This window comes from Photobacterium nomapromontoriensis, assembly GCF_050336815.1.
Taxonomy (GTDB): Bacteria; Pseudomonadota; Gammaproteobacteria; order Enterobacterales; family Vibrionaceae; genus Photobacterium; species Photobacterium nomapromontoriensis.
This window is the reverse complement of sequence record NZ_JAKJSL010000055.1, coordinates 1-48844: the sequence shown is the minus strand read 5'-3', so window position 1 is coordinate 48844 and position 48844 is coordinate 1. Positions and strand designations below refer to the sequence as shown.

Here is a 48844-nt window from a genome sequence, read left to right as displayed (position 1 = left end):
AAAGAGAGTTCCAGACGTTAGTGATGCTTGATGTCGGCAGCGATTGCACTGATACAAGTCACGTGATTTTAACTGGCAATACTTATCGTGATGGCAATTAGGGCACTTGAACGCAGTAGGCCATCGCATATCAAACAAGTGCTTTTGGCACTGTTCTTCAGTACCATACAGCTTGATAAAGCGATGAATAGAAATACTTTTCTGAAATTGAACCATATTCTTAGGCATGATCTAATCCTCAAGTTTTCTTTAACTCAAAGTATAGCTCAGCTGGCTGATTAATGATGGTAATCAGGTAGAAATATCATAAATAATGACCGCGACAAAAATCACACTTATTAAAAGCCATCGATATATCAGATAAAATACCTGTTCGGCATAATATATTATTTTAACTTATGCTTCATTTTGAAATTAAAACTAATATAACAGGATTGTACACTTCTTACATAATGGAATAACTAACTTCTGTGAACTTATACTACAATTTATGATGCAATAAAGTATGAGCTAGAAAAGATATTCTAGCTCTAACATTTGAAAACAGCGGCTTATTACTCTCTCTCTTTGGTAAAACCACCATATAAATCCAGGCGACGGTGGCGAAGATTCGTGACTGATCCTTCGGTATTTAATTGTTTTAGTTTTGTTAAATCCACATCCGCAAAGATGATCATTTCCGTATTTGGGCTTGCCTCTGTTAACGTGGCATCATGAGGGAAATAAATATCGGATGGTGAAAACACGGCGGATTGAGCATATTGAATATCCACATTATCCACCCGTGGCAAATTACCCACACTGCCGCCAATCGCCACATAACATTCATTTTCGATAGCACGGGCTTGAGAGCAGATCCTCACTCGCTGATAGCCATTTTTAGTATCAGTCCAAAACGGCACAAAGATAATTTGTGCATCTTGCTCGGCTAGCATTCGTCCAAGCTCTGGGAACTCACTGTCGTAACAAATTAAAATGCCCACCCTACCTGCATCAGTCTCAAACACTTCAACCTGGTTGCCACCATCAATGACCCAATCCTTCTCCTCGTGTGGCGTGATGTGGATTTTGTATTGGGCATTAATCTCGCCATCTCGTTGTAACAAATAAGAGACGTTAAACAGCTTTCCATCTTCGATCACCGGCATGCTGCCTGCGATAATGTTGATGTTGTACGTAACCGCCATTTGTGAAAAACGGTTTTTAATCTCCTCACTGAAACTGGCCAAAAAGCGGATGGCTTCAACGGAATTCTGCTCCTTGTTTATCCCCATTAATGGCGCATTGAAAAACTCGGGGAACAGCGCGAAATCGGCCTTATAATTGGCCAGCGAGGAGATAAAGAATTCAGCTTGCCCAAGAAAATCTTCCAAATCGTTCATCGCGCGCATTTGCCATTGCACCACCCCAATACGGACTAACGTTTTTTCTACATCGTGGATCGACTGAATGTCCTCTTCGTAAAAGAAATTATCCCACTCCAACAAGGTTGCGTAGCCATTGGAGGCATCATCTTCTGGTAGATAGCCGCGCATAATTCGTTTTACATCAAAGTCATTGGCTAGCTGGAAAGACAATATGGGATCATGCAATTCACGACGTTGTACTTTGTCGATATATTCAGGCACCGTCAGCTGATCGGCATATTTGTGATAATGAGGAATACGTCCACCCGCTAAAATTGCCTTAAAGTTCTTAGTACGACAAAGATCTTTACGTGCATCATACAATCTGCGACCTAAGCGGAGGCCTCGGTAATCCGGATGGACAAACACATCCAATCCGTACATCGCATCGCCCGTCACTTGATTCTGAATAACGTTATTTTCATTGATAATGTCAGTGTAAAGATGAGGCAAAGAAAAACGGTTATAGTCCACTTTGATGGTCAGCGCAGCACCAACGATCTTACCGTTGTCTTCAATACAGATTTGCCCATCAGGGAATTGGTGGATCAAATCCATTATGGTTAAACGGGGCCACGATCCCCCCACATCATGAAAAACCAAATCCATCAGTTCAGCTAATTCAGGGTAATCTGTCGGTTCTATGGTGCGTAAAGAAAGTTTCGGCGTGTTACTGTCCATATATACGTTGTCCGTTTTCAACTTCACAAATATGACAAAGCATGGCATAAATTATGAAATGTGGGTATATAAGGACTTCACAGTTCCCTGACATAACACAGTAACAACCTTAAATTTCCACTTTTATTACAGTAATAAAGCACAGCCGGTGCGCGCAAAATAACGGTGACACCCATTTTATAAATTCTGCCATTGCCCAGAGCATAACAAGGGGATCATATTCATCGATGATAAAACACGACTATGCACAGGACAGAAATATACAAAGCATGGGAGTACAATACATGGGTATCATCATTATTATCTGAAATCAGGCATAATCAGGATAATCCAAATGCTCTTCTTCTGGACATCCGTCATAGACCTCACTCTTCATCAACACCATCAGTGGTTACATCATGTTCAGTGGAATAGTATAGAACGTCATCCCCCTGGATAACAAAACCAATCCCATGCTCTTCATCCCATGCACATTCAAAACTGACACTGATCGCATTTTTGGCTACGCTGTGAAGCGTAAAACGGGTAATTGCCATCAATTCACTGATATTACCGGCTAAAAGCTGCTCTTTTGTCAGTACACCCATACGGGTTTTAATAGTCGGCTCATCATCGAATACATCTAAGAATTCAGACTCTTCAAGTATCTCTTGATATTCTTCTTTCAGGTAATCACATAATATTGAATAGACGCGCACTTCATTATCTGAAAACCATTGCATCATATCATCGACTTCTACGAAATCTTCTCCTGAGCAAAAATCAATAGCCTTATGATAGCCTTTAAAATCATGCCACTTGGTAAGCTCTGAGCTTGTGATATGGAGATGCTCATCATCTCGAACCCAGTTAAGGTTATTATTCATTGTTACCTCGTTTAGGTCTGTTAACCTATTTTTGTATTAACATGCAATATGGAAAGGCTTAGTAATCATCTTCATCGCAACCTTCATAGGCAAAGGCCGCGTAATCCACCGTTGTATTCGGGTTTTTGAATGTCACGATAACCCCTTCATTGTTCCAAAAGGCGTATTCTTTAATTCTTATTACAGAAGCAGGTATCGTTAACTCAATTATCCTATTATCGGAAAATGATGCATAACCAATATGGGTCAGACCATCCGGGAAAACAACGCGGGTCAGCTTGCATCGCCCAAACGCATCGCTACCGATCTGTCTAACTACTACCCCATCAAAATGTTCCGGGATAATAATGTTGGTATAACGAGAGTAATAATTAACGATGGTGCCCGTATCCGGTTCAAACGTGACATCTTTCAACGTTAGTGTGTGGGGGATATTATACGCACTACGATCAATCAGCAATGTATCAGGGAAAGCGCCATTAGCTATCACAGCTTCTGGGTTTTGAATCTCGACATGAGTTAGCGAGTTACCATAAAACGCTTCTTTGCCGATAGTCGCAACAGTTCGAGGGATGATTAAGCTGGTGAGCGCATTTTCAGAGAAGGCACGCTCAGCAATATACGTCACCGACTCTGGAATAGCTAACTGGGTTAACTCATTACAGGAAAATGCATATTCCTCGACCCGTGCTAATGCATTTGAAAGGGTCAGCGTGATTAGTGCGTTATCAAAAAATGCGTAACGCCCGATAGCCGTCACTGAGTTTGGTATTGTCAATTCGGTTAGCGCATTACCATCAAATGCGTGGTCACCGATAGAGATCAACGAGTTAGATAACGTCACACTATCTAGTTCGTTATCATTAAATGCGTATTCTCCAATGCGGGTTACAGTGTCTGGTATCGTAATGTTTGTTAACGCATTATCATCAAAGGCATGATCACCTAAGATAATTAACGAGTTAGAAAGCATGACACTTTCCAACTGATTATCAGCAAATGATCTATTAGCAATAGACGTGACGGAATCAGGAATGACGACACTCGTTAGTGCATTCTTTTCAAATACACGACCCTCAATAACTGTCACTGAATTCGAGATCACCACGCTCGTTAATGCGTTTTTAGCAAAAGCCCTCTCGCCAATAGCAGTCACTGAATCAGGGATCACGACATGGGATAAGCGATTGCGCCAAAATGCCCTACCACCGATGTAGGTTAATGCGTGTGGAAAATCGATATGGGTTAACTCATTCGATGAGAATGCACCATCACCGATTTCCGTCACCGAATCGACAATCACGACATCCGTTAATGCGTTATTAGCAAAGGCGCTATCGCTAATCAGCCTCAATGTATTCGGCAGTACGACCTTGGTTAACGCGTTATCAGAAAATGCCCAATGACCGATCATGGTAACAGGCGAACCATCAAAGTGATCCGGAATGATAATATTGGTGTAATTCGAGTAATAATCAAGAATACAGCCCGCCTGTGCGTCAAATTCAACATCCGCCAGCGTCAGTGTATAAGCCTTACCACAAACAGGCTGAGCAAATTTTGTCGATGCAAGCACAGCCTCATCAAACGCACCATGTCCCATTGTTATAACTGAATTAGGAATCGTCACATCAACGAGTTCATTATCAGAAAAAGCCAGTTTTTCAATACGCGTAACCGAGCTTGGGATAATAACATTAGTTAATTTATTGCCAGAAAACGCGTTTTCCCCAATCGAGATTACCAAATCAGAAAATGTCACATTGGTTAATTCATTATGCATGAACACGCCATTCTCTATGGCAATGAGATCCTTTGGAAGGGTGATACTAGTTAATTCATTGCGTATAAATGCATATTCACCGATTCGAGTCACCGAGTCAGGAATACTCACGTGAGTAATTTCGCTATCACGAAATGCCCAGTCATCAATTGCTGTCACCGGGAAACCATCAAAGTTATCTGGAATAACGATATCGGTGTAACCCGCATCATATCCAATAATACAGCCTGTTTGACTATCAAATTCAACATCGAACAGCGTAAGGATATGCGGCTGTGCGCGCCCGTCATTATTCATTATTCTTTCTCTTTAAATACTTTAAGATAGCCACTCAAACGGTGTGACTTATTTCATTTAGTCTTACCAAACACATTGACCACTTTCATCCGTCATCGTCTGCTTTGATATATCAATGACTTTACCACTGTGACGGTTGGTATAAGTAAGGTCATACAACAGCGCACCTTGACTAAGAAAACTGTATTGCCCGTTGATTTTACCGTCCACAATTTCAAGCCAGACATGCTTCAACTCCCAAGGGCTATCGGCGACTTCGCGTACAATGGTCTCCCCTTGGTAAACTAATGGAATAAAAGACTCAGACTGCTTATACCGTACTTAACCACTTACCCAACCAATATCGCTATCGGAATACATCCGGAACTCAAGTTTAATGCGGTTATTGGGTGAAGAGAAACAACGTACGTCGGCAGACAGGGTGCCGGCATAACCGAATGAAGAGATACATAGCGATATTAACGTCACCAGTATTTTAAGGCCTATATTTTTCATATTCAGATACTACTGCTCACCCTATCGAATTTATTTCTGCACTTGCTATTTTTAATGTTAATTATTATCTCAGCCTACATCTTCAAGCCACGTTTTTAGCAACAAGGCTCTTTGCTTAACAATTGGCATGATAATACCATTCGCGACATTCGCTCGAATTGCGACATACATCGTACCCGACTGAGGATAGCGCTGGCTTATTAACTGATAATTGAATGCCATTGTCTTATCACGTGCATCTAACCACGCTCTTTGACTGGCTTTAAGCAGTGCTTTTCCTTCAGAATCCAATTGGCGATATAACAAACGATAATAATAATTAAGTTCCCTATCCCACAACGCTTCTCCAACATAACACCTTACTGATAAGGAGCCACCAAAGCTGTTATCTAAACAATATTTCACATATTCATTAATGGGCTGCTCAAAGTCTTCAACAGTTGCGAATGTATTCAACGGCTGAAAACTCGCGATTGGTTTCTCAATAAAGGTCTTGGCTTGAGTCAGCAATGGAAACATTAGAAATATATAAATGATAACCTTATTCATCATACAGTCCCTTTTGGTGATAAAGCGCCACACTTCTCGCACATCACTTTCCCTCTTTTAATCGTACCAGCACAGTTTTCACACATTCTCTCTGGTAGAGTTGGATCATAATAACTGGCAGATGTCATGAATTTTTGGTTATTCGCGGCGCGGATATCATCCGACACGTTGGCTTTTTTCTTTTTTGACAACATAACCACAGCGACGACAACAATAACCATAAATACCATCAGCACGAGTAACATAGCAGCCACGTGCAGAATCCCTGACATAGCCAAAAATTCAATGATTCCCTGATGACTCGACATTTCCTTTTCCTTATCGTGAGTTAGTCTTGTTTAAGATCTACACCCATCAATTGTTCATATAATGTATCGTTTTTACAACGTATCGTAGCAATCGACTGCCCATTTGATTCTACATAAATGCCAGACTCTAACACACCATCTGGTCGTCTTTCTCGTGATGTGTATACGCTGTAAACCGTCGACTTATTCGGTACTGATACCGAGTAATACTCACTTCTTCCAGCCCCCATCCACTGATACGTTGATGCTAAAGCACGAGGAATAGTTAACGCTAATTCGGGGTGATACAATTGTTTCCCGTATCGGTAATGAATGATCTCACCTAAGTCCTGAATCTCTACTTTTTTACCATTTTCCGTTTCACAGTAAAAAATCGTTTCTGAATAAGCATATTGACTGATCAGCATCGCGCATAACGATACAACTAGTCTTTGTTTCTTTAGTGCCATAGTAAAACCAATCCATCATTTTTCACTGACGTCATTACTGACAACTTGCATCTCAAAATAACCGTTATAGTTGTAGTTATAAAAAACCCAACGATCGTTACTAAGCCAGCGCGCTTTATGCATTGAAGACAATACCCATTCCGCACGATAAGGCTCTAGGGCATCCTTCCATTCCCTTCCTTCGGCCAGACGTAACGTTACTTCTGGCGTTTTCCATTTACCAGCCATATTTTGTTGTAGGAATGCCGCAAATTCCTGGCCATTGTAATAGCCGCTGAGTCGGCGTTGACCATTTGGTGCTGTAATACGATACTCTGGATTTTCGTCGACTAATTGCCCTGTTTGGGTCGAAATCAACCAGTCTTGACCATGCCCACAGGTATAGCCAATCCGCTGTTCCTGTGGATAGAATGCGACAAATTCACACTCATCAAAATAATCATACTGATAGATTTCTTCACCCTTTGTATCATAAAGATAAAGGGTGATTTTCTCCCACTCACTATCATTGATAGGTTCTCTGATTATTTTTAGTTGAACGCCCAACAAATCATAAGCTGTCTCTTTATCCTTAATCTCGACAAGTGGTGGTTGTGGATTCGCCGGACTGCTTTTAACCAATGTTTGATATTGCTCTGCACTGATTGGGGCAAACTCGACTGTCAGCGGTTGTGATTGCGCATCACTAAAGGGGGCCAGGCTGCCTCCCAGTAAAAATAGGACAGGGATATAGGGTGCTAGCATTTTCCTTACCTCTAATTTTAGGCTTCAATAAAACTGCTCATCTCGCCTTGAACGTCACTAAGACATATATCTTGAGGCAAAGTGGATATTGAGTAAAAGCGACCTATAGTCATTTCACTTAAATGCCTTTTGCGCAATATACAATGCCAGTTTCACGTGATGCATAGCAGGTAAGGTTGTCTTTCAAGATACTAAAAGGGATGGATATACCGTCATTATTATCGACTTTAATTACATGGGAGTCTTGAACCATACGCTCTGATACTGCACCTCCATTTGAAAGGTTCCAGTCGACAATATATTCATGAATATTGGCGCACATTGTTATTTCGCACGCCTCAGTACTTTCAGTGCCATTATTGAAGACTAAACACACCGTCGATATTTTATCACATCCCGCCACGACACTTTGACTCAACGTCATACCAACAATCGTTAATACAGCAAAGCAAAAACGATACTTCATTTTCATATTCCATGATTTCGTATACATCAAAATCACCTTGGGGGATTCTCACTGAAACGAGCATCTTGAGACAGCTTGGGTATCAATACAATAGGTGCAAAGAACAGGCTGATGACAAAACAATAGATTATCGGTAGCAGTGCGATACTAAAACCCGCAGCCATTCCCTGAAGATCAATATTAATATGGCCAAACATAGTAATAAGACTATAAGTAAACATAAGCCCACCACTTAACCAACATACTTTCAGGCTTACTGACAATCGTTCTCTGACTGAAATGCCAGACATGGTAAACCATATCCCTATAGCTGGCATTATAACGACGGTCAACGAGAGAAAATCAACAAACATTCGCCATTCGCTCACAAAAAGTAATTGTAAAACAACAAAACAATATATGAGCCCATATAAAATCAGGCCGATCTTATTCAAAATTCATACTCTCCTGCTTATTTGCTTAACGAGTTCCATGCCAATTCACAGCCTTGCTATACATCATGCCACTGACTAGCGCTTGCCTATTTTTTCAACTCATCATGCAGGCTACCGACATCCTCATATCATGAAAGATCTGTACCCACGCGACGTTTAAAGGCAGCAGTCTTATTACTGCCGCCTCTTTAATTGCTACTCAATTTGCGGTTAGCGTTTCTTATAAACGACGCAGAAATTGCCACGTTTGGTACGGCATTTTGAGCAACGCTCACAATCAACGGGCGCTCTATGACCATCTTTCCAGCGTTTAACCAGATGTGGTTCCGCAAGCAGCGGTCTTGACAGCGCAAAGTATTGAATATTGGTGTTAGCGGCAATCGCTTCAATGGCGTCAATGTCGCTCAATCCGCCCACGGTAATGACCGGTACATTCACCTCTTGACTGATCACATTACCATATTCGTGAAAATAGCCTTCTTGCTGCAGGGTATACCCATCAAACGATTCGCCAACCAGAGTACTCGCATTGCCATGGATGTTCCCGGAGATGATGATTGCATCAACGCCAATGGCTTCTAATTTTTTACAGATAATGCGGGTTTCATCAAAGGTTAAACCGCCTTCAAAAAACTCAGAAGCCGTCAATTTAACGAAGATCGGGAAGTCATCACCGACTAGCGCTCTGATCGCTGCATAAATGTCGATTAAAAAACGCATACGATTATCAAGACTGCCACCGTATTCATCTTCTCGGCGGTTATAATACGGACTCAAGAACTGGTTGATTAAATAAGTGTGAGCCGCGTGGATTTCTACACCGTCAAAGCCCGACTCTTTCGCTCGACGACTAGCTTGTGCAAAGGCCTGCACAATATAGTCGATTTCCGCTTTGGTCATCGCTTTACCTAATGTTTGTGTGCCTCGCTCTGGCACCTCACTCGGCGCGAATATCACCCTTTCACCGACATTGTGGGTTGTTTTGGTGCCACCGTAAGCCAGCTGCATCACGATTTTAGCATCATGGGTATGGACAAGCTCAGTGAGCTTTTTGTACTCATTGATAAAAGAATCATTGTACATGCCCATCATGCCGGCATTTGGCTTCTCTTCTTCTACAATATTCGCATAACCCGTTACGATAAGGCCAACTTCCCCTTTCGCAAGCTCTTCGTAGATAGCATATAGCTTATCTGTCATATGGCCGTCTTCTGTCGCCATATTTTCCCACGTCGCGCTTCGCATAAAGCGGTTTTTTACTGCCAAACTGCCAATGCGGGTTTCTGAAAACAAAGTACTCAAGTCCTATCCTCGTAAAAATCATGTTTCGTATCATTCATCGCGTGATAGAAGACGAAAAAAGAACTGCCATACCGTTCACAGGACTGTTCTTTTTTCATCCATATTCGCCATGGCTGATGAGCAACGGCAGATATTACCGACAAGAAAGAGGAAGTTCCTTAATCTGGATTAAGGTAATGACAACTCTATTAACTGAATTCAGGAACAAGCTACCTCATAGTGGTTTTTCTCGCGGTCTCCCCCTATTCTTATTGATGAATAAAGATCGCAGCTACCACCAATGATTCTTTTAATGGATAAAAAATGAACACAATCGAAAGACAAGGATTAGAAAATGAATGGTTGCTTCTACAAAATCAATTTGACGGGTATGAAAAATATTCCCTTCTTATTAAATTATTGAGTGTTGTCATTTTGTGCGCATCTTATTTGCTCAATATGATCACTTTTTTTACCATCTTCATTTTACTCATTTTATGGATGCAAGATGCGATTTGGAAAACCTTCCAGTCCAGAATGGAGCCGAGATTAATCAATCTAGAACGATCAATTCAAGACAGCGCGGTAGGTCATAACACCACATCGCCCTATCAGTTTAATCGCCAATATCATCAATCGCGACCAAGCCAGCTTGGATTAATCAAAGAATATCTTTCACAGTCAATCAGGCCAACCATCGCTTATCCCCACAGTGTGTTACTTACCTTCGCGGTTATAATATTGTGTAACTCAATGTGAGGTAGCCATTACAAATAATTCAGGCATAAAAAATCGGCTTCAACATAACGTTGAGGCCGATTCTGAACAACTTACAAATTGCGCAATCTTTCTAAATACCGAACATTAAACTCATTATCGGGCTTGTTGTCCTATCTAAAAAGAAGGGTATTGTTCTTCTCTTACTGCTGCGCTGCCACTTCAGGTGATTGCGCATGTAGCTGAAGATACTTCAATAGCACGCGTTCTTCGTCCTTATCCAGCGTTGAATAAGGACGCATTGCATTCAGGCTATCAATCCACTTGTTGGCCGTTAAATGATCAGGTTTTGGTGCAGCATGACATTGGCTGCAACTATCTTGATACATTGTTTCTGCATAGGCCCACAATGGTTTTAACGTTGCAAGCAGATTACCTTCCTGTAGCCATGCTGTAACTTCTACATGCTGCCACTTAGAACCATCGGCTGCTGTTTCAGTGGCTAGCACTTTTTGCGTCTCTTGCAATGCTGGCTCTAACCCTGCGACAACAATTTTCTGTCCCATTGCCTGCATTAGCATATTTGCATTAGAACCTTCCTGAGACCATCCTGAAAGTTGCACTTTTAATGCATCACCTTGACGCTCAAGTACTGTTACTTGAGAGGCGGGGAACAACTGACCTTGCGCTTGATCCATTGCATCAGACGCTAAAAATAGCTTCTTAGATGAGATAGCATAAAGCTGATTCGCTCGAGGTGTTGTTGCAGCACTAGCACTAAGCTGTGTAAATTCAGTCTTATAGCCATTATCCATATGCGGTAACTGGTGCACGATGCCTTTATGACATTCGATACAGTTCATATCTTTTGCCGCTGCAGGTGTCATAGCCGCTGCTGCTGCTGGTGACTGTTCTGCGTGATCCATTGCGGTATATGAGTGACAGCTCTTACAAGGCGCAGAGTTAGTGTCTTTCATCATCTTCCACACATCTTCAGCCATACGAAGACGGTTTGCTTCGAATTTAGCAGGAGTGTCTATATCTTTAGAGACGAATTCGCTATAAATGTCACCAATACCGCCTAATTTCGCTTTCATGAAATCAACAGGATTATTCTCTGGAATATGACAATCACGGCACTCTGCTCGAACACCATAAGCGTTTTTAAAGTGAAGAGATGTTTTATATTCATTATAATTTTGCTTCATCGAGTGACATGAGGTACAAAATTCATTACTTGATGTAAATTCAATCGTTTGGTGAAAGGAAAAAACACCTGCTAGCGTAACTAAAACGCACACAACGGCGATAGCCAATACTGAGTATCGACTACTTGGTTTTGTAAGAAAATGCCAAATCTTCTTCATGAGATATCCATAAAATGAGAAACAATATTGAAAGAACCATTCCAGGTATGCGTGTTAAGGCCGCAAAAAATTAAGCTGGCCGCAATAAGCACTCAACCATTAAAGCTGTACTGAAATAACCCTATCAATAGTGACGGTAAAATTTTTGCTAAAACTAACAGCTTTATATGAACAAGACAAATTCAGCTATTAACATAAATTAATAAGTTATTAATATTTAAAAAAATAGGGTATAAATCGCTTATTTAACACGCTAAACATCTCCAGTAAAACCTTAAAAAAGAGCATAAAAATGCCCTATAACTGCAATTAATTCTTGTTATACTCTGCAATAGATAATGATTATCAACCTCAATATCATGATTTAACATATTGATTATTAATGCCTAATTGGTATTTACAATACCAAACAATACCGTGAATTAACACAAATTAAAAAACAGTTAACACTAGCGACACAAGTATGTATTATCTACCTTTCATAAGGTACGATATTACAACACGCTACGTGTTATTCTTTTTTAAGTTCCTAAAATAATTTTGGAATCTAACATTGCAATTACTCGGTATAGGCTCTGATATATTAGGTGTATCCTTGTTAAATAGAATCACTAGCGTTTTCCTTAAGATAGTGATCTTACAATTAATTCAAATAGCCATTCATGGCGCACTGCTCTTCGAATATTTTTAAAAACCGTGGATATATAGCATGGCACTATCACGTCGTAATTTTTTAAAACTCTCCGTCGCTACAGCTATTTCAGCAAATGGTCTTGCACTATTCCCTGCCGGAAAAGTCTTTGCATCAGATACTCTCGTTATTCCCTCAGCAACGCACTATGGTCCATTCAATGCCGTTGTTAAAAATGGTAAATTAATTGGTGTTCAACCAATTAATGATATTGACCCATTCCCTACCGAGATGCTGACAAAAGGTATTTTAAGCCGGACTTATGACGATACGCGCATTAAATACCCAATGGTACGTAAATCGCTCATTGAAGACCCTCTAGGTAACCATAACCCTCACCTTCGAGGTAAAGAACCTTTTGTGCGTGTGAGCTGGGATACAGCAATTGCTTTAACCGCATATTGCATTGCGCGTACCATTGAAAAGCATGGTAATGAAGCCGTATTCAGTTCATCTTATGGCGGTTGGTCTCATGCTGGTTTGAATCGACCTCAAACACTGCAAGGTCGCTTCTTTAACTTAATCGGCGGTCAAAGTTGCTGTGCTGGTGACTACTCTGCAGGCGCTTCAGGTGTCATTCTTCCACACGTCATTGGCGACATGGAAGTTTACTCACCACAAACGGCTTGGAAAGTCATCGAAGAAAATACTGAACTCGTGCTCTTTGTCGGCTGTGACCCATGGAAAACTAACCGTGTTGAATTCCGTGTTGCTGATCACTCAATGCAAAAGCATTGGGAAGCATTTAAAGAGAAAGGCGTTAAGTTTGTCTCTATCAATCCTCAAAAAACACAAACAGACAAAGAACTGGGCAGCGAATTAATTAATATCCGCCCTAACACTGATACCGCTCTTTTCTCTGCGATGTCTTACTACCTGGTTAAAAGTGGTAAGCATGACCAAGCCTACATTGATAAGTACACAGTAGGTTTTGATAAGTACCTTGCATACTTAAACGGTACTGATGACGGTGTGGAAAAAACCCCAGAATGGGCAGCTGAAATTACTGGCGTTTCTGCACAACAAATTAAAGATCTTGCCGATCTTTGTATGTCTAAGCGCACACAAATTGCGGCTGGCTGGGCACTACAACGTGCCGACCACGGTGAAATGATCCACTGGGCGATTATCAACTTTGCTTCAATCATGGGTAAAATTGGTAAGCCAGGACAAGGAGCCGGCTTTAGCTTCCACTATGGTAATGGTGGTACAGCACAATCAGGTAAACGTATGCCGATTGGTCTCTCTCAGGGCCGTAACCCAATCACGAAAACGTGTCCTGTTGTGATGATTTCAGACATGCTGAATAATCCAGGCAAAGCATACACTCGTGATGGTTCAAACCTCACCCTGCCTAATGCAAAACTCATTTATAACGCCGGTAACAACCTCTTGTCCCACCAGCAAAATACCAATGAGTTAATTCAAGCATTAAATAACAATATTGACACTGTAATCTGTCAAGATGCATGGTGGTGTGCTTCCGCAAAACATGCTGATATCGTACTTCCAGCCACCTCAACGCTAGAACGCAACGATATTACATCAGGCGGTACCTACAGCAACAACAAGATCTACGCAATGCGTCAGGTTGTTGAACCGGTTGGCGAAAGCTTAGATGACTATGAAATCTTCTCACGCTTAGCCTTCATGTTTAATGTCCATGATAAATACACTGAAGGTAAAACCTATCTACAGCACATCAAAGCCTCTTATGAAGCATCTGATGCAACTGATGACTTTGATACATTCTGGAAAAACGGTGTTACTCATCTGTCAACACCAGAAGCGGCTCAAGATTGGACGCGCCACGGCGATTTCTACAAAGATCCTGAAGCGCACCCACTACACACAAAATCCGGTAAGATCGAGCTATTCTGTGAAACAGTTGCATCCTACAAGGCTGATGGCTGCCCAGGTATGCCACAGTGGATCCCACCATTTGAATGGCTAGGTAATGCCAAGCAAGGTCAAGTCCACGTACTTAGCCCACACCCGTGGATGCGTCTGCACTCACAAATGGCAAATGCGGATGTAAACAGCCACGAGTCTGTTGATGGTCGTCAAATTGTACTTATCAATAAAGATGATGCGGCAGAGCGTGGTGTGAAAGACGGTGATTTAGTCGAAGTGTATAACGACCGTGGTGCACTGCTTGCAGGTGCAAAAATCACTGATGAAGCAATGCGTGGCGTTATCTACATTCATGAAGGTGCATGGTTACAGCTTGATAGTAAAGGCCGTTGCAACTCAGGCTCAATCAACATGCTGACATCAAGTCAGCCTTGTAGTGGCTTGAGTGATGCAACCAGTGCAAACACATGTCTGGCTTACTTCAAGAAGTGTTCTGATCCAGAATCACCAAACCAAGCCTACCAGCCACCGAAGATTGTGAAAACTGACGCACAAGTGAACTTATGGTCACTTGAGTTAGGTAAACGCATTAAAGCAGTTGCCGCCGCAGAAGGTCCAGAACAGTCACCGGGTGAAAAACTGTACTACAGTAGCTGTACGCTATGTCACGCAGCCCCACACCCAAGTGATTTTACGTACAAACAGTGGAAAGGGATCACAACCAGTATGTTCCCGCGTTCTGGTCTAAATGACTCTGACCGTAAGCTTGTTCTTGAATTCCTGAAAGAACATGCAAAACAAGGCTAGACTTAACGTTTAGCAACAACGCAAAAATAAAAAAGGAACACATAATGTGTTCCTTTTTTATTGTCATATCGTCTCCCATCCGAGATGGGGTTTATGTAAAGTGGTGTTACAGGCTATTCTGACAACGATAAATTGTCTCTTTGACTCAAAATTACCTCCGTCAATGCATTTATTTTCCAGAAGTTGTGAGATTTCTCCTAATACTATAACCACATAAATACGGTATAATTAAAACTGTTAATTCAAAAATTGAACTATTGCGTGAAATGAAAAAAAGTATTGTACTCGTAGTAAGCGTTATCAGTGTACTATCTGGATGTGTGAGCACCTCACTTACCCCACCCACATCTGATTTTGTAGGATCGCTTCCTCAAGGTTATAAAACGGAATTTAATCATTTAAATGAGGAACCTAGTGAGCCATTACCGGGAGGTGTACTTCGTTCTTTTCAATTTGATAACGATTCATCATTATTAACCGTCATCTATCGATTGCCTCATAATCGATTATATTGGAATACAAATAAATTCGACATTGAGAAGGCAGTTATATCGAGTACATGTTCAAATTTTGCTGGCGATTTAAAAGCGGGTCTCGGTATCCGATATTGGTATGCAGGTAATGGTGGTTTTATTACCGATGTCATATCGCAAACCACATGTAAAAACATATAACCTTACAGGTCGCACCCTAGACTGCGACCTGTATTATTCTTAGTTACTTTTCCAACCAATAATAGTGATCAATAAGGCGCTGATGATCACTACCCAGCCCAATGACGGTGTAGCTGCAGCCAAAGCAAGCCCCGCACCTATCAATAAGTAATAGAGCATCCCAAATAACGCACCAGCTGAACCCACCTGATCCTTATAGTCCACCAGCGCGTGACTGAGGATATTAGGGATCCCAATACCAAACCCGATTACGACAAGCAGCATAGGGAGCAAGAACCATAGGCTGCCCTCCAAAGAGTTGACACCTATTGCCCCTACCAAAGAGAAGCACGCTGCGATACGAATCAAAGCGGATGGTGTCATATCACGATTGATTAACTGTTTGTTGAGCATGCTGCCAACCAGCGTACCCAGTGCCAGAACAACACCGCTGTAACCAAATGCCTGTGAATCTAACCCAAGCTGCGCGAAAATAAACGGCCCTTTCAAATAATAAGAAAACAACAAAATATTAAAGCCAGCAACCAGCAACGCATTACGCCAGATATGTACATCACTGAACAAAGTCTTAGCCAGTACCAATACCGACGTTGTTGGCCGTCTTTCTATAGGCATGGTTTCTGGTAATTGAAACAGACACACCAACCACAACACCACAGCCAACAGGCTGAGCACAAAAAACACAGCCTGATAGCCTCCATATTGAGCCAATATCCCGCCAGACATCATGCCCACAACCGGGCTGATGGCGATCCCCATACCCATATAGGTAAATACCTTGCTCAACGAACGGCGATCAAAGCTATCGCGCAGCATGGTCTGTGTCACAACCGATCCCACTGCCGCACCAAAGGCGCTGAGAGCACGCAGTACCATCAGAAACTCAAATGTCTGCGTCGTCATGGCACCCAATGCTGCACTGCCATAGACAGCAAGACCTAGCATCATCGTTTTTCGTCGTCCCAGATAATCAGATACGATTCCCCATACCACCACTCCCAGTGCGAAGGCAGAAAAGTACACCGACAAGGTCTGGCTTGCTATCGATACAGACACATCAAACCCTTTTGCAATGTGCGGTAGCGCCGGGCTATAAAGGGTTTCCACAATTTGCGGGAACATCATCAATACCACCATCAGGCTAATTGAAGGTGACGTTTTCATCGTATTTCTCTCATAATCAATCAAAGATAGACGTACTCTACTCCGCTCTGCTACAGTCCCATTAACACAATTAAGCCAATAAACATCAAAATAGAGACAAGTGGCACTCATTAACGAAACGACTCGATTTGATACAGATCAGCTGAACGCCGACGTGGTGGGCATTGCCGCGCACATCGGCAAGCATGATTCCGGCATGCACCGGCATCAAAAAGCCCAACTGCTCTACGCGCCTAAGGGATGCATGACAATCACTCTTGATGGTCTTCGCTGTGTACTGCCCCCAACCCGTGCGGCCTAGATACCTGCCAATACCCTGCACTGCGCGCAAATGAATAATGTGGTTGAGTATCGCTCCCTTTATTTCACGCACCATTTAACAGAGTGCATTGAAAATAGAGTAAAAATCATCGAAGTCACACCTTTGCTGCAAGCCTTAATTGAACGAATGGCATTCTGGCCATGGGACAAGCCCAACACGGAAATGAGAAATACACATGCGCTCTTTTTCGATGAGCTGGTCGATGCGCGCGAAGAAAAACTGGCGTTACCACTGCCAACAGATCGCCGCCTGACCCATTGGTTACATACGCTATATAAAGGTAATGATGTCCCTCCTCCACTGAAAATCCTCTGCGAACAAGTGGGTGCCAGCAGTAAAACCATTACTCGCATTTTCAATAAAGAAACAGGTATGCCTTATCAAGACTGGCGTCAACAATGGCGTTTACTGCAAGCGATTGAGCATCTTTCCGGTGGGCTTCAAGTTAATGATGTCGCCTGTCAGTTAGCATTTTCCAGTGACAGCGCCTTCATCGCTTTTTTCAAGCAACATACGGGAAAAACGCCGCTTCAATATTTGTATTCAGGTATTTGAATGTAGATTATCTGAACGGTATAAATAAAATAACTGCAACACCATGAAACTGGTTAATAATATTTATTAACTCGCTCGAAATTACACCCACTGCCCGTATCGTTCTCTTTCTAGAGTGAAATAATTTATTATTTTAAACACTAAAGGTAGTGAAAATGGTTGAGTTTAGCATTCAAAGTCGTAACGGTGGTGGTTTTTTAAAATATCTCTTTCTTCTGATCGGCATTCTATTACTATATGTGAGCTTTACTTTAACGCAAAGTACAAATAAGTTTCTCGATACAGCAATTCAAACTCAAGGCTCAGTCATTGCGTTACAACGTGACTCTGAAGGTGTTTATTTCCCTATTTTTGAGTTTACAACTAATGACGGACAACCCGTACAAATCAAATCAAGTTCAGGTAGTCAAGCACCTAAATACCACGAAAACGAGGCTGTCACTATCCTCTACAGTCCAGATGACCCCAATGAAGCACGCCTAAATGATACGTTCAGTATCTATGGTGGTGGAATCATTACGGGCGGCATTGGATTTGTGTTCATTTTGATTTCATCTTTTGGAATTTACCTCTCACGGAAAAAGTCACAAGAGTAATGCCAGCACCGATACAAATGTAAGCATAATGTTATTCGAATGATAAATCGTTATTTTGCTTAATTTATCTATTCCCGATCTAACAATATAAGAAAAGTGAACATAGATGTTCACTTTTCTTGACTCTGATTCAGCTCCTAATACATTAAGGCACAGTGACTCTCTTCTCTATCTATTTGAGATTGTAGTTTATCTCCATAAAAGTCACGAAAACACACAATGTATCGATTGCTCTCACTCTAATCCCTACTATTTATATCCCATTTAGCCATTAATAAAACCACTGACATACTGATAACACATAACTCTCATGATACTGAATATAAGCAACTTCTTAAAAAGTCACGCACCGTCTTATTTCAGAATATAAGGAGGCTAAAGTGATTGACTCTTGAGCATTTCGTCATTAAATTGACACACACAGAGCATGTTTTTTAGCTGTATTATCATGAAAAAAAATGGCTTCACCTTAATAGAATTGGTCGTTGTGATTGTCCTTCTTGGCATCCTCGCCGTTACCGCAGCACCAAAGTTTTTAAATATTCAAACTGATGCAAGAAACGCGGCACTCGAAGGTATGAAAGGCGCGATCGCATCAGCGTTAGAAATGGGCTACGGTAAAATGGCCATCGCTGGTCTAGAAAATCAATCTTACGTTTCAAACAAAGGTAGCACAAACCATCAAAGTACAGATATACCGATTTCTGGATGCGAAAAAAACAGCTCAAATACCTGTATTTTCCGCTTTGGATATCCAGGGGAAAGTGTTGATACACTCACCACTGTCGTTAATGGCTTAGACAACGAATATGGGTATAACAAAGACAAAGACTGGGGCGGTATCCGCGAAAATAATGGAGCGGCGCTGATTATTACGGATAAATCCAACATCGATTATAAAAACTCACCACCCACTTTGATCAATGATAACTGCTATATTCGTTACGAGAATGCACTGTCTACCAATGCTTACTCGCTGGATGTTACCCCATGTAAATAGTTGATATTAAAAGTTAATTAAATTAAGGCTGCTGAATTGCATGTGATAAAAAAGTCGTGAATTGAGCATAATCGCTCAACTTCACGGCTTTTTTAGATATGGTAAGTATGATCGTTAACTGTGCATTTTTCGCATCTGGTTCAGATACTGAATCCAACTTTTTGATGCTGAAGTAGATCTGATATTATCAGCTAATTTGGCATGAACAATAGCCTGCTCAAAATTATTCAGCTTGTAAAAAGCGCGAACTTTTGCTAATTCGACATCAGCGGTATAACGCTTATCCGAAACCTTATTCAGCGCGATTATTGCTTGTTCATAATGCCCTTCCTGTAACAGAAGCTGTGCCAGTGGCCAGTGATATTTTTTGTCTAACTTGGCCGCTAATTGCCAACTCTCTATCGCTTGATCCCACTCTTTAGCCATTTGCCAATATTGCGCCTGCATCGAGACCAATTCAGCATTGGTTTTAGCTTTGTCTAACTGCGCATAAACTGTCGCGGCACGCTCAGGGATCCCCTGCTGAGCATAAAGTTGAGCCAAGGTTTTCAAGTCCTGCTGCGATAAATCAATTCCCTGCCGCCTAGCCAATGCCAATGTTTCTAATGCCGCTTTTGAATGACCGATACGAAGCTGAATTCCTGCCATCTGCTGCCACCAAACGGATTTATTTGGCTCTAGTACAATCAATTGTTCCAGCGTGGGCAGCGAAGCCTTCAATTGCTGAAGCTGTAATTGTGCCCCTAGCTTCATGGTTAGCAGCGACACCTCTTTTTTCTGGGTATATCTATCATGTTTCACAATAGCACTAAGTACAGGTTGCCACTGCGATAACTGATAATGAGATTGTGCGATGCGCAACCATAACTCAGCCGCATTTTGCCCTTCAGGGATCTGTTTCGCTAACGCATAATAATGCGGCAGTGCTTTATTGAACTGCTCGTCTGATAGCAGAATATCCGCTAACATTCGCTGCGTTGTCCACGCTTGCTCATCCTGTAATAAACCCGAACTCACCGCTTTGGATAAATAAGATATCGCTGAGCTTACATTGCCTTGCTGCCAATAAAATACACCCAGCATGCGTTGAACAAAGGCCTTATCATAAGCACGTGATGGCTCTAACTCTCTGAGTAAGGCAATTGCATCGCCCACTTTGTCTTCTTGCTGCAGTGTATTCGCTCGCTGGACCTTATTGGCCGTAAACTGCGACAGCTCAGCAGCGACTGGACCACTGATAACCAGTAACGAAAAATAAAGTGCAAAAACAACCCTGTATCTGTTTATCATCGTTGAATTTTAAACTCCAATCTGACGGTCTGCCCCACCTGCGCTATCGCCTTGCCATCGATGACTTTCGGCTGATACTTCCATTTTTTTAACGCTCTCATCGCTTCTCGCTCAAATAATCGCCGGGGATTAGCTTCCATCACTTTCACCTCAACCGGACGACCCTGCGGGTCAATGGTAAATGACATCACGACATAACCCTCTGCACCTTGTTTCATTGCCCGTGCAGGATAGCGAGGTTCAACGCGATAAAGTGGCATCGCCTGCTGATTAGCACCAAAATCAGAAAACGTCGGCATGTTTATCGCAATTCCTGACACTGCAGCATTGATGTTCAGAGTTGGCATCGACGGCACAATAGTATTCACCACAGTCTGCGAAGTGGCAGTGGGTACAGATTGTGGTGGTGGCTCCGGCGTGTCTGGCTTTTCTGGAACGGCACGCTGTCGACGCTGCGCTTCGCGCTCCTGCTCAACCATCACAATATCAAACGCAACAAACTGCTTTTCTTCTTGTGCTCGCTGATGGCCGTTATCAACCATCCAAGCCATGAATGTAAATAGCCCCAGCGTCATTGCTAAAGCAATGGGTATTGCAATCAATATACGCAGCATTAACGCTTCTCCGCTGCCAATGCTATCCGCTGTATTCCGGCTCCTTTTGCTGCATCCATCACTTTAACGACAGTACCGTTATAAGCATGCTCATCAGCTTGGATCACCAGTGATGCCTCTGGCTGTTCAAGGACTAGATGCTCAAGTGTTGCTTGTACACGTTCTACATCTACAACACGTTTATCAATATAGACATCGTTAGCCGAGGTGATGGCAATAAAAATACCCGCATCACTTTGGCTAACGACATTACTCGCTTGAGGGCGATTAACTTCAACACCTGATTCACGAACAAATGAGCTGGTGACAATAAAAAAGATCAACATGATAAAAACGATATCCAGCATTGATGTTAAATCAACCTGAGCATCTTCACGGGCCGAAGACGGACGATTCAGTCGCATCACTGACTCCTCAATAATTTTTCTAGTTTTAACTCGCGTAACGAACAGGCTTTAGCGAGGCGAGAATGAACAAACATACCAGCCAATGCCGCAACCATTCCCGCCATTGTCGGTAATGTCGCCAATGAAATACCCGATGCCATAAGCTTTGGCTGACTGCTCCCCTGAGTTGCCATCACATCAAACACCGAGATCATACCGGTCACAGTGCCAAGCAAGCCTAGCATCGGACAAATGGCCACCAATACTTTAATCAGGTTCAAGTGTTGGTTAAGGGCTATATGGGCTTGGTTCAACCAACCATTACGCACCGCATGTGCATACCAAGAAGTTTGATCTTCACGTGCTTGCCACGCGGCTAACCATTGCTGCTTTTGCTTAGGATATGTCACCAGCAAATAAAGCGTTCGCTCCACCACTAACACCCAGCACAGTACAACGGCTGCCGCCAACCACCATAAAACGTGGCCCCCTTGATTCATAAACTGCGCTAATGAATGCCACCAGCTGTCAAATAACGACATCGTTACCAAGGGGACGTCATAAAGACTACTTTCCATTACGCGGGCATTCCTGCTTTTTCAGCCTGTTCCGCAACTAGGCTGATCCCTTGTTTCTCGAGAATATTGCGAATATTTTCAGCTTGGGTACTCAACACATTGTGCGCGAGTAATAATGGCATTGCCGCCACTAACCCCAATACAGTCGTCACCAATGCCATAGAGATCCCGCCGGCCATCACGGTTGGATCACCGTTACCAAACTGAGTGATCACCTGAAAGGTTTCGATCATGCCAGTAACCGTCCCCAGCAAACCTAACATCGGCGCCAACGCAGCAAAGAGCTTCAGCATCGACAAGCCTTTCTCCAGTCCCTGCTGTTCGTCAACAATGGTTTCAAGCAACCGTAACTCTAACGCTTCCACACTGCGTTTCTGTTCCGCGTTATACACACTCAGTACGCGGCCCAGTGGGTTATTACCCGGTTTAGACGGTGTTTTTAACTGTTGGCGAATTTGCTGACGAATGATCACCAATTTTGTACCACGGAATAGGGCTATACCCAGTCCTATAGCCAGTAGTGCTAAAATGACGTTACCAACAACCCCGCCCTGTTCTAAACGATCTGTCAATTCAGGGCTGTTTGCTAGCTGTTCAAGCATAATACCGCGTGATGGATCCACCACCATCGTTTGTAATTCAGAGCTCACCGCAACATTGACTGTACTGAATAGCGGTCCGTTTTCAGGTTGTTTTAGATAAGGTTTCGCCACTTCACGCTGGCCATCCCAAGCAATGTAGCCCAACTCGCCAATCAACCCCATGCTTCCCAAGCGATAGGCATCAACTGTTGACTTATGTCCTTGGCCATTAATGTAAGGGACTTGTACTACACGCAATTCACCACTCGCATTAATTTGCTCTTCCAGCCCTTTCCAAAGACCGGTTAATTGCTCAAGAGATGGCAAAGTCTTCGCATCAACAATCGTGTCAACAACCGGTCGATACTGATCCCTATCAACCCCTGTGACTGAATGCTTCATCTCCGCATCCAAATCTTTTGCAGCTTGGCGCACCACACCAAATAGCTCACCTAGACTGCCAGTTTCTAAGCGAAGTTGCTCTTCAAGCTTTGCTAGATCAGCTTCGTTTTGACTAAACGTTTTACTTAATTGATCTGTCTCGCTCTGGAGCTGGTTCCGCAACTTAAGCAGCGCATCACGTTGTTCTCTGATCTGCTGCTCTGTCAGTGTAAAGCCTTTTTCTCGCTGGACATCATGTACTTTTTGAACTCGTTGCTCCTGGCGGGTTTGCTCTGCCAAAGTTTGAGTTGCTGATACCGTTACCGGCAAAGAAAACAGGCACATTGCTAACGCTAACGCTTTCATTTTCATCTTATTTAGGCTCCACGTTAACAGAGACAGGTAAAGCAAGCAGGCTTGGCGCAGCCTGTTTAGATGCGATGGCGAAGGCTTTATTCATATCGTTACTGTTATTGCTGCTCATTGACTGCCAGGTGGCTTCATTGCTATTCCAAGCCCAAAATTGCGTGCCATCAAGGCTACGGGCAATTAAGGATATACGACCAAGATAAAGCAGATCAGCCTCAATCGTATCGCCATTAATGTTGATCTGGCCTTGGTAGAGCCCCATCTTAGTCCCATAATCCATTTCAATTTGATATGCCTCAAGAATCCGGCGGTATTTTTCAGCATCACTGATATCAGCTTGTACCATCATGGTTTCAAGCTTATTAATACGCGCTAAACGCTGTTCTTTACGAATCGGCATATCAGTCTCTACACTGGATTTTAAGCCATCCAGCATTCGGTACATCAATGGGACTACGCCTTGACGGGTTTCTTTGATACCTTGAATTTGGTCGTTCAAGCTCTTTGATTCACTTTCTTGGCTTGCAACAAGGTTGGCGAGATGATCGTGATAAATACGGAGGTTTTCAGTTTCTTCTTGTAACTGTTCTATCTCAGCTGTCATTAATAGCGCAGCCTCAGCACTGTCGTCTATTTTTTGCTGACTTTTCACAGACGCCTGATTCATCGAGCTTTCTACGGTTCGTGCATCGCTCAGCGAGCTGGCCTGCACACCGGACATAGCACTGAGCATTAAGATTGCTATACTGGTTTTCTTTACATTCATGTTAAATCGATACATTAGATAAGTAATAAACACTTCATTCAAATGAAGGCAATAGAATAAAAAACAAAAAATTCGGTTCCATTAAAGTACCGCGAAATAATACAACACCCAAATGAAAATCAATATCATTTGCGATCAGAAACACAAAAATGGGGAGAGCACTCCCCATTTTCATGCTAATGAATTAGTAACTGAACTGAATGGTTGCCATATAATTACGGCCTTCACCAATGATAGTCTTCGTCTCACTACCACCCGCTAGGTAATCAGTATCAAATACGTTATTCACATTCAAACGCATAATGACATCAAGATTCTGGTCATACTTAATGGTGTGTGAAACACCCGCGTCAACGCGAGTATAAGCATCTTTCTTGTAAGTATTTTGACTGTCACCAAAACGTGAACCTTCGTAAAACAGGCCCAAATTCACATCAGTATTATTTGTTACAGCGTAACGAGACCAGATGCTTGCTGCAAATTCCGGGACGTCTGCCGGGCGATTACCATCAATAGACGCATCTGTTGGGTCAACGATTTCTGCATGAAGATACGTGATAGCACCGTTAAGTGACAGTTTCTCTGTCACAAAACCGGATGCTGACAATTCTGCACCACGGTGTTTTTGTTCACCAAGCTGAGTGGTAATGGTTTCTTTACCGCTAATGCCCGTCACCTCTTCATCTACCACTTTATTCTCTTGAGTAATATCGAAGACGGCACCAGAGACGAACAACTGATTATCAAACAGTTCCCATTTTGTACCTAATTCGTACAGTTTACCTTTAACCGGATCAAGCTCCATCCCGTCATTAACGTCTTGCTCATCATTAATCGGATCTTTCGGTTCAAAACTTTCAGAGTAAGTCAGATAAATTGAACCATTTTCTACCGGATGATAAATCACAGCGGCTTTTGGCAATACGTTATTATACGTATCAACGCTGGTTTCTGTACGATCAAAACGTACGCCTGCTAATGCTTGCCAGCTATCATTAAAGGTCACCATATCCTGCACGTAGATACCGTAAGAGTCACGTTCCGTTGGATCTTTCTTCTTACCATTGGTGTAATGTAATTCAGACGGTTTCGTCATCGGCTTGCCAACAGTAGCCTGATACCCCTTCAAATACTCACTTTGCGTTTTATAGTAATATCCCAGCCAGTTTGCACCAATTAACATCTGGTGAGAGACATCTAGCGCGTCGAATTCGCCGACAAAATCAACATTTGCAGTATCAAACTGCCAGTTATCCCAACGATCATACGCATTATAGGTAAATGTGCCATTCTGAGCATTATAAGTATCTGGCTTAGAGAAACTTTCAATATCACGACGTTCGAAATCTTGATGGTTATAACCTGCCGCTATACGCCAAGTGTCCGTCAGCTCTGCTTTTACATTAACACCAATGTTTTCGACTTCATTTTTAATGTTGGACCACTGCGCATCCCAGATATGCTTTTCACCCAGCACTGGCTTACCATCTTTAATGTAAGCACCGGTATCCACACTGCCGTCATCATTAGTACGATCATAATGGAATGATACAGTTACATCATCATTCACGTCATAATCAACAAACAATCCACCCACAAAACGTTCGGTTGACGGGGTACTGCCGTCATTGTAACGACGCCATGAATCATAGCTATGCTTGGCGACAATGGCACGGGCACGTAATGTTTGCTCATCGTTCAACGCGCCACTGACATCAACAACAGTACGAGATTCATTGTCAGATCCAATATCCTGACTCACATCAACTTTCGTTTCATAGGTCGGCTTCTTAGATACCATGTTAACTAAGCCGCCCGGTGCGGATTTACCATAAAGTAGCCCGGCAGGCCCCTTCAGTACTTCTACCCGCTCAAGCAATTCAATAGGTTGACGGTAGTGAGACCAATGCTGCATACCATCTCGTAAGAAACTGTCACCACTGCTTAGCTCAAAACCGCGTAGTGAAAAGCTCTCACGATTACGACCTTTACCGCCTTCAGAAATACTCGAATCATTTTTAAGCACTTCGCCTAATGTCGTGGCGCGTTGCTCATTAATCACTTGTTCGTCGATAACAGAAACTTGTCCTGGGGTTTCGAGCTGAGAAGCTTCAATCCGCATCGCGCTAATATTCGTATCGGCCTTGTAACCATAGTTACGGCCCGTCACTACCATATGTTCATCAACATCGGTGCTGGCCGTGTGAGTCTGGGCATAAACAGCAGGAGCCGCAAGGATGGCACCAATAAGTAAAGTCAGCTGACTTTTGTAAAACATATTCCGTTACTCCAAAATTAAGACGAGGTACTTATGCCGGGTAATTAGTGTTATAGGTCGACATAGAACAAGTACTCACTTGTGCTTAGCGTGATTGAAAAATTCGGAGCTGAATATAAGTGATAACAATTACCATTTGTATTTAATTTACATTCTTTGCATTCGTTAAGAAATGTAAGTCTACAAATGCTACCGACACCCCCTCACTAGCACGTAGTGTCCATAACAAGTGCTATTTGATTGCCCAAGGAGTATAATACTGTGTTTTTTTTGATTAACCGGTAAATGTGAAGTGACAGAAGTAAACCTAGATGACGTTCGTCGCCAACTCAACGAATTAAACTTCGTTGCAGATAAAATGCGTTTCGTAACCGTTTCAGCAATGGATGATGAGATGCTTGAAAGCTGCACCAAAACAGAAGGTGAGTGTTTCTATAATAGCTATATGAACGTGATTTACGGTAAAGGTGAGCGCTATGTGTTAGGCTTCCGCTGCGAAGAAACCGTTATTGATCATGCAATCATTCGCAAGGGTGATAAGTACTATGATCCAACGCTGCAAGCTGAAGGTGATTTCAAGGAATATCAATACGCAGTACTTACTGAGTTTAAAGTGTTTGATATGATGACGCACGCAAAGTCAAATAAAGACTTCCCACCTGATGTTGATTACCTGATTAGCAAAGCGAACAAATTCAAGAACGTTATCAATGTTGAGAAAATGAAAAAGTAACATTGCTTAATGCAAATCTGACAGCCTTCCTATTTCTAATACAAGGCTGTCAGATCCCTTCTACATTATTCACTCAAAAACTTTTCACCACGATGTGCTGGGTCTCTGATCGTCAGGAATCTTGCTTTTACTGGCGAAATTGTAATCGCACTCTAAACCCAGGATTAAGATTCTCTGCAATAGCCTTCCCTTTCATGACCGTCATTGACTCCTTAACAATCGCTAACCCAAGCCCATATCCCCCCGTTTTTTTATCACGAGCGGCTTGCAAACGAGTAAAGGGATCAAACACAGATGCAATATGTTGCGGAGGAATACCTTGGCCGTCATCTTCAACCCAGAGCTCAATACCATCCTTAGTAGCTTGTAGTGAAACAGTAATCTGTGCCTGTTCACCGGCATACTTGATGGCGTTACCAATTAAATTTTTAAGCATCCGTAAGACTAAACGCTGATCCGCCTGAACATAGTACCCCTGACAAGCTTGACCAACAGCCAAAGACTGCCTTTCATTGAGGTTATCTTGCATATCAGACACTTGATGCTGACATAATGCACATAAATCGACGGGCATAAGACTAATGCGCTCACTCGCATTTTCTAAACGACTGTAGTCCAATATTTCACTAACAAGCACATTCATTTCATCAGATTCACGCTCAAGACGATAAAGCAATGGCTGCTGTTCTAAAGAAAGCTTGTTCTTCAATAAATGCAGTGCCAAATCATGCCTTGCCAGAGGTGTTTTGAGTTCATGAGACACATCACGAATAAGACGCTTTTGTTTTTCCGATAATGCATCAATTCGACGCGTCATATGATCAAAACTGTTTGCTAACGCGGCAAACTCAGTGACAGTATCCCCCACTTCTTTACCGACTCTTACACTGAAGTCTCCCTCTGCCAAACGGTGACTTGCGGCTTGCAATTGCCGCAATGGCGCTTGCAAGTATCGGGTTAATAGTAGCGACAACACACTGAGGATCAGCCCAGCGATCACTATTTTTATCACCATAAAGTAATAGGCAAAATAGCGAGCCGGATGGTATTGATGCGGAAATTGAATCACCAGCAAGTGCTCGGTTTGCAACGGGATCGCAATGATGGGTTGATTGACTTCATTATCAAAGATGGTATCAATATCTCTGGCATAACGGAGCTTAAACTCAAAATGAGGATGCATATCACGGCCACTGATCGCATGCTGATCACTGTCTAAAACAAACAGCGTATAATCTTGACCTTTTTCCCAATCAGACAGTTCATCCATATCCCCATCATTAATCATCACTTCAGCCTGATGTGCCAAATCCAACATTTCATGCTGAATATTCTTTGGAATATGTAATAAAAAACGGACCATCGCCGCTTCAGCAATATTCTGTAAGACTAAGATAAGAAACAGGCTCATCGCAAAAGAAGAGAATAACTTAAATGCGAGACCGTCTCGGTCCCCAAGACCGAACTGATCCCTCAATCTAGAAAGGCGAATTACACTCATTTGTATTAACTTTATGGATTTTTCGCAAGCATACCATATTTGAGTGAGAATAAATTCACACGCCTATTTTTCCCTAAAATAACTACCTTAAATTCGCTTTAGTTCATGTACCGATGAGAATCTACTGATGACAACGATTGACTCAAAAATGACTACATCACTCGCAAAAAAACCATGTTTTCCTATTTTTTAGACAAGTATTCACTGTAATCACTATGTTAAAACGAGGTTCTGGCCTATATTCACACTATTCATAGGTAACGAGTTGACTGGCAGCATGCCCTAAATTGTTAACGAAAACTGCTTTAGCAAGGATGCAAGAATGAAGTGCATAGCCCTCTTTTTTATCACACTGCTTCTATCGGGTTGCAGCTCAGGTCTTGATATCTTAATTCCAGATCATCTCATTACCTCAACCAAAGAGAAAGGGTATCTCACAGGTACACTGGGGGTTACCACGGCTTGGCCTACAACGGGTGAAGGCCTTATCACTACGCTCTACTTTCGTCAACGCCACAGCCACGACATCATCACTCTAACGCGAACAAAATCAGATCCCGACTTTCAAACCGATATCCAACAAGGTCAACTATTCTCTATTCCATTACCGCCAGGTGATTATGAGCTGTTTAGCGTGGGGTTTACGGGAAATAATGGCATACAAACCGTTAGATCATCATCAGGTGACGATTTAGGCATCGTGCTATCTGTTAACTCAAACGAAGTGACCTATATTGGCCAATTTATCACCTCTAGCCTGGTCGCAAAAAGCCCACTCTGGAATACTGAATACCCAAGCGGATTTGGTGTTATTCGCCATAGTTATGCCAATGAAAGAGATAAGCAGCTTTTTGACGAACACTACCCTGAATTACAGGCGCTATCTTTTGTTTCAGCTCAACTTAATGATGCGAATACAAAACGCCTTATCTCAAAGGTCATAAAATAAAACCAGCGATTTTTCCGCTGGCTTTACCGTTAGATTGCAACCTAGTGCAAAACTATTTCAATTGAACAGGCAGCCCACTCTGTTCGCCTAATGCCGTTGCTAAACTCACGCGAGCACTTTCATCACCCGCGACTGCAGCCAATAGGTCATCAGTAGCTTGTACCGTTTTATGTTCACCCTGTTGACTTTCACTGCGAGAAAGCGGTTCATGTACTTCAACGTATACCGAACCATCGGATTCAACCGATTTCTTAAATGGCTGATTAATAATTCGTACTACAGTTCCTTTTGATACTTGAGAAAATAGCCACTCAACATCCCACGGATTCATACGGATACACCCTGAACTCACCCGCATACCAATACCAAAATCTTTATTGGTACCATGGATCAGGTATTGTCCATTACCGTGAGCCAGACGCATTGCATAATCGCCCAATGGGTTTTCTGGACCTGCAGGAACCACGGCTGGTAACACGATATCGTGCTTCTCTTTATACTCTTTACGTATATTGGCAGTTGGCGTCCAGGTTGGGTGCTCTATTTTCTGGCTGATCTTTGTGGTCATACGTGGCGTTTCTCGCCCTACGCGACCAATACCAATAGGAAAAACATACATTTTTTCACTATTGGCAGGGAAATAATACAGGCGCAGTTCAGCTAAATTAATCACAATGCCTTCACGTTTCGCGTCCGGCAATATTAACTTCATCGGTATGGTCAACAATGATCCCGGTGTCGGCAGAAAAGGATCGACCCCAGGATTCGCGGCCATTAACTGTAGCAGACCAACATCAAATTTATTGGCAATATCTAGCAAGCTGTCGTCTTTGTTCACTTGATAGTATTCCATGACGCCGACTAACTTACTGTCAGACGGCGGTCGGTTGTACTCTACAGCCTGTACCGACAACGACATAAAACAAGCTAGGATTAAGAGCATTGAGCGTCTCAAAACGATGCCTCCATCTGTTTATCCCCTAAATTATGGCAAATTATATTCAATAGCATCATACGACCTGTATGTTTCTCTAAATTGAGACAGGAACTCTGTTCATTCTACTACTTCGAAGGTATCCCTTCGTCATCACAACGTCAATGTCGAACATAATTTTCCCGTTCTCCATTATCTCCTTAAAACACAAACGGGGCATAAGCCCCGTTTATTATTACCGTTTAACAGTACTTACTATTAACCATACTGCGCCGTTAAGTACTTCCAACGCCTACGTTGCTCAACCAACAGTCGCTTCATTTCGTTGTATTGTTGCATAAATTCAAAACTATCATATTGCTTCAACAGATGTTTTTTCTTCATATCAAGCATCCGTTTCTGTACAGCATAATAGTCAGCTATCTTCTTCAATAATGCCTCATACTCCTCATCAAGCCGTTCAAGACGAGCCTGACTGTTTGGAATAGCAGATAACTTTAATTGAAGCTGCTGATGCTGCATTTTGACTCTGGCCTTCTCAATTCGGTCTTCAGGGCACACGCGCAAATTTGCGGCGAAACCAAGCCATTCACATGTTTTAATTAACCATTTAGTGGGATCAAATTGCCACCACCGAATTCCATTTCGATAGTCATTCTCAAAGATATGGTGATAGTTATGGTAGCCTTCACCGAACGTTAAAAATGCAAGAAAACCATTATCCCGCGCGGTGTTTTTATCGGTATACGGCTGACTTCCCCACACATGCGCCAACGAATTAATAAAAAACGTTGTATGATGACTTAAAACCAATCGTACGACCCCAACCAAAAGCAATGCCCCAAAAATATCACCATGAATAATACCGAATACCAATGGAATACCCACATTTGTCACAACCGCTAATGGCACATAATACTTATGCTGCCACATCACAATATTGTCTTTTTGCAGATCGCGGCAATTAGTGTAATCACGGTACCGACTCGCCTGATACTCTCTCAGCATCCACCCTATATGACTGTAAAAAAAGCCCATTTTGGCCGAATACGGATCTTTATCATTATTATCAACATGGCGATGATGAAGTCTGTGGTCTGATGACCAATGCAAAATACTGTTTTGCAGTGCAAACGCCCCCCCGATTGCGAGAATAATTCGCATACCTGTATTTGCTTCATACGTTTTATGGGACCACAAACGGTGATAACCCGTTGTAATTGACATGCCACAAAACGTAAATGCCCCCAGTAGCATTGTTACTTGGATCCAATCAAATCCAATGTGCCAAGCATAAAGAGGCGCTACAATAACAGCGACAAGGAATGTCGAGGTGAAAATCGCAACGTTGAGCCAAATAATCGGTGGTAATTTGGTAGTGGTTATCATCCTTCTAACCCTTTTAGTTTGAGCGTACAACTGTAAGCCAGATTAACGACGAAAACGTTTGCCGTCAATATTCATTACAGTTTCAAAATGTAAAAAAAACCACCTAATATTGGCGATTTTTCTTTCTATCAAGATTAAAAAGCATTCAAGCTGAGTTCTTATTTTAGATATTTCACGTGTGCTTCCATCTCTTCACCTATCTGCTTACGCATATTCATGAGCCGAATTGCTGACTCTCTAAGCTCTATATCCTCTTCTTGTATGGGAACCCACTCAGGTACATCTGTTGGTTTACCTTGTTCATCTACAGCCACCATAATGACAATACAATGCGTGGTCAGTTGGTTTACCCGTATTTTAGGATCACTCGCCTGTACATCAAGAGCAATATGCATTGATGACTTTCCCGTATAAATCACACGAGCTGTTACTTCAACCAAATTACCGACATGAATGGGTTGAACAAAACGAATTCCCCCCGCATAAGCGGTGATGCAATATTTACCACTCCACCCAGCTGCACACGCATAAGCGGCAAGATCAATCCACTTCATTACCGCCCCTCCGTGGACTTTACCGCCAAAATTCACATCCCCTGGCTCAGCTAAAAACCGTAATGTAATTTCACGCTGCCGATCATTCATGTGCGACTCCTTAGTACTGCACTTATCTCCTCTATATATAACCAATTTACATTCGCACGCAAGATTATCAACAAAACAGTAACAGTTTATCTGTATTTGCTAGTTTTATCGCTGTAAAACGAAGAAAGCGCCCTTAGGCGCTTCCGTATTTTTCATGACGACGTATGTCATGCTTTTTGCTGTTGTTCCTGGCCAGGAGAGGATGCTAAATTAGACTGCAACATCGAGAGTTCTTTACTCAACGCTACATTCTTCGCTTCAATTTTTTCATTCTCATTGCGCTGCTGCTCAAGCTTCACCGCCATTTTTTCTTTTTCATCTTGCCGTTGTTCAACGTTCGCTGTTAACGCTTTCACTTGCTCTTCAAGCTTTGCTATCTGCTCAGCTGTTGCTTCGAGATCACTTTTTACTTTACGCGTGTTGCGCTGTGCCGCTAATTTGGCTTTATTGAATTTTTCGCTCTCTGTACGTGCCAATGTCAAGCTATGTTGACTATCAATGGCAGCTGCTTCTAATGCTTCTACTTGTGTATTCAATTCTTTAACCGTGAGTTTCTGTTGCTCTAGCTCAGCAGTTAAGTCAGCAGCAGCACTGGCCGTATAGCCCGCCAACGTCTTCCATTGTTCACTCACGTTACGTGTAAACTGATCCATCACATCAAAAGGAAAACAGAGTGCTTCTTGCTTACTACGCTGACTGTAGAACTGTTTATCCATCTCCTCTAAAAGCTTCAAGCTCTGCTGATAGCTTTGCTCAATGGCTTGTTTCGTACTCGCAACCGTGATTGACTCTAGTGCTTTGCCCGCCATCATGACGGTTTGAAACTGCTTAACAATGGCGTCGGGCTGTATAGCCTGTGTTAATTGGAGCAAAGGGTGAGATTTGAAATCATATTCCATCATGTATTTCCTGCCATGCAATAACTAAAAAATAGGTTAAAAGAATAGAAACCTAGCCATCTATTCTTATATCAAATTGAACAACTTTTGTGCGCTCACTTTCATAAAATTTGAACTTAATTCAGCTAATTTGCAGTCTAAGGCTAATACATAACATTTTTTCTAACAGTAAGTGACAGTCGTCATAGATTTGTAGCTCGATGTATATCCCTCTATAACAAATACCTCCAACATGACAAGAAGAATTCATAATCATAAAAATCCATCCACCTACTAATACACTTTAATATTGGCTCTAAAACATCTTATTTTGTCATTCTAGTCTTACTCATAGAAAAATCTGCCAATGCTAGAGCCTTGGCACCGAGACGATAAATATCCTCATACCCAACCACCTCTCCAAACTCTGCCCTGATAATCATCCCCTCGAGGAAGGTCATCATAACTTCCGTTCTTCCTTCAACGTTCTGTTGCTCTGGCTCAAACACAGACAACAATAAAGACTTAAGCCAAACCTTATGTTGCACTGCTTGTCGTGCAACTTCGTCATCAAGCCCTTTGAACTCCGCCAAAGCATGCATGAACATGCACCCTTTGAAGTTAACAGAGCGGAACCAAGTAAAGTGCCAGTTTAAGATTGCATCTAACTTACTCTCTACCCCTGTAGCGACTGATACCACCGCATTTAATTCGTCTTCAAAACGTTGATGCCGACGCGTCAGTACCATTCCAATCAACTTATTCTTTGAACCAAAATGGCGATACATAGATGTCTTTGATACTTCCGCCTTATCCCGAATTAAATCGACACCAACAGCGGTATAGCCAAACATATTAAACAGCTCCTCAGCAACATCCAGGATATGTTCTTTCTTACTCATATTATCTTCATACTCATTAAGTTGCATAAATTATATGTTGCTATGGTGTGTACAGATCTGTACCATCCTCTTCGAGGTGTACAGATCGGTACACAAGCATAGCACAGCGATACCATAACATCGCATTCCATTCAAAAGGAGATGATAAATGAAGAAGTTACGTGGTGGTGGTGCGTTACCACCAAAAGCTACAATGATTCAAATGCTCAAAGGGTTGCTTGGCGGATTTCTAGGTATCCTCGTTCTCAGCCTACTCGGTCAGTCAACCGGAGTGCCATGGTTGATGGCACCTTTCGGAGCAACCTGTGTACTGCTTTTCGCAGCACCAACATCACCGCTGGCACAACCTCGAAATGTCATCGCAGGTCATTTAATCACTTCAACGGTTGGATTATGTGCACTTTACGGCTTAGGTGGCTCCATGATCGTAATGTCACTCGCTGTTGGAGTGTCAATTATGTTGATGCAATGTTTCCGTGCTGTTCATCCACCAGCAGGCGCGAATCCAGTGGTTATAGTTCTTGCAGGTCAAAGTGCTGTCGGTTTTGACTTTCTACTAACGCCCGTGCTTATTGGCAGTATTACGCTTGTTGTCATCGCATCGGTCATTAATAACTATGGCAAACAAAATAACTGGCCGGTCTACTGGCACGGATTTGGCCAACAGAAAGGACAAAAGAATGCCTAAACTGATTCTCACTTTAAATACACAACTCCCTCAAGATAGCATTAACATGATTGCCACTAACCTGACCAGTCTGACACAAACGCTACTAAACAAGCAGCCAGAAGTCACTCGTATCCATGTTAATCAAAATCAAAGCCCTTGTTTTGTCAATGCCTCTCTGGTGACCGAATCACCAGCGTTTGATTTGGCTATCTACATTACCAAAGGGACAAATACTGATGCGCAAAAATCAGAGTGGTTAAGCGCTACATATCATTTTCTAAGCAACGTACTCGGAGAAAACACACCAACACAGCCCAATTATATTTCTATTATCGAGTTAGATGCCGCGAGCTGGGGTTATAACGGCCTAAGCCAATTTACCAGAAACAATCCAGTATAATTGTCACAAGGAGTATTGAAATGGAGTTCACCGTACCACCAGAATCAAAAGACGTGGTTCTAAAACTAGGCTTTGATAGCGATATTAGCCTACCTGACAATCTAGATTTTCAACCTTACCAGCGAGGCCTTCGTGAAGGGGTTGATATCGCAGTACTATTTGATGAAACAGCTAATGACCCCAAAGGGCCAGATATGGCATTTCTTCGCTATGAAGCTGGCGCCTATGTTCCCGGTCACGTCCATATGGGGTTTGAAACAGTACTAGTTTTGCAAGGTGACTACATCGAAAACGGTCAAACATTCACCCCAGGGTCATTAGTGGTTCGAGCGCCAGGTACTTGCCACAGTATGGCGTCAAAAAAAGGGTGTGTCATTCTGGCTTCTCGATACCAGCCCGTCAAACAGCTTGCTGAGTGCTAACATGAAACTAACCACTGCTAGGATCGTTGCTGAATGCATTAACAATCGATCCGTTGTCATCGCTGGTGGATTTGGCTGTTGCGGGCACCCAGACCTGCTGACTCTTGCTTTATCAGAGCGGTTTGCCCGAGAACAACAACCTATCGGACTTACCCTGCTCTTTGCATCAGGCGCAGGTGATAAGAATGGGAAAGGTCTCGATAAACTCGCTCAACCAGCGTTGATCAAACGGGCAATTGGTGGTTTCTGGGGCTTCTGCCCCGCATTAACTCAACTCGGCAAAGACGGAATAATAGAGGCTCACAACTGGCCAATGGGAGTCATCAGTCACTTGTTCCGCGATATCGCTTCCGGACTAGATGGGCACCTAAGTCAGATAGGATTGCATACTTTCGTTGACCCTCGCCTTGATGGTGGTGGGCTAGCGAAAGGAACTTCGTCCTTGGTTGAATTGCTCACTATTCGTAATAAGGAATTTTTACGCTATCCCAGTCAAGGTGCAGATTTTGCGTTACTACGAGGAACGGTAGCCGACCAACACGGCAATATTTCAATGGAAGGTGAAGCCGCGTTACATGATGCGCTGTGGCAAGCAATGGCTACGCGTAATAGCGGTGGACAAATTGCGTTTCAGGTAGAACATGTTGTTCACCACCTTCCTGCGAATAGGGTCGATATACCTGCTCACCTCGTTGACTTCGTGGTTGAAACTGATGAACGTCATTATGCAAGCTATGGTTCTGCTAATGTCGATATCACAGACCAACACACAGTGATATCGCTTGATAAGCAACTTATCGTTAATCGCGGCTGCAAGGAACCCATCCCAGATAATTCCTTTCTCAACTTCGGAATCGGAATTCCCGCGCTCATTGGTGATAAATTAGCGAACCTAAATAACCGCTTTCATTCATCTGTTGAATCTGGAGTGATAAACGGAAAGCCCAAAGAGGGAATAGCTTTTGGCGAAGCTGATGGCTATAGCAGCATTATTCAGCAAGCAGACCTTTTCAGCTTCTATAATGGTGGTGGCATTGATATCGCTTTTCTGGGTTTTGCCGAAATTGACCAATACGGTCACATTAATGCTAGCGCATTCGGAAACCAACTTACTGGGGCCGGCGGATTTATCAATATTGTACATTCAGCAAAAAAACTCATTTTCTGTGGCACCTTTTCGACGAAAGGGCTCGAGCTCGAAAAAAATGATAACCACATAATAATAAAAAAAGAAGGTAATGTGACAAAATTTGTTGAACATGTACAGCAAATAACTGTTGCTACTAACCATCCCGAATACTGGAGCAAAGAAATAAAAATCATCACCGAAAGAGCCGTGCTTTCCTTACACAAAGGCGAATTTACACTTGAAGAACTTACCGATGGCATAACCGTTGATGATGTTCTTCAAGCTATACCTTTTTCAATAAAAACCTCTAATTCAATTCAAAAATAACGACATAATAAGGATATTAATCGTGGAAAATAACATCGTCATCGTTGGTGGAGGGGCTTCTTGTATCTCTTTTATTGATGCCCTACTAATTAAACGTAAAAAGACACAAAATACATCAAGCCTACCATCTCTGACTATTATTGAAAAATCTGAGGAAATTGGCCCAGGCAACGCTTATTTTAGTGACGTTAAATCAAACCTGCTGAATACCAAGGCAGGTAATATTAGTGTCTTTAAAAACCAATCAGGTGACTTTTATAATTGGCTTAAATCCAATTATTATAAATGGAATAGCGAATTTCAAGAATTAGATGTGACGCGTGATACTTACGCTCCAAGATCATTATTTGGTATGTATATGAAGGATTCTTTTTCATATATTTGCTCGGTGGCCAGACATGCTGGAATGGATGTAAAAGTAGTCCGAGATGAAGTTATCAATATTGAACAAATTAAAGATAACCGAATTAATGTTATCACAAAAAATGGCACAGTGATCATAGCCAATAAAGTCGTATTAGCGTGTGGGACTCAGCAACCGTCACAAATGATCCCCCCATACAGCACCGATATTCTTCATTCGCCATATCCCACGCAAGACCTGAAGGAACAGGTCTCGTCCGAGGATAGTGTAGCAATTATTGGCGCTCGACTCAGTGCCATCGATACAACCATTGGCCTGATCGAAGGGGGACATACCGGACCAATTACAATTTATTCCCGCAGTGGGTTTTTCCCATTTGTCCGCGGTACACAAGGGCGCTATAAAAACACATACCTAAACCCAGAGTATATTGCCAAGCACTGCCCTGAACTTGACTTTTATAAACTGGGCGATCTCTATCAACTTGAACGAGAGCACTATCAATTACAATCAGGCGATAGTGACTTCGAAGATCTACCATTGCCAAATAACCCCCTCAATTGCCTAGAGACTTTCCTCACCAGTGAGGTCTCGCTGGCACAACACAATCGAGGCTGGCAGGCTATCCTATATGATACTAACTCCTGTATTGACCAAATTTGGGACCGCCTATGTTTTGATGATCAAGACGTATTCATGAGGGAGTATTTTTCATCGGCTATCTCTTTACGCGTATCAATACCTCTTGAAAACGCTGAGAAAATACTCGGCTACCTGCGCTCAGGTCAACTAAAATTCATTGCCGGTCCCCCTGTTGTGTCAACAAAAAATAGTGAACTATCTGTACGCAGTAACGGCATCACCACCCCTGTCAGCAAAGTAATCTATGCCACCGGCAGCCCAAGATCTCTCAATCATGTTGATTCACCATTAATACGCAACCTACTCGACAGCGGAATCAGTACTGAAAACACATTTGGTGGTCTCGATGTATGCAAATACGATTACGGCCTTTTTGACAAAGACAAAAAAATGAATACCAATATCTTTGCAATTGGTGAGCTAACAAGTGGACGATTCCTTTTTACTAGCGCCTTGGACATCATTGTCCGCCATGCCCACGCCTGTGCCGATAGTGTTGAAAAATTCTCTATTGAACAAAACTATTCTCTTTCTGCGAGACAATCCTAGGAGTTAATATGCAACTTTCCTTTGTACCAGAATCTACCTTGTTATTAGGCCCCGGCCCATCACCTGTACATGAATCCGTTCTAACTGCGATATCACAGCCAACCATTGGTCACCTCGATAAGCAATGCTTTGTGTTGATGAATGAAATTAAACAGATGCTCCAACAAGTATTCAATACTTGTAATGATCTTACCATTCCGTTATCTGGACCGGGATCAGCAGGTATGGAGGCCTGTGTAGCCAATCTTATCGAGCCCGGTGAAACAGTTATTGTATGCATCAACGGGGCTTTCGGGCGACGGATCGCTGAAAATGCAAGTAAAGTCGGCGCTCGAGTCATCGAGGTGTGTGCGAAATGGGGCGATCCCATCAATCCGGATGATCTGCGTCATGCTCTGTTAAAACATCCAGACGCTAAGTCAGTAAGCTTTGTCCATGGGGAAACCTCAACAGGAGTCCTTAATGACGCTCAGGCACTGTGCTCTGTTGCCCATGAATTTAATGCTCTCACTATCGTCGATGCTGTAACATCACTTGGTGGGGTTGAAGTTAGGGTTGATGACTGGGGGTATTGATGCTATTTTCTCTGGAACTCAAAAGTGCCTTTCTTGTCCTCCGGGCCTCTCACCTATTAGCTTAAATGAACGGGCAGTAACTAAACTACAACAACGTCTGTCACCCATCCCAAGCTGGTTCCTAGACCTATCAATGATCAGTAACTATTGGGATGCCTCATCACGCTCTTACCACCATACTGCACCCGTTAATGCCTTGTATGGGCTTCATCAAGGACTCAGCAATGTGCTCCAAGAAAGCCAAGAAAGACTCATTGCCCGTCATGCAGAATGTCATCATTTACTAACAGTAGGCCTTGACAAACTAGGGCTCGAACTGCTCGTTGATGAAGCAGTTCAACTACCTCAACTTACTACTATCCAAATTCCTGATGGTGTTAATGACCAAGCTTTCCGGGCTGCTATACTCGGCCAATTTCAAATTGAAATAGGTGGTGGCATTGGTGAACTAGCAGGCAAAGCGTGGCGAGTTGGATTAATGGGGAATGGAGCCAGACCTGAAAATGTAAACCGTCTATTGGATGCTATCTCTAAAATTTATTCCCGTTATGTGTAGCGGCGACAAATACATACCTCACTCTAGAAACAAACGCTAACGCTGTAAATAGCACATGCCAATATGGAGCCGATACTCGGCTCCGTTATTATGAGGATAATAAATGACCAAAACAATGACTCTGTCATTATGTAGTTCAGTCTTATTTACTTGGCTTCACATCCCACTTGGCGCAATGTTCGGGCCTATTGTCCTATTTTTATTTGCCAGCAAAATGGGGTACATACTTACCCTCCCCACACATACACCCACTATTGTCCAACTGATTTTAGGGCTAAGTATTGGAATGATGGTACCATCAGGTTTCATCACTAGAGACCTTCCTATAATGATGTTTGTAGGACTTGTCATCTGTCTGCTAGGGCAAATTAGCCTCACCTACCTGTGGTTAAATAAAAAAGAACGCTGGTCAACAACAGACAGCTTGTTAGGCTCATTTCCAGGGGCAATAACGGCAGTCTTGATGCTCAATGATGCGCAATTTACCCCCTCAAAAAAAATTATTTTTACGCATGTCGTTCGGCTTCTATCACTCGTAGTTCTGTCTGGGTTGATAGCATCTGCCTCTCCATCTGATCCGGTTCGCTACATTTATAGCAATGAGTCATACTGGCTACTTCTCGCGGTAGCTATAACTTGGGCAAGTGGATACACAGTCGAAAAAATCGGCATCCCTACACCCTATATGGTGACGGGGATGTTGGTCTCGATGGCAATAACCAATGTAATGCCTCAGTCAAACATAACCATACCACCAATTGTTGTTTTTATTGCCACATCTGGATTAGGGGCCATAATAGGCTGTCGTCTCAACAATATCACGAGGCAGGACGTTATAACGAACTTACGTTCCGGACTGATAACCACAGTATTGAGCTTGGGAGTTACAGTGATATTTGCCTTCGGGTTCAGCCAGATTCTCAATCAACGTTTTATTGTTATCCTGTTATCTTGGATGCCTGGCAGTATTGAATCCATTATGGTTACGGCAATTTATCTCGGTCTGGAACCGGCGTTGATCATGCTTAACCATATTGCTCGAATGATGATTTTACATTCACTGCCGCTTATAACCAAGCTATCTGCTAGGGCCCCAAACAAGCACAACTGATATAAACAAAAGCGGCTCATTGCACAAAATAATCACTAACCAAACACGTTGTCTCTGGCACACGTTAAACCAGCAACGCGCGAATTAAAACACACGCATTTCCATTGCTTATAAATCACAACAATAACAATAAATCAACATTCGCCATTATCGTGTTTTTCAGGCATTAATTGAGCATTTAACCTTGTACCCATACCTTCACACAACTTTTTACGGTATGGTGTAATAAATTAAAGTAAAGAAAATGGTCAGTAGTCTCAGATGGAACAACTCATTGAAAACAAAAACAGGTGGATGAGCAGCCATGTCACCGACGCAGAGTTCCCTACCCCGCTTAGCGAAACAGGACTTGCGCTTTATCAGGCTTATCTCACACAACTTGTGACTTCTCCGCAATCCGACATTGCACGTACCAGCACGGCATTACTCTCGATATATCCTGTTGACTGCCACCCTCTTACTATCCGCTACGCGATAGTGCTTGCGAGCAAATGGCCTGATGACAGTGACAAAGAAGCTATCATCGAATTCTTAACACAAATCATGTTAGAGCCTAATTCTCCTGCACAACTGTTTGTTGGCTTTTTTAAAGGTAAACCTGCAGCATGCGGTATGATCTACCAAGATAGTCATGGAGCACTCGTCACCGATGTTCATGCACTTCCTTTGGCCAATCAGCAAGAACTGATGGACGAAATGCGTGGATCTCTTATTCAGCGATGTGAATCCAATGTGCCATTATTTATTGAACACTAATACCGAAAAGGGAGCAAAGTGCTCCCTATGGTCAACCATGAAGATCGTTTATCTAGAGACGCTCAGTAACGCATTTGCCAGATAATGTATTTGCTGCTCCTGTAACCCAGCAATATTTATTCGACCATCCCCAACAGCATAAATCGCAAATTCCTCTCGCAGTCGACTAACTTGCTCTGGACTCAACCCCGTAACAGAAAACATGCCTTTATGCTGCTGAATAAAATCAAATTGTTCAGACCCCAAAGCCTGTACCGCCTGCACTAACCCAGCTCGAAGGCTTAATAAACGACGGTTCATTGTAGTTAGTTCTTGCTTCCAGGCTTGCGTCAAGGTCTCATCATTAAGCACTGTTGCCACCAATGCCGCACCATGATCAGGTGGCATAGTGTAAGTTGAACGGGCAAGATTTAATATTCGCCCTTTTGCTTTTTGTGCCTGTTTCAGGTTATCACTAACAACAATTGCCGCACCAGTACGCTCACGATATAAGCCGAAGTTTTTCGAACATGATGTCGTAATAACCATCTCTTCAACATTATCAGCTAAATGCTGAAGACCTGCGGCATCTTGTTCAAGTCCATCACCAAATCCCTGATAAGCGATATCAACAAAAGGCATAAACCCGTTTTTATTTGCCAGTACAGTAATTGCCTGCCAATCATCAAAAGAAATATCTGCGCCCGTCGGGTTATGGCAGCAACCGTGTAAAAGCACAACATCTTTCGGCCCAGCTTTTGCCAATTCGCCCAGCATAGCTGCACTGTTCACTTGTTTAGTGGCTGGATCAAAATATGGGTAATAACGAACCTTCAGTCCTGCCGCTTCCATTATTGGTTTATGATTCACATAGCTGGGATTTGAAATCCAAACAGTCGTCTCTGGCTGCGCCAAGTGAATCAAATCAGCCAACATACGTAGTGCACCACTCGCCCCCGGTGTCTGTACCGCTGCAGAGCGTGTATGAGCCGATGTGCCTAATAGTAACAAATCCATCATTGATTGGTTAAACTGCTCATTCCCCCCAAGGCCCACATAAGCTTTCGTCGTCTGCGTGGCTATCACTTGCTGCTGAGCCAGTTGTACGGCATTCATTATGGGAGTGATACCCTGACTATTTCGGTATACACCGATCCCAAGATCCATTTTTTCTGTTCGAGGATCGTCTCGATAGGCGATAGATAAGGAGAGTATCGGGTCGAGTTGCGCCTCTGCGAGACTTTTGAACATAAGTAAAATTCCGTTTTAGAATGATCGTACAATCAAGCTACCACTTCAATTTTGTTTCGTCATCATGTATTTGAAAGAATTTAAAACATATTTTTTTTAGGAATGTGAATGAAATCAATGGTCAATATTGATCTGAGACAATCAACCGTCAAGTCCCCTTGCAGGCCTGCGCTTAAGACCTAAATTTAATAGAGTACCCCAATATACTGGAGGCATGATGAAAAACAGTGTCGATGTACGCACTCTGCTAAGTGTTTATGAAAAGATTAAAACTCAAGGCCATGCCATTGAGTTCGGTAGCCAGCTTGAAGATATAAAGTGCACTGAAAGTCAAGATGGTTACAGTGTCAGTCTTTCCGATGATAATGTGAGCTTAGATATTAACTTCCACAACACTTATCATTTCCATACAAAGAATGAAGATCCGGACACCGTTATCAACCAACCCACGGTTGAGTTTCATAATAATAACGAAGCGCTCATTCAGATCTTTATAAAAAAGTTGGAAGTCCTCGACAATAAATACTAACCATCACTACGTTCTATCTCACATAGGTATTCGCTTGATATACGCAAATCGTTCCTTAAAAGCATTGATTTGCGTATATTTTTACATTATTCAACTTTGACATTTTCCTGACATTACTCTGACTGTCTGCCAACACATGTTTTATTTTTTTGTTCAAAATAAACCGACTCTCAGCAAAACGAATACATACAAAAAATGCAGACAGTAATATTAGGATCAAAAGAAGTAGATACAGTTATTCTGGCTTTAGACGAATGTTATCGCCGACTTGAAGCTACTGGATTATCAGCGAAAGAACTCACACAAGATGGATTTACTCTGATGTTTAAATCAGCATATCAGTCTGTGGCTGGTAATGTGCACTAAAAAGCTCAAGTTGACTTGAGCTTTATTATCGATTTTATGAGTATGATGTGACTACAGATCCCAGTCACGATTCTGTAACACAACACGATACCCGTCGAGATCTTCAAATGTCTTACCGACTTTTTCCCAATAAGGATTTGTCGATTCTACCACTGAAAATCCGGCATCTATCATATTACGACAGGCTCTTTCCCATGCTTGGCTGCAGTCAACATAAAATACGAGTAAATGTTCTGCTGTTGGTGCTGGCCCAACGCTCGTTCCTATCTTGTTTACAAACTCAATATGGTAATTATGTTTTTTATGACCAAGAACAATACCATCAAACCCATCTTGATTTTCAAACTGTTTGAGCATTTCAAACCCTAAGGCTTTACTATACATTTTAGCAACTTGCTTCACATCATCTGTCGGTCTTACAACACGTAGTGTTGAATCTGTTGGTATCATAAAGAAAGCTAACTCCATTTAATTTATGCTTACTATTTATAATATTAGTCGAACCAATATTATTCAATTACGTTGATAGTTCTCTGCTCCTTTTTTGACACTTATCACACAAATCCCAGCTAAAACCTTCTAGTTTCAGAATCTACATCACAAAAACAGGATAAAACTTACAACTATTTCATTAATAAAAAAAGTAGTGGCACAAAAATAAGTAATATGTCAGTTAAAATAGTCAATATCCTGATGAAATCACTCAGCCACTGTTCGAGCTAAAAAAGGTACAAATATCATCTTTATATCTGCACCTTTACTTACGAATACTAAGCGATCAATGAGCTAACTCACCACTCGACACTAACGATAAACTATCAGGAGTGAATTTTTGATAGCTTATTTCTGATTTTTTCGGTGGATAAATAAATTTAGTCACTTTTACTACGTATTTTGCGATGATATTTCCACCGGTATCTTTTTCATCATACCAAAAGGTATCCACATCAATTTGCTTACCCTCATCCCATTTCATGTCTGTGCGAATGAACTGATGTTCATTTGGGATCGCCAGTAACTTTCGATACATCCTTGTCACTCCAGTATATTTATTAATCAACTATCGCCATATTCCCACAATTACATCATAGCCTTTGTCTGACAAATCACAGTTTAAAAAATAGCCACTGGCAATGATCACATTATTATCTTTCCACCGCACTATTAGTCCAGTTCAGTGCACAATACGAGCATCTTGAAGTAGCTTGTTGATTTACCTAAACAACGGTGCTTTGTTATGAGACTAATATATTCTCGTTGAAACGAGCATACTAAGGTTACTTAGGTATATAATGACGCCACTTCAACTTCTATCTATAAATTTACGGAAAACCATGAGCAAAGTTTTAACTTTTCTGAAAGGGGTAGCGATGGGCGCAGCAGATGTCGTCCCTGGGGTATCTGGTGGTACTATCGCCTTCATAACGGGTATCTATGACACCTTATTGGAAAGCATTCGTCGCGTTAATCCTAGTCTTATTGGAATTTGGCGTCGTGATGGCTTCAAAGCCGCTTTTGAACATATTAACGGTACGTTTCTGATCTTATTGCTGTCGGGGATCCTAACCAGTATTTTCACCTTTGCCCGTGTCATCACATGGATGCTTCACACTCACCCTATCCCATTGTGGTCGTTTTTCTTTGGTCTGATCATTATTTCAGTCATTCATATGTTAAAACAGATCCAGATCTGGGGAGTGTCTCGATTAATTGCTGCAACAGCAGGAGCTATTTTCGCCTACGGCATCACGGTACTGCACCCACTCACTCTTGAACCAACCTATATCAACATTGTTATATCGGGCTCAATCGCCATCTGCGCCATGATTTTGCCTGGCATTTCAGGAAGCTTTATTTTACTGCTGCTCGGCATGTATGGTCCGATTTTAGGCGCAGCAAAGTCTCTTGATATTTTTACATTAGGCCTGTTTGCTACAGGTTGTGTCATCGGCCTTCTTAGCTTCTCACATGTTTTGTCATGGGTACTGCGCCACTACCGTGATATTGCGCTTACATTTCTCACTGGCTTAATGATTGGCACACTAGGAAAAATCTGGCCATGGAAAGAAACACTAACATGGCGAATCAATTCTAGTGGTGAACAGGTTCCTCTGTTGGAACAAAACTTGTCCCCATTCAATTTTGAACATGCCACAGGCCAGCCGGCACTCCTTGGATATGCGATTCTAGCGATGATTTTAGGTATTGCACTGGTATGGGGTCTAGAAAAGGTTGCCGATAATTAAACTCACCAAAAACTCGCAATAGCTTACCGATTCTAAGCGGTCTACAAATTTGTTAGACCGCTTAGAGATCTATCATCACTTGATTAACCTTTCGAATTGATCACGAAACACACACCACAACAAATTATCCTCGCCAGTTCATGATAGAATTTATCCATTGATACTCATCAATCTCTTCATGTTTCATTAAGGATGATCACGTGAAATACCAATGGATAATTCTTGCTATGGCCTTAGTCGCTGGGCTATTTACCAGCATTTTTGTGGATAATAAAAATCAAACAACGACAGACATTGACTACCCCTTAAACTTTCTTGAGGGCGGTAAAGAAGCCTTTGACCTCTATGACACGGAAGATCCCCGCATCAGGATAATCTATTTTGGCTACACCCACTGCCCTGATGTTTGTCCTACATCACTAGCCGTTTTATCTGCAGCATTAAAACAGTTGGATAACCTAGATCTAAACCGATTATGGCCAATATTCATCACCCTTGACCCTGAACGTGATACACCAGAAAAAAGTGCGCAATACGCGCAATACTTTCATAAAAACATCATCGGGATGACAGGAACGCCACGTCAAACACGAGCTCTCGCTGAAAAATATGGTGTGTTATATATACGCACAGAATTAAAAGATTCGGCACTCGAGTATGCTGTTGACCACAGCTCCTATTTTTATATCCTGACTCCCGATGGCACGCTGGTAGACAAGATACAACATACGCTCAATCCCAATATTTTGGTTGACGCAATTAAGCAGACACTCAATAAGCCAATGTCGTAATTCGATATCCCCCAGCCATTAACCCGCTACGGCGGGTTTTCTCATCTTTGAGAGAAAAAAACAGCAACAATATCTCGTTCAAGCAGCAATTTGTACAACATCTGCCATACTCTTTTTGCCGACTGAAACTTTTAACACTCGGTCTGTAGTGGCAAACAAAGGAGAAGAAAGAAAAATGAACCGTTCATTATCTATCCTTACCGGTATTATGCTGAGCGCGAGTCTAATTGGTTGCTCAAGCTCTGACGAAGTCGATCAAATGCAACAACTTACGAATAAAGTCGATATGCTCTCTGATCAGGTAGGCGCTTTACAAAGCCAACAAGATCAAATGGCAGGCGCTGTTAACGATGCACGAGCGGCATCAGATGCAGCATATCAAGAAGCAATGCGTGCTAATCAACGCATTGATAATATTGCTAGTTCCTATAGCAAATAAATTAAAAAGTGGCGCATCATGCGCCACTCTTTTATTTTATTAAGCACCTTAGATTCAAGAGAATCCTATTGTTTCAGAAAAACTGTATCCCTTCCCTCTCACCGTTTTAATATGTTGCTTTGCTATACCAGATTGCACCATTTTACGTCGAATATTGCTTATATGCATATCCAGATTGCGATCAAACGGACTTAACTCTTTTTTTAATACTTCTTTTTGTAGTACCGCCTTTGAAACCACAATCCCATTATGCTTCACAAGATATTCAACCAACTCACACTCTGTTCCCGTTAACGGTAAACGCATCAACTGTTCAAAAATAATCGACTCCGATTGACTTCTACCACTACGGTGCCTCTCTAGACCGACTCGCCGCATGGTTGATTTGATGCGAGCAAGCAATTCAGGAACTCGAAATGGCTTCGCAATATAATGGTCAGCGCCAGCTTGAAGTCCATCCAACAAAGACGATTCATCGCCGAGTGCAGTCAGCATGATTATTGGCGTTGCAAACCGTTGACATATCCTACGAGCGACAAGCATCCCATCTAAATTAGGGAGCATGACATCTAATAAAACGACATCAACTGAGTTACTTTGTAGAAAACCAAGCGCAGACTCTCCGCAATGCTTGCAATACACGTCATAACCATCCTCTCTTAGTACTTCCTCAAGTAACTCACAAAGCACAATATCATCATCAACAACGAGAATTTTAGCCACAAACAATCACACAATAAAAATAATTATCATTACCAATTTAAGAATTATTCAATGTTATCCTCATTCAATCAAGCAAAATCTTTATTATCCCCAACTCAGTGAAGATCTGCTGTCTGTCAGACATATGCACCTTCCCAAATTGATACTTCTTCGTGGCTGCTTGAGGGGGAGATTCATTTGAAATTGAACTATGTCAAGCGCACTGAATTTACATCTCTTTTTCACGATACTTACTATTGACTTTATCACAGCCAGCACGGGAGTTAGCTTACAAGCATTTCCCACAGAGTTACTCACAGCTTCTGTGGATAACCATCTTACCCACCCACCCCTTTTATCC

The 48844-nt window shown here is 42.3% G+C and carries 49 protein-coding genes and 2 pseudogenes; 19 read left to right on the top strand and 32 right to left on the bottom strand.

Annotated features, from left to right (window positions below):
* From L4D12_RS22215 to torC, 14 genes are all read right to left on the bottom strand, one after another.
* Nucleotides 1-228: transposase (locus tag L4D12_RS22215; RefSeq protein ID WP_428445776.1), on the bottom strand; the 228-nt coding region annotated here is incomplete at its 3' end.
* 326 nt (nucleotides 229-554) lie between these two features.
* Nucleotides 555-2087, bottom strand: coding sequence for a GNAT family N-acetyltransferase (locus L4D12_RS22210; RefSeq protein ID WP_428450014.1), 1533 nt, complete (start codon nucleotides 2085-2087; stop codon nucleotides 555-557).
* 365 nt (nucleotides 2088-2452) lie between these two features.
* The gene (locus L4D12_RS22205; RefSeq protein ID WP_428450013.1) at nucleotides 2453-2953 is read right to left on the bottom strand and encodes a DUF6985 domain-containing protein; all 501 of its coding nucleotides are present in this window, start codon (nucleotides 2951-2953) and stop codon (nucleotides 2453-2455) included.
* Between the two features lie 58 nt (nucleotides 2954-3011).
* Entirely contained in the window at nucleotides 3012-5033 is a 2022-nt protein-coding gene (locus L4D12_RS22200) for a leucine-rich repeat domain-containing protein (RefSeq protein WP_428450012.1), read from the bottom strand.
* A gap of 63 nt (nucleotides 5034-5096) precedes the next feature.
* Nucleotides 5097-5243 (bottom strand): hypothetical protein, encoded by a 147-nt coding sequence (locus L4D12_RS22195; protein ID WP_428450011.1) that lies wholly within the window; start codon nucleotides 5241-5243, stop codon nucleotides 5097-5099.
* 111 nt (nucleotides 5244-5354) lie between these two features.
* Nucleotides 5355-5528 (bottom strand): hypothetical protein, encoded by a 174-nt coding sequence (locus L4D12_RS22190; RefSeq protein WP_428450010.1) that lies wholly within the window; start codon nucleotides 5526-5528, stop codon nucleotides 5355-5357.
* 69 nt (nucleotides 5529-5597) lie between these two features.
* The gene (locus tag L4D12_RS22185; RefSeq protein ID WP_428450009.1) at nucleotides 5598-6080 is read right to left on the bottom strand and encodes a lysozyme inhibitor LprI family protein; all 483 of its coding nucleotides are present in this window, start codon (nucleotides 6078-6080) and stop codon (nucleotides 5598-5600) included.
* Nucleotides 6077-6385 (bottom strand): hypothetical protein, encoded by a 309-nt coding sequence (locus L4D12_RS22180; protein ID WP_428450008.1) that lies wholly within the window; start codon nucleotides 6383-6385, stop codon nucleotides 6077-6079. The genes L4D12_RS22185 and L4D12_RS22180 overlap by 4 nt, the downstream gene beginning before the upstream one ends.
* 20 nt (nucleotides 6386-6405) lie before the next feature.
* Nucleotides 6406-6834 carry a hypothetical protein gene (locus L4D12_RS22175; protein WP_428450007.1) on the bottom strand — a complete coding sequence of 143 codons (429 nt, stop codon included), beginning with the start codon at nucleotides 6832-6834 and terminating at the stop codon, nucleotides 6406-6408.
* 15 nt (nucleotides 6835-6849) lie between these two features.
* A complete protein-coding gene (locus tag L4D12_RS22170; RefSeq protein ID WP_428450006.1) occupies nucleotides 6850-7578 on the bottom strand; it encodes a hypothetical protein in 729 nt (242 codons plus the stop codon).
* A gap of 118 nt (nucleotides 7579-7696) precedes the next feature.
* Nucleotides 7697-8071 (bottom strand): hypothetical protein, encoded by a 375-nt coding sequence (locus L4D12_RS22165; RefSeq protein ID WP_428450005.1) that lies wholly within the window; start codon nucleotides 8069-8071, stop codon nucleotides 7697-7699.
* Between the two features lie 5 nt (nucleotides 8072-8076).
* Nucleotides 8077-8478: a hypothetical protein gene (locus tag L4D12_RS22160; RefSeq protein ID WP_428450004.1), complete on the bottom strand. Its 402-nt coding sequence runs from the start codon at nucleotides 8476-8478 to the stop codon at nucleotides 8077-8079.
* Nucleotides 8479-8688: 210 nt separating this feature from the next.
* Nucleotides 8689-9780: an NADH:flavin oxidoreductase gene (locus L4D12_RS22155; RefSeq protein ID WP_428450003.1), complete on the bottom strand. Its 1092-nt coding sequence runs from the start codon at nucleotides 9778-9780 to the stop codon at nucleotides 8689-8691.
* An 899-nt stretch (nucleotides 9781-10679) separates the two neighbouring features.
* Entirely contained in the window at nucleotides 10680-11843 is a 1164-nt protein-coding gene (gene torC, locus L4D12_RS22150; RefSeq protein WP_428450002.1) for a pentaheme c-type cytochrome TorC, read from the bottom strand.
* 709 nt (nucleotides 11844-12552) lie between these two features.
* On the opposite strand from torC, the gene L4D12_RS22145 reads away from it, so the two are divergent.
* Together L4D12_RS22145 and L4D12_RS22140 are read left to right on the top strand one after the other, a co-directional pair.
* Complete coding sequence (locus tag L4D12_RS22145; RefSeq protein ID WP_428450001.1) at nucleotides 12553-15195, top strand: molybdopterin-dependent oxidoreductase; 2643 nt, start codon at nucleotides 12553-12555, stop codon at nucleotides 15193-15195.
* A gap of 266 nt (nucleotides 15196-15461) precedes the next feature.
* Complete coding sequence (locus tag L4D12_RS22140; RefSeq protein ID WP_428450000.1) at nucleotides 15462-15869, top strand: hypothetical protein; 408 nt, start codon at nucleotides 15462-15464, stop codon at nucleotides 15867-15869.
* A 39-nt stretch (nucleotides 15870-15908) separates the two neighbouring features.
* Here L4D12_RS22140 and L4D12_RS22135 read toward each other — a convergent pair whose 3' ends face one another.
* The gene (locus L4D12_RS22135) at nucleotides 15909-17033 is read right to left on the bottom strand and encodes a multidrug effflux MFS transporter (protein ID WP_428449999.1); all 1125 of its coding nucleotides are present in this window, start codon (nucleotides 17031-17033) and stop codon (nucleotides 15909-15911) included.
* 100 nt (nucleotides 17034-17133) lie between these two features.
* On the opposite strand from L4D12_RS22135, the pseudogene L4D12_RS22130 reads away from it, so the two are divergent.
* The 3 genes and pseudogenes from L4D12_RS22130 to L4D12_RS22120 all read left to right on the top strand — a co-directional run bounded on the left by L4D12_RS22130 (nucleotide 17134) and on the right by L4D12_RS22120 (nucleotide 19506).
* A pseudogene (locus L4D12_RS22130) lies at nucleotides 17134-17910 on the top strand (AraC family transcriptional regulator).
* Nucleotides 17911-18065: 155 nt separating this feature from the next.
* Nucleotides 18066-18506 (top strand): DUF3592 domain-containing protein, encoded by a 441-nt coding sequence (locus L4D12_RS22125; protein ID WP_428449998.1) that lies wholly within the window; start codon nucleotides 18066-18068, stop codon nucleotides 18504-18506.
* Nucleotides 18507-18954: 448 nt separating this feature from the next.
* Nucleotides 18955-19506 (top strand): type II secretion system protein, encoded by a 552-nt coding sequence (locus tag L4D12_RS22120; RefSeq protein WP_428449997.1) that lies wholly within the window; start codon nucleotides 18955-18957, stop codon nucleotides 19504-19506.
* Between the two features lie 114 nt (nucleotides 19507-19620).
* Here L4D12_RS22120 and L4D12_RS22115 read toward each other — a convergent pair whose 3' ends face one another.
* The 7 genes from L4D12_RS22115 to L4D12_RS22085 all read right to left on the bottom strand — a co-directional run bounded on the left by L4D12_RS22115 (nucleotide 19621) and on the right by L4D12_RS22085 (nucleotide 26749).
* Complete coding sequence (locus L4D12_RS22115) at nucleotides 19621-20796, bottom strand: tetratricopeptide repeat protein (RefSeq protein WP_428449996.1); 1176 nt, start codon at nucleotides 20794-20796, stop codon at nucleotides 19621-19623.
* Nucleotides 20793-21410: an energy transducer TonB gene (locus L4D12_RS22110; protein WP_428449995.1), complete on the bottom strand. Its 618-nt coding sequence runs from the start codon at nucleotides 21408-21410 to the stop codon at nucleotides 20793-20795. Before L4D12_RS22110 ends, L4D12_RS22115 begins: the two co-directional genes overlap by 4 nt.
* A complete protein-coding gene (locus L4D12_RS22105; protein WP_428449994.1) occupies nucleotides 21410-21814 on the bottom strand; it encodes an ExbD/TolR family protein in 405 nt (134 codons plus the stop codon). Before L4D12_RS22105 ends, L4D12_RS22110 begins: the two co-directional genes overlap by 1 nt.
* Nucleotides 21814-22338: a MotA/TolQ/ExbB proton channel family protein gene (locus tag L4D12_RS22100; RefSeq protein WP_428450015.1), complete on the bottom strand. Its 525-nt coding sequence runs from the start codon at nucleotides 22336-22338 to the stop codon at nucleotides 21814-21816. Before L4D12_RS22100 ends, L4D12_RS22105 begins: the two co-directional genes overlap by 1 nt.
* Before the next feature lie 35 nt (nucleotides 22339-22373).
* Nucleotides 22374-23708: a MotA/TolQ/ExbB proton channel family protein gene (locus L4D12_RS22095; RefSeq protein WP_428449993.1), complete on the bottom strand. Its 1335-nt coding sequence runs from the start codon at nucleotides 23706-23708 to the stop codon at nucleotides 22374-22376.
* Nucleotide 23709: 1 nt separating this feature from the next.
* Entirely contained in the window at nucleotides 23710-24471 is a 762-nt protein-coding gene (locus L4D12_RS22090) for a DUF3450 domain-containing protein (RefSeq protein WP_428449992.1), read from the bottom strand.
* 184 nt (nucleotides 24472-24655) lie between these two features.
* Nucleotides 24656-26749, bottom strand: coding sequence for a TonB-dependent siderophore receptor (locus L4D12_RS22085; protein WP_428449991.1), 2094 nt, complete (start codon nucleotides 26747-26749; stop codon nucleotides 24656-24658).
* Nucleotides 26750-27041: 292 nt separating this feature from the next.
* Between L4D12_RS22085 and L4D12_RS22080 the strand changes: the two genes are divergently transcribed.
* Nucleotides 27042-27482 (top strand): hypothetical protein, encoded by a 441-nt coding sequence (locus L4D12_RS22080; RefSeq protein ID WP_428449990.1) that lies wholly within the window; start codon nucleotides 27042-27044, stop codon nucleotides 27480-27482.
* Between the two features lie 127 nt (nucleotides 27483-27609).
* On the opposite strand, the gene L4D12_RS22075 is transcribed toward L4D12_RS22080, so the two are convergent.
* Nucleotides 27610-28983 (bottom strand): histidine kinase sensor domain-containing protein, encoded by a 1374-nt coding sequence (locus L4D12_RS22075; RefSeq protein ID WP_428449989.1) that lies wholly within the window; start codon nucleotides 28981-28983, stop codon nucleotides 27610-27612.
* Between the two features lie 322 nt (nucleotides 28984-29305).
* Between L4D12_RS22075 and L4D12_RS22070 the strand changes: the two genes are divergently transcribed.
* On the top strand, nucleotides 29306-29932 hold the full coding sequence (locus tag L4D12_RS22070) for a hypothetical protein (protein WP_428449988.1): 627 nt from the start codon (nucleotides 29306-29308) through the stop codon (nucleotides 29930-29932).
* A gap of 52 nt (nucleotides 29933-29984) precedes the next feature.
* Here the strand turns inward: L4D12_RS22070 and L4D12_RS22065 are convergent, their stop codons facing one another.
* The 5 genes from L4D12_RS22065 to L4D12_RS22045 form a co-directional block, all read right to left on the bottom strand.
* Complete coding sequence (locus L4D12_RS22065) at nucleotides 29985-30875, bottom strand: L,D-transpeptidase family protein (RefSeq protein ID WP_428449987.1); 891 nt, start codon at nucleotides 30873-30875, stop codon at nucleotides 29985-29987.
* 249 nt (nucleotides 30876-31124) lie between these two features.
* On the bottom strand, nucleotides 31125-32255 hold the full coding sequence (locus L4D12_RS22060) for an acyl-CoA desaturase (protein WP_428449986.1): 1131 nt from the start codon (nucleotides 32253-32255) through the stop codon (nucleotides 31125-31127).
* 158 nt (nucleotides 32256-32413) lie between these two features.
* Entirely contained in the window at nucleotides 32414-32899 is a 486-nt protein-coding gene (locus L4D12_RS22055) for an acyl-CoA thioesterase (protein ID WP_428449985.1), read from the bottom strand.
* Between the two features lie 167 nt (nucleotides 32900-33066).
* Nucleotides 33067-33801, bottom strand: a complete 735-nt coding sequence (locus L4D12_RS22050) for a hypothetical protein (RefSeq protein WP_428449984.1) — start codon at nucleotides 33799-33801, stop codon at nucleotides 33067-33069.
* Between the two features lie 302 nt (nucleotides 33802-34103).
* Nucleotides 34104-34679 carry a TetR/AcrR family transcriptional regulator gene (locus L4D12_RS22045; RefSeq protein WP_428449983.1) on the bottom strand — a complete coding sequence of 192 codons (576 nt, stop codon included), beginning with the start codon at nucleotides 34677-34679 and terminating at the stop codon, nucleotides 34104-34106.
* Nucleotides 34680-34827: 148 nt separating this feature from the next.
* Here L4D12_RS22045 and L4D12_RS22040 point away from each other — a divergent pair, with 148 nt between their 5' ends.
* From L4D12_RS22040 to L4D12_RS22005, 8 genes and pseudogenes are all read left to right on the top strand, one after another.
* Nucleotides 34828-35367: an HPP family protein gene (locus L4D12_RS22040; RefSeq protein ID WP_428449982.1), complete on the top strand. Its 540-nt coding sequence runs from the start codon at nucleotides 34828-34830 to the stop codon at nucleotides 35365-35367.
* Nucleotides 35360-35749 (top strand): hypothetical protein, encoded by a 390-nt coding sequence (locus L4D12_RS22035; protein ID WP_428449981.1) that lies wholly within the window; start codon nucleotides 35360-35362, stop codon nucleotides 35747-35749. The genes L4D12_RS22040 and L4D12_RS22035 overlap by 8 nt, the downstream gene beginning before the upstream one ends.
* 20 nt (nucleotides 35750-35769) lie before the next feature.
* Complete coding sequence (locus tag L4D12_RS22030) at nucleotides 35770-36171, top strand: cupin domain-containing protein (protein ID WP_428449980.1); 402 nt, start codon at nucleotides 35770-35772, stop codon at nucleotides 36169-36171.
* A gap of 1 nt (nucleotide 36172) precedes the next feature.
* Nucleotides 36173-37627: a malonate decarboxylase subunit alpha gene (locus L4D12_RS22025; RefSeq protein WP_428449979.1), complete on the top strand. Its 1455-nt coding sequence runs from the start codon at nucleotides 36173-36175 to the stop codon at nucleotides 37625-37627.
* A gap of 22 nt (nucleotides 37628-37649) precedes the next feature.
* Nucleotides 37650-39182, top strand: coding sequence for an FAD/NAD(P)-binding protein (locus L4D12_RS22020; protein WP_428449978.1), 1533 nt, complete (start codon nucleotides 37650-37652; stop codon nucleotides 39180-39182).
* A gap of 8 nt (nucleotides 39183-39190) precedes the next feature.
* A pseudogene (locus tag L4D12_RS22015) lies at nucleotides 39191-40313 on the top strand (pyridoxal-phosphate-dependent aminotransferase family protein).
* Nucleotides 40314-40416: 103 nt separating this feature from the next.
* Nucleotides 40417-41424, top strand: coding sequence for an AbrB family transcriptional regulator (locus tag L4D12_RS22010; protein WP_428449977.1), 1008 nt, complete (start codon nucleotides 40417-40419; stop codon nucleotides 41422-41424).
* Between the two features lie 261 nt (nucleotides 41425-41685).
* Nucleotides 41686-42180 (top strand): hypothetical protein, encoded by a 495-nt coding sequence (locus L4D12_RS22005; RefSeq protein ID WP_428449976.1) that lies wholly within the window; start codon nucleotides 41686-41688, stop codon nucleotides 42178-42180.
* Nucleotides 42181-42228: 48 nt separating this feature from the next.
* Here L4D12_RS22005 and L4D12_RS22000 read toward each other — a convergent pair whose 3' ends face one another.
* Nucleotides 42229-43410 carry an amino acid aminotransferase gene (locus L4D12_RS22000; protein WP_428449975.1) on the bottom strand — a complete coding sequence of 394 codons (1182 nt, stop codon included), beginning with the start codon at nucleotides 43408-43410 and terminating at the stop codon, nucleotides 42229-42231.
* Nucleotides 43411-43624: 214 nt separating this feature from the next.
* Between L4D12_RS22000 and L4D12_RS21995 the strand changes: the two genes are divergently transcribed.
* Nucleotides 43625-43939 carry a DUF3081 family protein gene (locus L4D12_RS21995; protein WP_428449974.1) on the top strand — a complete coding sequence of 105 codons (315 nt, stop codon included), beginning with the start codon at nucleotides 43625-43627 and terminating at the stop codon, nucleotides 43937-43939.
* Between the two features lie 417 nt (nucleotides 43940-44356).
* On the opposite strand, the gene L4D12_RS21990 is transcribed toward L4D12_RS21995, so the two are convergent.
* Complete coding sequence (locus L4D12_RS21990; RefSeq protein ID WP_428449973.1) at nucleotides 44357-44773, bottom strand: VOC family protein; 417 nt, start codon at nucleotides 44771-44773, stop codon at nucleotides 44357-44359.
* Nucleotides 44774-45083: 310 nt separating this feature from the next.
* Nucleotides 45084-45335: a hypothetical protein gene (locus L4D12_RS21985; protein ID WP_428449972.1), complete on the bottom strand. Its 252-nt coding sequence runs from the start codon at nucleotides 45333-45335 to the stop codon at nucleotides 45084-45086.
* Nucleotides 45336-45639: 304 nt separating this feature from the next.
* Between L4D12_RS21985 and L4D12_RS21980 the strand changes: the two genes are divergently transcribed.
* From L4D12_RS21980 to L4D12_RS21970, 3 genes are all read left to right on the top strand, one after another.
* On the top strand, nucleotides 45640-46551 hold the full coding sequence (locus L4D12_RS21980; protein WP_428449971.1) for a polyprenyl-phosphate transporter: 912 nt from the start codon (nucleotides 45640-45642) through the stop codon (nucleotides 46549-46551).
* Nucleotides 46552-46751: 200 nt separating this feature from the next.
* Entirely contained in the window at nucleotides 46752-47342 is a 591-nt protein-coding gene (locus L4D12_RS21975) for an SCO family protein (protein ID WP_428449970.1), read from the top strand.
* Between the two features lie 175 nt (nucleotides 47343-47517).
* A complete protein-coding gene (locus tag L4D12_RS21970; RefSeq protein WP_428449969.1) occupies nucleotides 47518-47781 on the top strand; it encodes an Lpp/OprI family alanine-zipper lipoprotein in 264 nt (87 codons plus the stop codon).
* A gap of 54 nt (nucleotides 47782-47835) precedes the next feature.
* Here the strand turns inward: L4D12_RS21970 and L4D12_RS21965 are convergent, their stop codons facing one another.
* Nucleotides 47836-48504 (bottom strand): response regulator transcription factor, encoded by a 669-nt coding sequence (locus tag L4D12_RS21965; RefSeq protein WP_428449968.1) that lies wholly within the window; start codon nucleotides 48502-48504, stop codon nucleotides 47836-47838.
* Nucleotides 48505-48844: the final 340 nt, after the last annotated feature.

Coding starts and splice junctions, on each gene's coding strand:
- L4D12_RS22140 (WP_428450000.1), top strand. CDS start 15,462: ATGAAAAAAAGTATTGTACTCGTAGTAAGCGTTATCAGTGTACTATCT.
- L4D12_RS22165 (WP_428450005.1), bottom strand. CDS start 8,071: ATGTATACGAAATCATGGAATATGAAAATGAAGTATCGTTTTTGCTTT.
- L4D12_RS22170 (WP_428450006.1), bottom strand. CDS start 7,578: ATGCTAGCACCCTATATCCCTGTCCTATTTTTACTGGGAGGCAGCCTG.
- L4D12_RS22045 (WP_428449983.1), bottom strand. CDS start 34,679: ATGAGTAAGAAAGAACATATCCTGGATGTTGCTGAGGAGCTGTTTAAT.
- L4D12_RS22055 (WP_428449985.1), bottom strand. CDS start 32,899: ATGAATGATCGGCAGCGTGAAATTACATTACGGTTTTTAGCTGAGCCA.
- L4D12_RS22105 (WP_428449994.1), bottom strand. CDS start 21,814: ATGCGACTGAATCGTCCGTCTTCGGCCCGTGAAGATGCTCAGGTTGAT.
- L4D12_RS21980 (WP_428449971.1), top strand. CDS start 45,640: ATGAGCAAAGTTTTAACTTTTCTGAAAGGGGTAGCGATGGGCGCAGCA.
- L4D12_RS22085 (WP_428449991.1), bottom strand. CDS start 26,749: ATGTTTTACAAAAGTCAGCTGACTTTACTTATTGGTGCCATCCTTGCG.
- L4D12_RS22145 (WP_428450001.1), top strand. CDS start 12,553: ATGGCACTATCACGTCGTAATTTTTTAAAACTCTCCGTCGCTACAGCT.
- L4D12_RS22200 (WP_428450012.1), bottom strand. CDS start 5,033: ATGAATAATGACGGGCGCGCACAGCCGCATATCCTTACGCTGTTCGAT.
- L4D12_RS22110 (WP_428449995.1), bottom strand. CDS start 21,410: ATGCTGCGTATATTGATTGCAATACCCATTGCTTTAGCAATGACGCTG.
- L4D12_RS22205 (WP_428450013.1), bottom strand. CDS start 2,953: ATGAATAATAACCTTAACTGGGTTCGAGATGATGAGCATCTCCATATC.
- L4D12_RS22060 (WP_428449986.1), bottom strand. CDS start 32,255: ATGATAACCACTACCAAATTACCACCGATTATTTGGCTCAACGTTGCG.
- L4D12_RS22040 (WP_428449982.1), top strand. CDS start 34,828: ATGAAGAAGTTACGTGGTGGTGGTGCGTTACCACCAAAAGCTACAATG.
- L4D12_RS22000 (WP_428449975.1), bottom strand. CDS start 43,410: ATGTTCAAAAGTCTCGCAGAGGCGCAACTCGACCCGATACTCTCCTTA.
- L4D12_RS22075 (WP_428449989.1), bottom strand. CDS start 28,983: ATGAGTGTAATTCGCCTTTCTAGATTGAGGGATCAGTTCGGTCTTGGG.
- L4D12_RS21990 (WP_428449973.1), bottom strand. CDS start 44,773: ATGGAGTTAGCTTTCTTTATGATACCAACAGATTCAACACTACGTGTT.
- L4D12_RS22210 (WP_428450014.1), bottom strand. CDS start 2,087: ATGGACAGTAACACGCCGAAACTTTCTTTACGCACCATAGAACCGACA.
- L4D12_RS22120 (WP_428449997.1), top strand. CDS start 18,955: ATGAAAAAAAATGGCTTCACCTTAATAGAATTGGTCGTTGTGATTGTC.
- L4D12_RS22095 (WP_428449993.1), bottom strand. CDS start 23,708: ATGAAAATGAAAGCGTTAGCGTTAGCAATGTGCCTGTTTTCTTTGCCG.
- L4D12_RS22035 (WP_428449981.1), top strand. CDS start 35,360: ATGCCTAAACTGATTCTCACTTTAAATACACAACTCCCTCAAGATAGC.
- L4D12_RS22135 (WP_428449999.1), bottom strand. CDS start 17,033: ATGAAAACGTCACCTTCAATTAGCCTGATGGTGGTATTGATGATGTTC.
- L4D12_RS22050 (WP_428449984.1), bottom strand. CDS start 33,801: ATGATGGAATATGATTTCAAATCTCACCCTTTGCTCCAATTAACACAG.
- L4D12_RS22190 (WP_428450010.1), bottom strand. CDS start 5,528: ATGAAAAATATAGGCCTTAAAATACTGGTGACGTTAATATCGCTATGT.
- L4D12_RS22125 (WP_428449998.1), top strand. CDS start 18,066: ATGGTTGAGTTTAGCATTCAAAGTCGTAACGGTGGTGGTTTTTTAAAA.
- L4D12_RS22090 (WP_428449992.1), bottom strand. CDS start 24,471: ATGAATGTAAAGAAAACCAGTATAGCAATCTTAATGCTCAGTGCTATG.
- L4D12_RS22005 (WP_428449976.1), top strand. CDS start 41,686: ATGGAACAACTCATTGAAAACAAAAACAGGTGGATGAGCAGCCATGTC.
- L4D12_RS22100 (WP_428450015.1), bottom strand. CDS start 22,338: ATGTCGTTATTTGACAGCTGGTGGCATTCATTAGCGCAGTTTATGAAT.
- L4D12_RS22010 (WP_428449977.1), top strand. CDS start 40,417: ATGACCAAAACAATGACTCTGTCATTATGTAGTTCAGTCTTATTTACT.
- L4D12_RS22025 (WP_428449979.1), top strand. CDS start 36,173: ATGAAACTAACCACTGCTAGGATCGTTGCTGAATGCATTAACAATCGA.
- L4D12_RS21995 (WP_428449974.1), top strand. CDS start 43,625: ATGATGAAAAACAGTGTCGATGTACGCACTCTGCTAAGTGTTTATGAA.
- L4D12_RS22065 (WP_428449987.1), bottom strand. CDS start 30,875: ATGCTCTTAATCCTAGCTTGTTTTATGTCGTTGTCGGTACAGGCTGTA.
- L4D12_RS22030 (WP_428449980.1), top strand. CDS start 35,770: ATGGAGTTCACCGTACCACCAGAATCAAAAGACGTGGTTCTAAAACTA.
- L4D12_RS22180 (WP_428450008.1), bottom strand. CDS start 6,385: ATGTCGAGTCATCAGGGAATCATTGAATTTTTGGCTATGTCAGGGATT.
- L4D12_RS21970 (WP_428449969.1), top strand. CDS start 47,518: ATGAACCGTTCATTATCTATCCTTACCGGTATTATGCTGAGCGCGAGT.
- L4D12_RS21985 (WP_428449972.1), bottom strand. CDS start 45,335: ATGTATCGAAAGTTACTGGCGATCCCAAATGAACATCAGTTCATTCGC.
- torC (WP_428450002.1), bottom strand. CDS start 11,843: ATGAAGAAGATTTGGCATTTTCTTACAAAACCAAGTAGTCGATACTCA.
- L4D12_RS22070 (WP_428449988.1), top strand. CDS start 29,306: ATGAAGTGCATAGCCCTCTTTTTTATCACACTGCTTCTATCGGGTTGC.
- L4D12_RS22175 (WP_428450007.1), bottom strand. CDS start 6,834: ATGGCACTAAAGAAACAAAGACTAGTTGTATCGTTATGCGCGATGCTG.
- L4D12_RS22115 (WP_428449996.1), bottom strand. CDS start 20,796: ATGATAAACAGATACAGGGTTGTTTTTGCACTTTATTTTTCGTTACTG.
- L4D12_RS22185 (WP_428450009.1), bottom strand. CDS start 6,080: ATGATGAATAAGGTTATCATTTATATATTTCTAATGTTTCCATTGCTG.